Annotated in this window: 45 protein-coding genes and 1 pseudogene; 22 read left to right on the forward strand and 24 right to left on the reverse strand. The window is 55.2% G+C overall.

Annotated elements, in window-relative coordinates; translation table 11 throughout:
- Positions 1-645 precede the first annotated feature (645 nt).
- From N5098_RS05695 to N5098_RS05715, 5 genes are all read left to right on the forward strand, one after another.
- Positions 646-1,437, forward strand: coding sequence for a 23S rRNA (uridine(2552)-2'-O)-methyltransferase (locus N5098_RS05695; RefSeq protein ID WP_267636761.1), 792 nt, complete (start codon positions 646-648; stop codon positions 1,435-1,437).
- Positions 1,438-1,463: 26 nt separating this feature from the next.
- On the forward strand, positions 1,464-2,483 hold the full coding sequence (locus N5098_RS05700) for an AIR synthase-related protein (RefSeq protein ID WP_267636762.1): 1,020 nt from the start codon (positions 1,464-1,466) through the stop codon (positions 2,481-2,483).
- Between the two features lie 145 nt (positions 2,484-2,628).
- A complete protein-coding gene (locus N5098_RS05705) occupies positions 2,629-3,372 on the forward strand; it encodes a beta-ketoacyl-ACP reductase (RefSeq protein WP_267636763.1) in 744 nt (247 codons plus the stop codon).
- Complete coding sequence (locus tag N5098_RS05710; protein WP_267636764.1) at positions 3,366-4,535, forward strand: thiolase domain-containing protein; 1,170 nt, start codon at positions 3,366-3,368, stop codon at positions 4,533-4,535. Before N5098_RS05705 ends, N5098_RS05710 begins: the two co-directional genes overlap by 7 nt.
- Entirely contained in the window at positions 4,532-4,921 is a 390-nt protein-coding gene (locus N5098_RS05715; protein ID WP_267636765.1) for a Zn-ribbon domain-containing OB-fold protein, read from the forward strand. Before N5098_RS05710 ends, N5098_RS05715 begins: the two co-directional genes overlap by 4 nt.
- 16 nt (positions 4,922-4,937) lie before the next feature.
- On the opposite strand, the gene N5098_RS05720 is transcribed toward N5098_RS05715, so the two are convergent.
- From N5098_RS05720 to N5098_RS05735, 4 genes are all read right to left on the reverse strand, one after another.
- On the reverse strand, positions 4,938-5,555 hold the full coding sequence (locus N5098_RS05720; protein ID WP_267636766.1) for a DUF6517 family protein: 618 nt from the start codon (positions 5,553-5,555) through the stop codon (positions 4,938-4,940).
- Positions 5,556-5,616: 61 nt separating this feature from the next.
- On the reverse strand, positions 5,617-6,678 hold the full coding sequence (locus N5098_RS05725) for a methionine synthase (RefSeq protein ID WP_267636767.1): 1,062 nt from the start codon (positions 6,676-6,678) through the stop codon (positions 5,617-5,619).
- On the reverse strand, positions 6,675-7,670 hold the full coding sequence (locus tag N5098_RS05730) for a 5-methyltetrahydropteroyltriglutamate--homocysteine methyltransferase (protein WP_267636768.1): 996 nt from the start codon (positions 7,668-7,670) through the stop codon (positions 6,675-6,677). Before N5098_RS05730 ends, N5098_RS05725 begins: the two co-directional genes overlap by 4 nt.
- 105 nt (positions 7,671-7,775) lie before the next feature.
- On the reverse strand, positions 7,776-8,474 hold the full coding sequence (locus N5098_RS05735) for an SDR family NAD(P)-dependent oxidoreductase (protein WP_267636769.1): 699 nt from the start codon (positions 8,472-8,474) through the stop codon (positions 7,776-7,778).
- Between the two features lie 63 nt (positions 8,475-8,537).
- On the opposite strand from N5098_RS05735, the gene N5098_RS05740 reads away from it, so the two are divergent.
- Together N5098_RS05740 and N5098_RS05745 are read left to right on the forward strand one after the other, a co-directional pair.
- Complete coding sequence (locus tag N5098_RS05740; protein WP_267636770.1) at positions 8,538-8,768, forward strand: DUF7837 family putative zinc-binding protein; 231 nt, start codon at positions 8,538-8,540, stop codon at positions 8,766-8,768.
- Positions 8,769-8,845: 77 nt separating this feature from the next.
- The gene (locus N5098_RS05745) at positions 8,846-9,061 is read left to right on the forward strand and encodes a hypothetical protein (RefSeq protein ID WP_267636771.1); all 216 of its coding nucleotides are present in this window, start codon (positions 8,846-8,848) and stop codon (positions 9,059-9,061) included.
- Here N5098_RS05745 and tbsP read toward each other — a convergent pair whose 3' ends face one another.
- Positions 9,062-9,880, reverse strand: coding sequence for a transcriptional regulator TbsP (gene tbsP, locus N5098_RS05750; RefSeq protein ID WP_267636772.1), 819 nt, complete (start codon positions 9,878-9,880; stop codon positions 9,062-9,064).
- A gap of 203 nt (positions 9,881-10,083) precedes the next feature.
- Between tbsP and N5098_RS05755 the strand changes: the two genes are divergently transcribed.
- The 9 genes from N5098_RS05755 to N5098_RS05795 all read left to right on the forward strand — a co-directional run bounded on the left by N5098_RS05755 (position 10,084) and on the right by N5098_RS05795 (position 19,394).
- Positions 10,084-10,407 carry a zinc ribbon domain-containing protein gene (locus tag N5098_RS05755; protein WP_267636773.1) on the forward strand — a complete coding sequence of 108 codons (324 nt, stop codon included), beginning with the start codon at positions 10,084-10,086 and terminating at the stop codon, positions 10,405-10,407.
- Between the two features lie 208 nt (positions 10,408-10,615).
- Entirely contained in the window at positions 10,616-11,515 is a 900-nt protein-coding gene (locus N5098_RS05760) for a 1,4-dihydroxy-2-naphthoyl-CoA synthase (protein ID WP_267636774.1), read from the forward strand.
- A gap of 66 nt (positions 11,516-11,581) precedes the next feature.
- Positions 11,582-12,583 (forward strand): glutathione S-transferase family protein, encoded by a 1,002-nt coding sequence (locus tag N5098_RS05765; protein WP_267636775.1) that lies wholly within the window; start codon positions 11,582-11,584, stop codon positions 12,581-12,583.
- A gap of 120 nt (positions 12,584-12,703) precedes the next feature.
- Positions 12,704-14,380: a sensor histidine kinase gene (locus N5098_RS05770; protein WP_267636776.1), complete on the forward strand. Its 1,677-nt coding sequence runs from the start codon at positions 12,704-12,706 to the stop codon at positions 14,378-14,380.
- A gap of 132 nt (positions 14,381-14,512) precedes the next feature.
- Positions 14,513-14,650: a hypothetical protein gene (locus tag N5098_RS05775; RefSeq protein ID WP_267636777.1), complete on the forward strand. Its 138-nt coding sequence runs from the start codon at positions 14,513-14,515 to the stop codon at positions 14,648-14,650.
- A gap of 385 nt (positions 14,651-15,035) precedes the next feature.
- Entirely contained in the window at positions 15,036-15,446 is a 411-nt protein-coding gene (locus N5098_RS05780; RefSeq protein ID WP_267636778.1) for a DUF5518 domain-containing protein, read from the forward strand.
- A gap of 509 nt (positions 15,447-15,955) precedes the next feature.
- Positions 15,956-16,663: a helix-turn-helix domain-containing protein gene (locus N5098_RS05785; RefSeq protein ID WP_267636779.1), complete on the forward strand. Its 708-nt coding sequence runs from the start codon at positions 15,956-15,958 to the stop codon at positions 16,661-16,663.
- An 85-nt stretch (positions 16,664-16,748) separates the two neighbouring features.
- Complete coding sequence (locus tag N5098_RS05790) at positions 16,749-17,981, forward strand: metal-dependent hydrolase family protein (RefSeq protein ID WP_267636780.1); 1,233 nt, start codon at positions 16,749-16,751, stop codon at positions 17,979-17,981.
- A gap of 60 nt (positions 17,982-18,041) precedes the next feature.
- Positions 18,042-19,394, forward strand: a complete 1,353-nt coding sequence (locus tag N5098_RS05795; RefSeq protein WP_267636781.1) for a PQQ-dependent sugar dehydrogenase — start codon at positions 18,042-18,044, stop codon at positions 19,392-19,394.
- 86 nt (positions 19,395-19,480) lie between these two features.
- Here the strand turns inward: N5098_RS05795 and N5098_RS05800 are convergent, their stop codons facing one another.
- From N5098_RS05800 to N5098_RS05810, 3 genes are all read right to left on the reverse strand, one after another.
- A complete protein-coding gene (locus tag N5098_RS05800) occupies positions 19,481-20,248 on the reverse strand; it encodes a hypothetical protein (RefSeq protein ID WP_267636782.1) in 768 nt (255 codons plus the stop codon).
- Positions 20,249-20,361: 113 nt separating this feature from the next.
- On the reverse strand, positions 20,362-20,751 hold the full coding sequence (locus N5098_RS05805; protein WP_267636783.1) for a hypothetical protein: 390 nt from the start codon (positions 20,749-20,751) through the stop codon (positions 20,362-20,364).
- A 288-nt stretch (positions 20,752-21,039) separates the two neighbouring features.
- Entirely contained in the window at positions 21,040-21,618 is a 579-nt protein-coding gene (locus tag N5098_RS05810) for a hypothetical protein (protein WP_267636784.1), read from the reverse strand.
- 182 nt (positions 21,619-21,800) lie between these two features.
- On the opposite strand from N5098_RS05810, the gene N5098_RS05815 reads away from it, so the two are divergent.
- Positions 21,801-23,270, forward strand: a complete 1,470-nt coding sequence (locus tag N5098_RS05815; RefSeq protein ID WP_267636785.1) for an HPP family protein — start codon at positions 21,801-21,803, stop codon at positions 23,268-23,270.
- A gap of 10 nt (positions 23,271-23,280) precedes the next feature.
- On the opposite strand, the gene N5098_RS05820 is transcribed toward N5098_RS05815, so the two are convergent.
- From N5098_RS05820 to N5098_RS05835, 4 genes are all read right to left on the reverse strand, one after another.
- Positions 23,281-24,954 carry a sensor histidine kinase gene (locus N5098_RS05820; protein WP_368407996.1) on the reverse strand — a complete coding sequence of 558 codons (1,674 nt, stop codon included), beginning with the start codon at positions 24,952-24,954 and terminating at the stop codon, positions 23,281-23,283.
- A gap of 387 nt (positions 24,955-25,341) precedes the next feature.
- Complete coding sequence (locus N5098_RS05825) at positions 25,342-26,994, reverse strand: long-chain fatty acid--CoA ligase (RefSeq protein ID WP_368407998.1); 1,653 nt, start codon at positions 26,992-26,994, stop codon at positions 25,342-25,344.
- 97 nt (positions 26,995-27,091) lie between these two features.
- Positions 27,092-28,732, reverse strand: a complete 1,641-nt coding sequence (locus tag N5098_RS05830; RefSeq protein WP_267636787.1) for a sensor histidine kinase — start codon at positions 28,730-28,732, stop codon at positions 27,092-27,094.
- A gap of 352 nt (positions 28,733-29,084) precedes the next feature.
- The gene (locus N5098_RS05835; protein ID WP_267636788.1) at positions 29,085-30,299 is read right to left on the reverse strand and encodes a polyamine ABC transporter substrate-binding protein; all 1,215 of its coding nucleotides are present in this window, start codon (positions 30,297-30,299) and stop codon (positions 29,085-29,087) included.
- 145 nt (positions 30,300-30,444) lie between these two features.
- Here N5098_RS05835 and N5098_RS05840 point away from each other — a divergent pair, with 145 nt between their 5' ends.
- The gene (locus tag N5098_RS05840; protein WP_267636789.1) at positions 30,445-30,933 is read left to right on the forward strand and encodes an alkaline phosphatase family protein; all 489 of its coding nucleotides are present in this window, start codon (positions 30,445-30,447) and stop codon (positions 30,931-30,933) included.
- 248 nt (positions 30,934-31,181) lie between these two features.
- On the opposite strand, the gene N5098_RS05845 is transcribed toward N5098_RS05840, so the two are convergent.
- From N5098_RS05845 to N5098_RS05855, 3 genes are all read right to left on the reverse strand, one after another.
- The gene (locus N5098_RS05845) at positions 31,182-32,501 is read right to left on the reverse strand and encodes an ABC transporter substrate-binding protein (protein ID WP_267636790.1); all 1,320 of its coding nucleotides are present in this window, start codon (positions 32,499-32,501) and stop codon (positions 31,182-31,184) included.
- A 295-nt stretch (positions 32,502-32,796) separates the two neighbouring features.
- Complete coding sequence (locus tag N5098_RS05850) at positions 32,797-34,380, reverse strand: methyl-accepting chemotaxis protein (protein ID WP_303651844.1); 1,584 nt, start codon at positions 34,378-34,380, stop codon at positions 32,797-32,799.
- A complete protein-coding gene (locus N5098_RS05855) occupies positions 34,373-34,672 on the reverse strand; it encodes a DUF8530 family protein (RefSeq protein ID WP_267636791.1) in 300 nt (99 codons plus the stop codon). The genes N5098_RS05850 and N5098_RS05855 overlap by 8 nt, the downstream gene beginning before the upstream one ends.
- A 353-nt stretch (positions 34,673-35,025) precedes the next feature.
- Between N5098_RS05855 and N5098_RS05860 the strand changes: the two genes are divergently transcribed.
- Positions 35,026-36,762 carry a sensor histidine kinase gene (locus tag N5098_RS05860; protein WP_267636792.1) on the forward strand — a complete coding sequence of 579 codons (1,737 nt, stop codon included), beginning with the start codon at positions 35,026-35,028 and terminating at the stop codon, positions 36,760-36,762.
- 306 nt (positions 36,763-37,068) lie between these two features.
- On the opposite strand, the gene N5098_RS05865 is transcribed toward N5098_RS05860, so the two are convergent.
- Positions 37,069-37,467 carry a hypothetical protein gene (locus tag N5098_RS05865; RefSeq protein WP_267636793.1) on the reverse strand — a complete coding sequence of 133 codons (399 nt, stop codon included), beginning with the start codon at positions 37,465-37,467 and terminating at the stop codon, positions 37,069-37,071.
- A gap of 680 nt (positions 37,468-38,147) precedes the next feature.
- Here N5098_RS05865 and N5098_RS05870 point away from each other — a divergent pair.
- Positions 38,148-43,292, forward strand: coding sequence for an outer membrane protein assembly factor BamB family protein (locus tag N5098_RS05870; protein WP_267636794.1), 5,145 nt, complete (start codon positions 38,148-38,150; stop codon positions 43,290-43,292).
- A 155-nt stretch (positions 43,293-43,447) separates the two neighbouring features.
- Here N5098_RS05870 and N5098_RS05875 read toward each other — a convergent pair whose 3' ends face one another.
- Together N5098_RS05875 and N5098_RS05880 are read right to left on the reverse strand one after the other, a co-directional pair.
- Entirely contained in the window at positions 43,448-43,642 is a 195-nt protein-coding gene (locus N5098_RS05875) for a hypothetical protein (RefSeq protein WP_267636795.1), read from the reverse strand.
- Between the two features lie 465 nt (positions 43,643-44,107).
- Positions 44,108-47,797: an outer membrane protein assembly factor BamB family protein gene (locus N5098_RS05880; RefSeq protein WP_267636796.1), complete on the reverse strand. Its 3,690-nt coding sequence runs from the start codon at positions 47,795-47,797 to the stop codon at positions 44,108-44,110.
- Between the two features lie 124 nt (positions 47,798-47,921).
- On the opposite strand from N5098_RS05880, the gene N5098_RS05885 reads away from it, so the two are divergent.
- Both N5098_RS05885 and N5098_RS05890 read left to right on the forward strand, forming a co-directional pair.
- Positions 47,922-50,999 (forward strand): outer membrane protein assembly factor BamB family protein, encoded by a 3,078-nt coding sequence (locus N5098_RS05885; RefSeq protein WP_267636797.1) that lies wholly within the window; start codon positions 47,922-47,924, stop codon positions 50,997-50,999.
- A gap of 64 nt (positions 51,000-51,063) precedes the next feature.
- Positions 51,064-51,333 carry a hypothetical protein gene (locus N5098_RS05890; RefSeq protein ID WP_267636798.1) on the forward strand — a complete coding sequence of 90 codons (270 nt, stop codon included), beginning with the start codon at positions 51,064-51,066 and terminating at the stop codon, positions 51,331-51,333.
- Positions 51,334-51,352: 19 nt separating this feature from the next.
- Here N5098_RS05890 and N5098_RS05895 read toward each other — a convergent pair whose 3' ends face one another.
- From N5098_RS05895 to N5098_RS05920, 6 genes and pseudogenes are all read right to left on the reverse strand, one after another.
- Positions 51,353-52,270: a hypothetical protein gene (locus N5098_RS05895; protein WP_267636799.1), complete on the reverse strand. Its 918-nt coding sequence runs from the start codon at positions 52,268-52,270 to the stop codon at positions 51,353-51,355.
- Positions 52,271-52,484: 214 nt separating this feature from the next.
- Entirely contained in the window at positions 52,485-53,978 is a 1,494-nt protein-coding gene (locus tag N5098_RS05900; protein ID WP_267636800.1) for an outer membrane protein assembly factor BamB family protein, read from the reverse strand.
- A gap of 122 nt (positions 53,979-54,100) precedes the next feature.
- A complete protein-coding gene (locus N5098_RS05905; RefSeq protein WP_267636801.1) occupies positions 54,101-54,364 on the reverse strand; it encodes a hypothetical protein in 264 nt (87 codons plus the stop codon).
- Positions 54,361-55,329, reverse strand: coding sequence for a ComEC/Rec2 family competence protein (locus N5098_RS05910; protein WP_267636802.1), 969 nt, complete (start codon positions 55,327-55,329; stop codon positions 54,361-54,363). Before N5098_RS05910 ends, N5098_RS05905 begins: the two co-directional genes overlap by 4 nt.
- 59 nt (positions 55,330-55,388) lie before the next feature.
- Positions 55,389-55,730, reverse strand: coding sequence for an outer membrane protein assembly factor BamB family protein (locus N5098_RS05915; RefSeq protein WP_267636803.1), 342 nt, complete (start codon positions 55,728-55,730; stop codon positions 55,389-55,391).
- A 27-nt stretch (positions 55,731-55,757) separates the two neighbouring features.
- Positions 55,758-56,324, reverse strand: a pseudogene (locus N5098_RS05920) (RNA-guided endonuclease TnpB family protein); the annotation flags it as partial.
- Between the last annotated feature and the right edge of the window lie 1,347 nt (positions 56,325-57,671).

A 57,671-nucleotide genomic window follows, 5' to 3' on the forward strand; every position in this document is an offset into this window, starting at 1 on the left:
TGTCGTTGTGTCTGCGTCTCGTTATTGCGATCACCAACTACGAACGAGGAGATAATCCGGGAAGCACGATCATCACGGTGTGACAAGAGTTCTATGACACCCTCAATGCAGCCAGCGAGACCGACTGAAGCGCCGGCTGCAAGCAGTAATTTGCGACGAGTTACGTTCATTGCTCTATCTGGACAAACGGTACGGATAAATAAATCAATTCTCTACGTTCAAACTCCGGTTTAATCGTTTCTTCTATCTGTCTTTCGAGGCTTGACAGGTACTCCGACAGCACAAGCAGTTGTCTACGTTACTGTGAGTAAAGAAGACGCATCGAACAGTTCGCAGACCTTTTTGAGACGGTTTGTAAATAGAGAAAACCATCGCTGATACTGATGGCTGTAACTACGATTACATACGCAGGAAAATATAGTAGACGATTGGTGAGAAATCGAGAAACAGCCTACGGACTGTTCTCTGATGTCTTCAGGCGACGCTGATCTCTCTGTCTCTGTACCATTCACCTGTCGTTTCAGAGACGAACTCAAGCGCTCATTCCGATGTACCTTTCCCGGTTGGCCGCGTTACTTACGATATGAACGCGAAGTTGCCGGCAGCTTCCGCACAGACGCTGCCACCACGTTCGGAGGGGTACGTATGACCGGAAAAGACGAGTACTACAACCGGGCAAAACAACAGGGCTATCGAGCGCGGTCGGCGTTCAAGCTCGCACAGCTCGATGGTGCAGTGAACCTCCTCGACGACGGTGATACGGTGGTTGACCTCGGCGCTGCACCGGGAGGTTGGATGCAGGTCGCTGCCGAGCGAGTCGGAAACAGCGGAACCGTCATTGGCGTCGACCGCCAGAGTATCGACGAGCTTGAAGACGTAAATGCGACTGTTGAGTATATCCGCGGTGACATCACTGAGGAACGGACAAAAGACCGGATTCGAGACGTAGTAGCCGGAGACGACGATAACCCAGTTGACGTCGTTATCTCGGATATGGCGCCGAATATGACCGGAGAGTACGACCTCGACCACGCACGGTCGGTTCACCTCGCGAGACAGGCTTCCGAAGTCGCCGACGATATCTTGACCTCAGGCGGTGACCTCGTGGTGAAAGTGTTCGATGGTCGCGACCTCGATGACCTCGAATCGAGTATCGAGTCTGCCTTCGAGTATGTCCGGCAGATGCGACCCGACGCTTGCCGTGATGAATCCTCGGAGTTGTATCTGGTCGCCCGTAACCGACTCACTGCGCCGGTTCGCTCGGGTGATGAGATCGATGTCGAGATTGTCGATACAGGGTCAGAAGGGGATGGTATCGCCCAAGTTGACGGCTTCACAATTTTCGTCTCGGACGCCTCCGAAGGTGAGCAGATCCATGTTGAAGTCACTGACGTGAAACCGAACTTCGCCTTTGCCGAGCCAATTGATGAGAGCTAAGGTGATAGGGGTCGGACGGTAGATAGATGCCTGATACCGGTAAGATAGACCGCACGTTTTTCGAGACTGTCATTGCATCACGGCTCGGTGCGACACGGCAGGATGTCACCAAGGGACCAGCCCACGGCGTCGACTTCGGCGTTATCGATGTTGGTGACGCTGCGCTTGCGCTGGCAACGGACCCTATCTCGATTCTGCCCGAAATCGGGCTGGAGCGGGCTGGAAGGTTCGCGATTAGGTTTCTGCTTACCGACGTTGCAGTCTCCGGACTGGCACCAAGCCACCTTGCTGTCTCGTTCTCGTTACCTCCCGGAATGACAGACGAGGAGTTTGAATCAGTCTGGAAAGCAATCGACCGGGAGTGTACGGACCTCGGAATCTCTATCGTGACCGGCCATACGGCTCGCTACGAGGAGTGCTCGCTCCCTTGGGTTGGGCACGGAACCATCATGGCTGCTGGGAACCATGAGGACATTATCTATCCTGACGGTGCGCGGCCAGGGGATGTCCTTCTCGTGACCAAAGGGCCGGCAGTCGAATCGGTCGGACTGTTGACGACGCTCTTTCCGGACCTAGTTTCTCTCGATGAATCGACGCTCGACACTGCGCAGTCGTTGCTCGATGAAGCCAAGGCGACTCGGGACGCGATGGCTGTTGCCGACACTGGCGGTGTCAGAGCAATGCACGATGCAACAGAGGGTGGACTGGTCGGTGCATTCCATGAGATGGCGGGCAGTGCGGGCGTACAGTTCCGTATCGATACCGACGCTATCCCGGTCCAGCCCGGCGTTCGCCAGGGTGCAGACGCGCTCGGTCTCGATATCTGGCATGCAACTTCTTCCGGAACTCTCGTCATCGCCGTCCAAGAAGAGAAAACAGAGGCCGTCATCGAGACGCTCGAAGCAAGAGGAACGTCGGTCGGTATTGCTGGTCGTGTGACTGATGGAGATGGTGTTGTCCTCGATGGGTCGCCGACAGATCCACCCTCCGGTGATGCCTCTTGGCCGGTGTACGAACGGCTCCTCGACGAGCAGGCTGAACAGTAACTGTTTGGGCTGGTGACCGAGAATCCACTCACCCAAAACCAAAGTACGGGAGCCCAATACTGCCACTGAATGCGAGACACCGACAACCGCTCCGAGAGACTGTAAACTACATTTATATCGGAGGCCGTTGAAGGGACAATTGAGGATGTTACTGGAAGACCGAACCTGCCTCGTCACAGGTGCATCGAAAGGGATTGGAAGGGGAATTGCAGAGGAACTTGGAGAAGCCGGAGCTAACGTTGCGGTCAACTACCGTTCATCCGAGGAGGACGCGTATACTGTTCATGACATCATTAATGAAGGGCCGGGCTCTGCAGTCGTCGCACAGGCAGATGTATCGCGTGAGGACGAGGTTGTGGCGATGTATGAGGCAATCACCAAGGAGTTCGGACAGATCGACGTGCTTGTGAACAACGCTGGAATTACAGTCGACAAAAAGTTCGAGAACATGACCCGAGAGGACTGGGAACAGGTTATCGACGTCAACCTCGGTGGCGTGTTCAACTGCACGAATGCGTGTTTCGACGATTTACGTAAGGCCGACAATGGAAGACTTATCAATATATCTAGCGTCGTCGGCCAGCAAGGAAACTACGGACAGGCAAACTATGCAACGACAAAAAGTGGTCTTTTCGGGTTCACACGGACTATCGCACTGGAACTCGCAGATCATAACTCCACGGCCAACTGTGTCGCACCTGGGTTCGTGAAAACAGATATGCTCGAAGCAGTACCTGAACGGGTCAAAGACCAGATTCTTGAGCGGGTTCCACTGGATAGATTCGCCGAAGTAGAAGATATTGCTGGCATTGTCCGCTTCCTCGCTACTGAGGAATCCAGCTACATGACGGGGCAGGTGCTGGGGGTCAACGGAGGCATGGAATGGTAAACGACGTTCGAATCGCCGGTGTCGGAATGACACCATTTGGTCGACAATCCGAGCTGACGGTTCGTGAGCTGTTTGGTAATGCAACTGCCGAGGCATTCGACGACGCCTCAGTTCCACGTGACGCTGTCGAGGAGGTTTATTACGGCAACTACATGGGTGAGTTTGCCGAACAGCAAGGTCATCAAGGACCGATGGTCGCCGAGGCTGCCGGAGTCAAAGCCCCGGCCACTCGCATCGATAGCGCCTGTGCATCTAGCGGTGTGGCAACACGCCTTGGCTACGAGAAGATTCGGACTGGTCTCGCCGATGTGGTGCTCGTCGGTGGTAGCGAACGAATGACAAACCTCTCAACGTCAGATGGAACCCAGGCACTCGCCGCCGCAGCGGATTCCCTGTGGGAAATCCGAGCGGGCGTAACATTCCCGGGAGCGTACGCGCTCATGGCAAACCGTTACTTCGAGGAGTTCGGCGGCTCGCGTGAAGATCTTGCTCACATCGCTGTGAAAAACCACGAACATGCCCTCGAAAATGAACTGGCACAGTTCCAGCGCGCAATCTCACTCGAAGATGTCATCGACGCTGCAGAGATTTGCTCGCCGTTTGGGATGTTCGACTGTTCGCCGATGAGCGACGGTGCGAGCGCCGCAGTTCTTGTTAGCGGAGAGTTTGCTGAATCACACGGGCTAGACGCACCAGTCAGAATTACTGGTTCTGGACAACACAGTGATAACTTCGCGCTGGCTGACCGAGCATCGATGTGTCGGATGCCAGCAGCAGACCGCGCTGCAGAGATAGCTTACGACGACGCAGATATCTCGCCTGCCGATGTGGATGTTGCCGAGGTCCACGACTGTTTCACGATTGCCGAAGTACTCGCACTTGAATCGCTTGGGTTTTATGAACCAGGTGAGGCAATCACTGCCGCCCGCGAAGGCGAAACGTCCATCGATGGTGACCTTCCTGTTAACCTCTCAGGTGGCCTGAAAGCCAAGGGCCATCCTGTGGGGGCGACAGGCGGTGCACAGATTTCAGAAATGACAAAACTCCTCCGTGGCGACCATGTCAATTCCTCGGCTGTTGACGACGCAACCGTTGGACTGACTCACAATGCAGGTGGCACTGTGGCAAGTTGTGTCGTTCACGTACTGGAGGTGGCAGAATGAGATACGACACACGAGACAAGGGGTTTGACGACTTCCTCGATGCTGTTGAACAGGGTGAGCCGTATTATCTAGAGAGTCCAAGCGGCAACGGGTGGCTCCCGCCACGGGTCGTTGACCCCGAAACTGGTGAGGAAGACCTCGCGGAGGTGGCGCTTCCAGAGCAGGGCGAAGTGCTAACCCACACGAAAACACACGTCGCCGGTCCCGATTTCGCTGATGATGCTCCGTATACTGTTGCAATCGCATCGTTTGGACCGGTAAACGTTACTGGACAGGTCCGGAACATCGAAACTGGCAATATCGAAATAGGACAAGCAGTCAAGCTCGGTGTTGAGCGAACCAAGACAACTGAGGATCGCGTGCTTGTCTTTTATCCTGTGGAGTAGCGACCCTGCACTACTCCTAACCTGGATGTTCGACTGCTCGTGCAAGCGAGTAGATCTTTTCTGACTCATCGAGCAGTTCGGGGTAGGCACCGACCACAGTGAGCAAGTCACCGTTGTTCGAAAGCCGACCGACGTGAACGAAAACGGTCACCGCAGCCCCGGCAACCTCGCGTTGTGTCTTGTAGCGCGTCAACTCAACATCAGTACCGAGAATCGAGACCACCTGTGTCGACTCTGCTTCGAGACTTCCCTGCTGGCCGCTGACCTGTGCAAGGAGTTGTTCGTCGTCAAAATTATCGATCGGGTTGATTTCGTTCCCGGCGACTGTAACACTCGGAGTCGAAAAAATCCGGAATGTCGCAGCGTCCGCCCCAACGTCGCCGGCACCTTTTCCATGTGTAACGAGCCAGTTCGTCAGCCTGAGATCTCTGGACTGTCCAAGCGCATCGACAGTGCGCGTGAACTGTATTTCCTCGTCTTGTCGATGTTCAAAACCTGTTTGGTCGAGAGCCGGTTGTTCAACACCGGCGGGAGAGGCGTTCTGTTCGAAGGTATCCTGTAAGACGCCACAGCCAGCGAGCGAGGCCACTCCGGCGACCCCAAGGACTCCGAGAACGCTCCGTCGCGTTTCCATACCAGCACCCAAGACGACCGGACGTATAGTTTTTATCGCCGAGTGCCAAAAGCGAGCCTTGTCAGTCGTCAGCCGGAACCGTTGGGTTTCCGTACTCGATTTCGCCGGCATCGAGGTCAGCTTCGACTTCACGTGTTGCCGTGACGAGGTTCTCCATTTTCTGGTATGCGGAGTCACGGGGAAGCAACTTTAGCCCGCAATCAGGACTGACTGTCAACTGCTCTGGCGGAACAACTTCAAGACCTTTCTTAATGTTCTCCTTGATTTGGTCGACGGACTCGACTTCTTTATCGTGTACATCGACGACACCGAGCGCGAGGTCTTTCGTGAATTCGTGCTCGGTAAACACGTCGAGTTGTTCGTAGTCTCCGTTACAGAGCTCAACGTCGAACTCGTGGACAGGGAACTCCAGAATTTCTGGGTAGATGCGCGAGTAATCGCCATAACAGACGTGCAAACCAATACGTACGTCCTCAGGGATGCCGTCGACGATGCGTTCGAGACACTCACCGACGATTGCGTGGTCGTCAGGCGTCGTGGCGAGAGCAGGCTCGTCAATCTGGATGTACCGTGCGCCGGCTTCGACAAGCTGTTCGACCTCTTCGTTGACGAGGTCTGCGAACTCGTATGCGAGGTCTGTCTCGCTGTTGTAGACCTCGTTGAACGACCAATTTGCAAGCGTATACGGTCCCGTAATCGGAACTTTCACTGGCTGCTCGGTGACCGTCGATGTAAACTCATACTCGGAGACGAGCCACTCCTCTGCGTAGGAGATTTCTTCGACGACACTTGGTTTGTCGAAGTAGTTATGCCCCCAGACTTTGACCGGGCCGTTACATTCACAACCATCGATACGGTGGGCGAAGTACTCGACCATCTCGTTGCGCCGCATCTCGCCGTCAACTACGGCGTCGATGCCGGCACGTTCGTGTTCTTTGGTAATCAGGCGAGAGGCGTCGTCTTTTGCCTCCTCGAAGTCCTCATCGTCAACTTTCGATTCGTCGTCGTTCCAGAGGTCACGAGCACGGTGGAGCCATTTCGGTTTTGGATACGAGCCGACCACGGTCGTCAGCAAGAAGTGATCGTGAGGGTGGTCTGCCGGGCGGAACTGCTCTCGTGTCATGCCACCACCTCCTGTTTTGTTGCCTCCTCAAGCACAGCGAGTTTTTCTTTGTAGCGTGACACTGGCAGGTACGAGAGTTCGACGTTTGCTGTCGCGTACACTGTTCCGTACTCCTCCAGTGGGGTTTGTTCCTCAAACCACGCAAGCCGCTCTCGAACTGTGTCGGGATCTTCGACAAGCGTGTTCTGTCCGTCAACGACCCCAAGAGCAACGTCGTCAGGTGACCCATACTCCTGGATATTATAGATGTTGTTGTCGTGGTCCGAAACGAGGTCATAGCCAAGTGCAGCGAACTCGGCATCGAGGACGTGCGCGTAGACGTGTTCTTCAAGTGCACCCCAGTAGGGGAAAACGACAACATCGGTGTCCGTTGCTGCTGTAACAGTATTCAGAGCTTCAGAGACGGTTTCTCCTCGCTCGTTCGCGAAGGGGTTCTCGACGAGGGAAGGTTCAAGCAGAAAGACTGTCTCAACATCAGGGAACGCATCTAGTTCGCCTGCAAGGAACTCAGCGACAGCGGCGAGGAACTCGTCCTCGTCACCATAGTGTTCGTCTGTTGCTAAGTCAGCAAGTGAGTACGGACCCGGCAACACACCTTGTAGGCCAGCATCGACATGCTCACTTGCCTGTTCGAGTTCGGAGGCAACGTCACCATCAAACGTTAGGTCACCGGTGACAACCGGTTCGCGATAGAAGTTGTTGTTATCGTAGTAGCGAACGATGCCGTGTGTCTCAACGTTCTCATGAACAGCAAGCGGATGTGCCAGAAAGTCGTCCCAGCGACCCTGTCCCTCAACAACTCTATCGAGGTCAGCGTCCTGTTGTTGGGCAATAAGATCGTCACGAACCTGACTGTAGGTCTCGGAAACGGCTTCATCTTCAGTGCCATCAATGAGGTCTTCTCTCTGATTTCCTTTCAGGTCTTGTAGCTGGTCTTTGGCCCAATCGGGGAGGGGACACAATCCCGGTGTTGTTGATACGTACTGTGTCATTATACCATCGTTTGTAATGCACTGTTATAATATTTTCTATAGTGTATTATACATTGCAGTAATCAAAACGCAATGGAACTTGTTCCGAAAAGCAAAACACTAGCTCTACTGGTCTCGTTGGGCTTTTCGAAACGTTCGCCTATCAATAACCGAGCCATCGAGGTCATCTGCTGGTGCCTCTTCGAGCGCCCAGCGGAACTGTTCAGCCACATCTTCGGGCTCGTGACCGTTCGGACCATTCAATTCGGTTGCGACAAGCCCGGGATCAATCACACCCACATCGTACTCTGTATCCGCGGCAAAGCCACGGGCAACTGCTTCGGCAGCAGCCTTCGAAACAGCGTAGGAGCCGACACCTTCCGCTGTTCCCCGTGCGACGACACCGGATGTCACAAGCAATGTGGCGTCGTCCGCGAGGTGTGGAATAGCCTCTCGAAGCGTAGCAAAGACACCACGGGCGTTCGTGTTGATATGGTCATCAAGCGCTGTGTAGCTCTCCTCTTGTAGCGGTGTATGACCAGTTTCGCCGTGATACACACCTGCGTTTGCGATGACAGCGTCGATTGTGCCCCCCTCAGATGCCGCAATCTCCATCAGATGTTCGACATCGTACTCGTCACGCACGTCGACGCGTTTCGTTGTTACCGTGCCGCCTGCATCTCGAATTTCGTCTGCACTTTTCTCGAGGCTGTCGGCACTTCTAGCGCAGATGACAACATGTGCACCCGCTTTTGCAACCTCGGCGGCAACCGCTTGGCCGATTCCTCTGCTCGCGCCTGTTATCACGACGGTCTTTCCGTCCATATGACCCCATTAGGCGGGTGCCCTCTAGAACCTCTCGGTCCTGCTCTTTGCCAACATCTAACGATGTCTGACGTGGGTCTGACGTATGTTTTTGAGGACACAAACCATAGCAAGTTACGGGAGGCCGTCATTCGAACTGTTATGACCGCTGACAACACGATACTCGGACGCTGTCCAGATTGCAACGAGCCTATCTCGGAGACGGAGATGGTTATCGATTACTACAGTGAACGTGGCAACCGTATCACGACAGCTACCTGTCCGTCGTGTGTTGCCGTTGTTACCGTTGTTTGAGACCTTCGGCACTCATAACAAAAGAGTCTGCTGACTGTTTCGACCGGCTTATATTATCTGCTTCCATACGTGTTAGCATGGTCAGTAAGGACGAGTTTCTGGCATATATCCCGCATTATGTCGCGATGGTGGCTATCGCATTACTTGTGATGACAGCACTCAGAGAAGTTATCGGTGAGCAGCATGTTCTCGTCGAATTCGTGTTAATTCTTGTTCTCATTTTCGGCTACCGGCCCGTTGTCACACGTCTCGATTTCGTGCCGACACCCAAACTCTGGGATGAGCTAGAGTAGTTACGAGAGTTCTCCGCTTACTTTCTGTACAACGGTCTCGATATCGGCGTCGAGGAGTGTCCCGTTACCAAGAACAAGGCGAAGACGTGGCCGTCCCATCTCGATAGGGACTTTCTCGGTGTCGATGACGCCGGCTGATTCGAGCTTGTTTTTTGTTCGGGAGAACGTTGCTTTGCTCGCGAGTCGGACATCTTCACCCCACCGGCTGATATCGTACAGAAGTTCCCTGTTGTTTGCTGCCACAAGCAACGCAATACTCACTTCATCAAGGCCTTGACCGTCGCCTTCTGCCTTGTCTAAGGTCTCTAAGCTTCTGTTGAAGTCTTCGACGGCTTTGTCGCCAATGTCTTCGGCCATCGTCTCCCGGACATGTGAAAGTGGTGGCGTTCGCAGGGAGTAGTCAGCCGAGCGGTCCCACCGGCGAGAATACTCTTCGTACGTCGATGTGACAAACGAGGCATCTGTCGACGGGAGGGCTACAACACTACCCCCGCTTTCTACAACAGAAACAAGCACCTCTTTGGTCAACAGCAGTTGTGCACGGGGAACCTCGTCAAGCGTTCGGATGACAAGCTGATCTTTATTGACTAGGTCTGCAAGTCTGCTAGCGATAAGGAAGTCATCGAGAATTGGCTTGAGCGATGATTCATCGACGAACAACCTGATAGTTGGAGAGTCAGTGGCCGCGGTCAAACTTGTTACGAACTGAGTGATAGCAGTTCGCGTGGGATTGATAACGAACAACTCCGACTGGGCTGCGTTGATTCCTTTCTCGACAACCTCTGCCATCTCCGCAACGTGGGTATCGGTGAAATCCATCGATTGACACACTGTACCAACCGCTCTCACTTAATTTTACCTAATTTTGAGTGAATGTAGTGGTGAAATTTCGATTCTCTAACGTGTTTTGGTTTCTGACAACAGCCAGTGGTGTGTCCAAGGATTGTGGGCTGTGGAACTTCTTACTGTGACCCTTGCATAGCAGTAACAGTTATTCATTGCTCGTCGCCTATCTGTAGGGAATGGCTACGTACTGTCTGGACTGTGGGGAATCAGTTGACTCGGGAGACAGTTTCTGTTACTACTGTGGAGAACCGCTTGACCAAACAGATGCTGAAGGAAACAATGCTGCTGAAATGGCTCTTGAGCGCTCCTGTCTCGACTGCGGTGAGCTCGCCCGCGCGGACGATACGTACTGTTATTTTTGTGGCGAACGCCTGCCAGCATATGACGACAAAAAGACAGCTGACGAACCGACACAAGTTCACTGCTCGGCCTGTGGTGAGACTGTTGACGCGAGTTCGACGTTTTGTATCTACTGTGGGGACCGAATGCTGGAACGGTAGCTTTGGTGGCTCCTGTAAGAGAGCGAAGAGTTGCGACAGCTGTCCCTGCACAAGATAGTCTTGTCTAGCTCGAATGTATCCAGAGTAAACCCTAGTTGTGATATATCCTTCCGGTAGGCAAATACGGATATAAACGGACGCTCATCGGGGTGTCAGCCGTTCAGAGTGGACCACGAGACACAAATATCGGGTGGCCAAACATTTAGGTATGGTTTCAGAGATATTCGACAGTTCTGAGTGGGAGTCTGTCGACGCCTTCGACTTTGAGGATGTGACGTATCACCGCGGAACGGATGTCCCAGCGGTACGCATTGCGTTCGACCGACCGGCAGTTCGCAACGCATTCAGGCCGGAAACGGTCGACGAACTGTATAGGGCACTTGACCACGCCCGAAAACAGGCAGATATCGGTTGTGTTCTTCTGACAGGGAACGGCCCCTCACCGAAAGACGACGGCTGGGCGTTCTGTTCTGGAGGTGACCAGTCCATTCGCGGCGACTCCGGGTACGAGTACGAAGACGACAAAGATGAGACACCGGCGACACAGGAAGGGGTCGGCCGTCTCCATATCCTCGAAGTCCAGCGGCTCATTCGGTTTATGCCAAAGCCGGTCATCTGTGTCGTTCCCGGGTGGGCAGCCGGTGGTGGCCACTCCTTGCATGTTGTCTGTGACCTCACACTCGCCAGCGACGAACACGCGATGTTCAAACAGACGGATGCTGACGTGGCATCCTTTGATGGTGGCTTTGGGTCAGCCTACCTCGCACGACAGGTTGGACAAAAGAAGGCTCGTGAGATTTTCTTCCTTGGCAAGAGCTATGATGCTGCTGAGGCCCAAGAGATGGGGATGGTCAACGAAGTGGTGCCACATGATGCGCTTGAAGCGGTGGCACTTGATTGGGCCGACAGAATTACGCGCAAGTCACCGATGGCTATCCGGATGTTAAAATACGCCTTCAATATGGTCGACGACGGTATGGTTGGCCAGCAAGTGTTTGCAGGTGAGGCGACCCGACTCGGCTATATGACTGACGAGGCTGCCGAGGGTCGGAATGCGTTCAACGAGGGCCGAGAGCCACGTTTCCGCCAGTATCCTTGGCATTACTGAGGGCGTGTCGCTACCGACAACGTAATCGAAGCAAGCAGTCTTCTGTTTGCAGCCTAATTGCAGGCTATGAACAGACTCGTCGACGGAGAGTGGCGAACAGAGACATACGAAGCGACAAACGACAATGGTGAATTCGAGCGACAGACGACGCCGTTTCGTGAGTGGGTTCGCGACGACCCTGACGCACGGTTTCAGCCTGAGAGTGGACGCTACCACCTGTATGTCTGTTATGCCTGTCCGTGGGCACACCGGACACTGCTTGCTCGCTCGCTGAATGGACTTGAAGACGCTATCTCTGTTGATTACGTCGACCCATTTCGGGCTGAGGGTGGCTGGCAGTTCACCCCGGATAAGGAGGGCTGTACCGAAGACTCTCTGTACGGAAGTGATTACCTCCGAGAACTGTACGTCGAAGCGGACCCGAACGCTTCCTGTCGTGTGACTGTCCCGGTGCTCTGGGATAAAAAAGAAGAGACCATTGTCAACAACGAGTCCGAAGAGATACTCAGAATGCTTGACACCGAGTTTGACGATGTTGCCGAGCGGAGTATCGATCTTTATCCAGAGGGGTCTCAAGAAGAGATCGACCAAATCATTGAGGATATCTACGAACCAATCAACAACGGTGTCTATCGGGCCGGGTTCGCTGAGTCACAGACGGCATACGACATGGCAGTCACGGAACTCTTCGACGCGCTCGATCACTGGGATAACGTGCTTGCTGATCAGCGGTATCTAGCTGGTGATCGATTGACAGAAGCTGACATCTGTCTGTTCACAACGCTGGTCCGTTTTGACCAGGTTTATCATACGCATTTCATGTGTAACAAGCAGTTCATCCACCAGTACGACAACCTGTGGCCGTACCTCCGGGATATCTACCAGACACCGGGCGTCGCCGACACTGTCCGGATGGACCATATCAAAGAACACTATTATACAACACACCCCGATGTGACGCCAACCCGTATTATCGCGGCAGGGCCTGAACTTGGCTTTGAGGCGGCACACAATCGCGATGAACTCGCCGGCGAACCGCCTAGCTCTCTTCTTTCGGCAGGAGAGTAAGCAGGCTCGACAGTAACGGACGGCTGGCGCATTCCCGGTAGGGTACACCAATCCGGACGGAGTGATACGTCTAGTACGACCAGATTTATTGGTGTAACTGACAAAAAGGGTGATAGCTGGATGGTCGCATCGTTCTATCTTCCCTTGATGCTTCTTGCCGCCGTTGTCGGTATTGGGTTCGCGACTTTTGCCTGGGTAAAACGGAACAATCGTGGAGAGACAGCACTGGTCGTGTTCTTGGTGAGCGCTTCTCTCTGGGCGCTTGCAGAAGGACTCACAGTTGCTGTCGGTCAGCTCGATACGATGTTGTTCTGGCGGCGTGTTGGTCACTCACTATCTGTTGTTGTCCCAGTTGCGTGGCTCGTGTTCGCTCTTGGATATACTGGAGCTAGACAACGAATTGGACGAGTGTTCTTCGGAGCGTTACTGATCGAACCAGCAGCTTTCATTTGGTTGGTCTGGACAAACGATGCCCATGAGACTGTCTGGTCGAGTACAAATATCATTCCGGTCGGAGATGGGCTAAACGTCTTGACAATGGAGTTTGAACTGGCGTTCTGGGGGCATCAGGTCTATTCGTATCTTTTGCTGACTGTCGGGATGGTGCTGGTATTGCGACTGGTGATGCGCGCGAACAAGGATGTCCGTCTGCAGGGAACAGTCCTGCTGACAGCCATCACAGTGGCAGGAACGCTCAATGCAATCAACCTGTTTGGTCCGCTCTCGCCGAATCTTAACCCTGCCGGGGTGGGATATACCTTTGCCGGGCTAATTATCGCGGTCGTCGTACTAGAACCGGAGTTTGCCAGAGTCGCACCGGTGATGCGAGACGCGGGCCGTGAGGCACTACTCTCAGAACTTGACGACGCAATTCTCATTCTTGACGATGACGAGTACGTTATCGACCTCAATCCTGCTGCCCGGGAACTATTCGATGCTGAGGACGCACTTGGCCATCAGCTAGCGACAGTGTCTCAGACACTCTCTCAGCGACTTGATGGGAGTGCAGAGCAAGGGACAATCAAGCTTGACCGGGATGGGAAACGACGGACATTCGACCTCCGAGTGTCAACGCTCTCGGGGGCATATGAGACACTTTCCGGGCGAGTGGTGAGCCTCAGAGACGTAACCGAGCGGCGTCAACGCGACCAACGCCTCGACGTGCTCAACCGATTGCTCAGGCATAACATCAGAAACGAACTGAACGTGGTCCGGGGAAAAATCGAACTGGCAAAGATGGCGTCCGAAGACGAGCCAGAGACACTGTCAGACGCTATCGAGACGCTCGACGGTGTCGTCGCACGAAGTGATAAGGTCGGGCGTCTTTCACGGTTACTGGACGCCGAGGAAACGGGATCGCTCGACATTGCTACTGAACTCCGAGAACAGTATACCTCAAATACACAAAACTACCCAGACGGAAAAATTGCGGTTGATCTGCCCGAAGAACTATCCGTTAGCGGCGGGGTGTGGCTTGTTTCTGCATTCGACGAACTGGTGACAAACGCACTCGACCACAACAACAGCGATGACCCGTTTGTTGAGGTTTCAACCGACGAAGCCAGTAGCGATGACAGCCATGTCGTCATTACGATAACCGACAACGGCCCGGGAATCAACGAGCAGGAAATCGACACAATTGGGAAAGGGAGAGAGACACCGCTCAATCACTCAAGTGGCGTTGGACTCTGGCTTGTTCACTGGCTTGTCCAACGAGCGGGAGGGACCCTCTCATTTGTCAACACGGACTCTGGCTGTACTGTCCGTGTTCGTCTACCCAGAGAACCTTCGCCGTAACGATTGCTACTACCTGAAGACGCTGTCTTCAGTTGGCAAAACAACCTAACTAGTTAGCAATACTCTCTCATTCGGATGGTTACCTGTTTGGTATATGCTCTATGTGAGTGTAGCAGTTATATTAGAATAGAGATGGACGAGTTTGATAAACTCATGAGTGAATTTGAGGAGAAGATGGACGGGTTTGAGGACACGTACGCCGAATATGAAGCAGAGATGAACACATACACGAGGGTTATGGAAACAATCAGTATAACAGCCGAGAGCTAACGTAACCCAAAAGCAAAAGCGTTCTGTCGAGACTGTGTTTGGTGACTGACGTTCTTTAGCTGTCCACTGTCTGAACGGTGAGCTAAGAACACTGTGCATCCGTCTTTAGCCAGGAAACAAACCGCGTGACAGCAGCGGCTTATCGTGGCTCCTTTTCGAGAGAAATAAGGAACAACAAGTGTGCACAACGAAGTCTCCTCATCGAGAATCATGCGTCGACTCACTACGCTTTTCGATCTGAGTTTCTCGAAGAGCACGCCGAAGAAATCGGTGTGGTCAAACGGAAAATCACTGCGTAGTGGGTGTAGGATGTACTCTATGAGATACTGTTTCAGTATCAGAAACTCAAGAAATAGAGTATACAGACAGCTATACAATACAGCGTATGCCCTCGAATACCCGAATCCCCGAGGCTTGGCACATTGCGTTTCTCGGAACGATAGCTGCACTACCCACCACTGTCTTGATCAACTGGCTTCCAAACTCCGAGCTGACTGTCGGTGGTGGGGTAATGTTGGTTGGAGCCACAATCGCAGGAGCTGTCGCAGTTAAACGCTCGGTAGAGCCGAGTGCTGCTGGCCTCCGTGGCGGATTTCTGGGCAGTATAATTGCAGTCTCTGTATTTATTCTCACAGAAGGGACGACTGTAGCGTGGTCTCTCAATACGATCGTGTTCTTCCTTATTGCCGTCGTGATGTTTCTGAGTATCTCGCCGGTGTTTGGCCTAATTGCCGGCCGAATTGGTGGCTGGATAGCAAACTCTGTCGCCGAGTTCAGGGTCGGTCACGCATCGTGATCAAGCGAGAATGAGCTACCTCCAGTACAGAATCCGTGCTATGTATCTCATAGGCCGTTGCTATCAGGTGTTGTGAGTATCAGCTTACCGTTAAACTACGGCACTCACAAAGTGAGAGTTGGCAACACCATTGAATCGCCACATGCAGCTGTTTCTGCTACCTACTACGAGCGACCGCTAGCTCGCAAACACTACTGTGACTGCACGAACGACCGTGTTCAACCAGTGAAGCAACGAGACGCATCGATACCGATACCCCAAGCTGTCCTCGACGGTTACTGCATAGCTAACAGAAAGGGTAGCGACGCCGAACCCTATGTACAACTCTCTTGGCGCTACCCAAGCAAGTTACAGTCACTTACCGACGATAAAGGGTAGAACAGTCAATCCTTACAAGCGAAGCTCGTTACCGCTACGCAACCGAGGTGTATGGCCTAAGTAAAAACGGATAGAACACTGTGAAGAAGCATCGGTATGCTTTTGTTGCGAACGAGGATGTGGGTGCATATATGGCTCGTGGGGAGCGAGAGCAAATCGCGGAAAAAATCGCAGGAGAGATTACTCTCAGCGAGGACCCAGGTGCGACGCTCAAGAAATGGCGAAAGGACTTCGAGGTTGCACAGACAGACCTCGCCGACGAACTCAGTATTTCGCCGTCAGTCATCTCAGACTACGAAAGCGGACGGCGGGAAAACCCGGGTATCGATATTATCCAGCGGTCAATAACAGCACTCCTGAATATCGACGAGCAACGCGGTGGGAACCATATCCACCAGTTCACCCGTGTTCTTTCGGCGGGGTTCGACAGTGATGTTGTCCACGACCTCCGTGAGTATCCTGCCAATATCCCACTGGACCGATATTATGATGCAATCGGGGCAACAGAACTCGTCAGTGGGAGCCGAGAGACGGTCGCTGGCCACACTATTATCGACAGTATTGAAGCAATTCGCCGCCTCTCAAGCGACGAGTTCTACGACCTCTACGGGAAAAGCACGAATCGCGCACTGGTGTTTACTAACGTCACACGCGGAGAGTCCCCATTGGTCGCGATGCGCGTCGTCAAACCAACGCCTCATGCTGTTGTCCTCCACGGTATCGAACCCGACAAGGTCTGGGAGTACGCCACTGATCTCGCTGAAACTGACACGTTCGCACTTGCGGTCTCGAATGTCGACCGAGAGACGCTTCTTGAGCAACACCGGATGCTGCCCTGATTATCGCTGTACTCAGAGTGACACTCTGGCATTATTTCATCAACATATCCGAATAGCTTAGTTCGTGTACAGTGTTGGCTGTGTCATGGTTGAGCGTGTCATTGATTGTGGCCGACTTGTTGACGGAACTGAAAGCAATCCACTCCGGGATGCACGATTACTAGTTGCTGATGGGCGGGTCGCTGATGTTGGCACACAGGAGTCTGTACGGAAGCCAGATAACGCCAAACATACGAGCGTTCCGGATGCGACAGTTATTCCCGGACTCATCGATGCACATCTCCACCTGACAGGCGGTCGGTCGATGGACCCTTTTGACTGGATTACGACGCCAGTGTCACAGGAGGCTGCGCGCGCGACGGCAGACCTTCGAAAGCTCGTCTCAGCAGGGTTTACTACTGTTCGTGATGTGGGGTCAGACACAGGCATTGGACTCAGAGAAGCGGTCAACGAAGGAGCCATCCCTGGTCCACGGATTTATACCAGCGGACAATTTATTTCGCAAACTGGCGGACACGGTGACGACCATTTCTTGCCCCACCAATGGGTGCGCGAGGAAAACAACCGAGGAATTTCGACACTCGCCGATGGCGAAGACGAATGTCGTAAAGAGGCACGAAAGCGCATTCGGGATGGGGCTGACCTGATCAAGATTATGACGACAGGTGGAGTCCTTTCGGAGAAAGATGCGCCGGACCAGACGCAGTTTACCGAAACCGAGATTCAGGCCTTCGTTGAAGAAGCCCACAGAGTCGATATTCCGGTCGCGAGTCACGCACAGGGGAGCGAGGGAATCCGTCTGGCCCTCGACAACGGTGTCGACACAATTGAGCACGGGTTCTGGCTTACCGAGGAAGTTATTGATGCATTCTTGGAGACTGGGGCAACGTACGTCCCGACGCTGTCTATTATGCACCGTCTTTGTGAATACGGCGACGAGTATGGAGTCCCTGAGTACGGACTGAAGAAAGCACACAACGCACGTGAAGCTCACTTCGACTCTGTTAAACGCGCCTACGAGGCTGATGTTCCAATCGCGCTCGGCACTGACTTCATCGGCCCGGAACTCGTGCCACACGGCGAAAACGCGCTCGAAGCCGAACTGTTCGTCGAGGAAGTCGGGATGGACGAACACGATGTTGTTCGTGCCGGAACTGCAATCGCAGCGCGGACGCTCCCAGATGACGACCTTGGAACGCTCGAACCCGGCAACCACGCTGACTTCTTGATTCTCGACGAGAACCCGCTTGACGATATCAACGCGCTTCGTTCTGCCATCAGAACAGTTTACAAAGGCGGCGAACCTGTTTTAGGCTAATTGGTTACCTGCCTCTCCCGCAGGCGATACCCATTTTATCGCCCGTCCCATTACCCAAACATGAAGCGCCGTCAGTTTTTGACCGCGACAACGCTTGCCGTAACTGGTATTGCAGGCTGTTTGTCTCAGGATGAGACTGCTGAGACTGAAAGCACTGTCCACGATACACCTGACACGGACAGTGATGTGTTCACAGACCTGCCAGACAGCGTTGGTCTGGAACCCGTTGCTAGCGGTCTCACGGGACCACTTGATGTTGCCTTCGCCGATGGAAAACGGTACATCGCCGAACAACGCGGGACTGTACAGGTCCACGAAGAGGGAGGCGTGCGTTCTGAGCCATTGGTCAAGTTACAGGATGACCTCGAAACCGGTGGAGAAAAGGGCCTGCTTGGGCTTGCTGTCCACCCAGAAGACGACACACGACTGTTTGTCCGCTACTCGGCACCGTCACGGCCGGGAACTCCTTCGGAATTTAGCCATACGTTCGTTCTTTCAGAGTTTCGCGTTATGAAGAACGGACGGAGTGTCGACCGTGAGACGGAACGGACCGTTCTGGAAATCCCACAGCCACAAGGCAATCACAACGCCGGTGACATCGAATTCGGCCCGGACGGATACCTCTATGTCGCTGTCGGCGACGGTGGCGCTGGCGGTGACCAAGGTGCCGGCCACGTCGCGGACTGGTATGACGGGGTTGCGGGTGGGAACGGACAGGACATCACCGAGAACTTGCTCGGGAGTATCCTCCGAATCGATGTTGATGCCGACCCGACTAGACCGCCCCTACGTGGAAATCCGTCCGACTACGACGACGAGGCTGGGTACGCAGTGCCGTCAGATAATCCACTTGTCGGGACTGATGGCCGTGACGAGCAGTTTGCTTGGGGGTTACGGAACCCGTGGCGGATGGCTTTCGACGGCACAGACCTCTATGCTGGCGATGTTGGTCAGTCTGAGTATGAAGAAGTCGACCACATTGAATCCGGAGGGAACTATGGCTGGAACGTCAGAGAGGGGCAACACTGCTACCGTACCGATGACTGTCCCGGCACCACCCCAGAAGCTGTAAGAGCCGGTGAACCGCTGGTCGAACCAGTCATCGAGTACCCCCACTCGGGTTCACCGGTCAGTGGTATTTCGGTCATCGGAGGCAACATCTACCGTGGCTCGACAGTCCCGGGTCTGAAAGGGATGTACATCTTCGGTGATTTCCGCGCTGGAGGCACACTCTTCGTTGGGGGGCCAACCGAAGACTCAGGCTGGCCGACAACCGTGCTCTCTATTGCAGACGGCGACGCAGAGAAGTTACAACGGATTCGGTGGCTTGGCCGCCACAACGGGGAGATGTATGTTGCCGGCGTCGGCGCTGGGTCCGGTGCGCTTCATCGGCTTGTTTCAGCTGAGAAATAACACCAGACCACCCGGACGAGAGATGAGCCCGGATAAGCGGGTCCGCAGTTGGCTTTGTCGAGAGTTACGAATTAAAAGAGAGGTCGCTACTGTGGTTCCAGCGGTGTCGAACATCGCATACAGAGAGTGCTGTCCCCAACCCAGTTGACATCACTCGACCCACAGTTTGGGCACTGGTATGTCGCATTGTTGTACTCTGTCGTGCCACGAGGTGCAGCGAGATACCCGGATTCGAGCACTGAACTGAGAAGAGAGGGGAACCGCTGGCGCTTGAACGCTGTTCTCTTGGCGAGAAACTGCCCTGGTGTCGTTGGGTCGGTGCCATGAAGGTCTTCCCACGAAATTGCGATTTCACCGTTAGCTGTGCTCCGTGCCACCTGTTGGAGTGGAACTGTTGCTGCCTGAAATAACGGAGTGGTGCTCCGGTACTGTGGGTCGTCGACGGCCTCGGCAGCCTCGTGATATGCGTCAGTTGCTTCACGGTAGCTGTCAGCGACATCGTTCAGTCCGCCGGCGAGCTTTGCATCCGCGACCAATTCCTGTAAACAGGCCTGCTGTGCGGGATGGGTCAGCCCTGTCTGTAAATCGGCGGCAACGGCAGCAGTCTCCTTTGCGCGGTGACCTGCCCGATTTTCGGCTTCAGCAACGCGATAACAGAGCGCACTTGTCAAATGATACCGAATTCCAGTTCCGACCCATCCTTTCTCATCTGCGCCAAACGGTGTTTGGTCGGGCCGTGGGGTGGCCAGCGTTTGCCACCCGGCCCGCGCAAACGCGTCACCAGCTTTCTCGTACCGCCGTTTCGCGATTGCTGCCACGCCGCGGTCGAAATGGTCGTTCGTTTGTGGACTCATGTGACACTGTTGGGCTCGACGGTAACAAGCGTTCCCAATCGGCAAAATCCGCTCTACTGTGACGGTCGATTTCTGTCTGGAAGCTACAGGTCCACCCCGAAAGCAGAGATCACTCAGTCTCGCTGTTCCCACTCGTCAATGAGCTCATGAGCTTCGTCCAGATCATTGACGGTCGCTTCGAAAAACGAGTACTCGTCTCCAGGGCGCTCGAACTGCATCTTTCCGACGACAGAACTGCCCACAATCCGTATTACTGCGGAGGCATCATGATTGTGGAGTATCTTTTTCCCTTTCTCAATTGTATTGACTCCCTCCTGTGGCAGCGGCTCGAACTCTCTGATGTCGTTGATAAAGACGAAGTCATCGCTTGCTTTCTGTACCATCGTTTCCATCTCTTCGACCAACTCTTCGGCCTGCTCGATGTCGAGCATCCCTTCGATTCGGATTCGGACAACGTCTGCTGAGAGCGCATTTTGTTCGTGGTCCAGCTCGTATGATGCCATATGTTATCATGTATTTAGCACAGTATAAAAATAACGCAGGTGATTGGTGACAGGTACTGCGTTTACTCTGCTTGCGTATCTGCCGTTCATCGCTGCTAGGACCTGACACAGAGATGATTACGGCCCTGTCTTTAGCTACGCCTCACACCTTCGTAGCGGAGTTGATACTAGTGGTTTTGAGCAAAAAACGAAGCAACTGGCTCTTACTGCGTGGAGTAACTAACAACGAATGGGTTCGGCCTTCCCACTCACAATGATGAGACCACTCAAGACTCCGATAGTAGATACCTACTGTGGGAGAGTTGCATCAGTTGCGGCGACCAACTGCTTGGTTCGGTTCCTAAACCACTGTGCCACATCTCTGTGTTGGCCAGCCCACAGATCGTATGCAACGTCAGTATTTGGCTGTCCTTCTGGAGCATCGGGGAGAACCACCCCAAGCTCGTGTCGGCAGAGCCGTCTGTCGGACTCTTTGACGACAGCAAAATCAGCAGCGGTTGGTTTGAGACTGAATGCTTCCCAGACAACATCTTCAACGCACGATTCGAGGTCCTGATACTCTTCAAGATGTATTTTTACCGGAGAAATCAGGTCACTAATGTAGGCCTCCTGTGTGTCGTGAAGCAATCCGATTAGTTGGCGTCGACGCGATTCACCACGGGAAGCAAGATCCTGGCTCACGTAGATCGAGTGCAGGCCGACGCTATAGAAAAACCGCGCTTGGCCCGAGGCACGACAGAGATTCGCGAGCCCGTGAGCGATATCTTGCAGTCGAACGTCACTGGCACTCGGGTCAAACGGTGTGAACTGGACACCGCTGACCGTCGTCATCGCCGATTCCATCGGTGGTTGTTTGCTCTCGGGCATAATTGTCGATTAGAATGGATTGTCGATATTAAACCTCTCGTTGTCGACACGGTATGCTTGTTCTTTTCATGCTCTTTTTTCGGTTGCACTCTCGGTTGTAGTCTCGACAACTCTCAAAGCTTTGCAGTCTGCTTACCACGATAGTCCGCTTTGCTTAACTCTGTGCTCGAAAAATTCGTGGTATGAGCCGACTGCAGGCCAGTGCCCGTTTAGTTGCCGGGCAGATTCGTCGGGTTGGTCGTCAGCGCTGGCGCGACCTCCGTCGCTGGTTGGAAGCAACACAAAATATTGTTCATCTGTCTATCTTACTGCTCGTTCCGTTGCTTATTGGCCTTGTAACTGCGATTTCGAATGCTCTTCCCGGACTGTCGTTTCTCTTGTACCCGCCACTGGCAGCCGGAGCATTTACGCTTTTTGCAGATCCTGAGGGGCGATACGCCTCGGTCTCACGGTTTGTTGGCGGTTTGACCGTTGGCGCTGTCTGTGGATGGCTCGCTGTTATCACCGCCTCGGCGCTGATATACGAGCCAGCACCGAACAAAATCAACCCTGTGGGTGCCACTCTTGCAATTTTCCTTACAGGCCTTGTAACGTGGCTACTTGACACTGAAGAGCCTGCTGCATTTTCGACTGCACTGCTTACCCTGTTTGTTCAGGCACAGGTCGACCGTCCTGAAATATACGTACTGAGCGTTGCTGCCTCCAGCGCGCTTGTCGCAGGTGGCTTTGACCTCTGGCGTCGAGTGTTGTACGAACGACGTGACCAGTACCTCTACGAGGCGACCCAAGGCGATGACCATATTCTCGTACCAATGCGTGGTCCACGGGCAGAGAACACAGCAAAACTGGCTGCCAGCCTCGCTGAAGCCCATCGTGCCGGCAAGGTAGTTTTGCTGGACCTTGTCGCAGAGGAATGGATGGCAGACGCCGAGCGGGCACTTCTCGCAGAGCACAGCACGACGCGCCTACCCCAAGCGACCGGACGTGTTGATAATCCCGACGATGTTCCAGACCACGAGGCAGTCGCCGAGGCTGTCGACCGCCTCGAGATCCAAGCACACGAAATCGAGCGCTCGGCTGATGTTCCCTGTGAAGTCATTGTTGCGGCAGGCGGTCCGGAGCCAGCACAAACGGCACTTCGCGCAGCACAACGGGCGAACTGCGACCTCGTCGCAACGCCGTATGAGGCCGACGAGGAGCAACTCTCACAGTTCGTGCGCACGCTGTTCAACGGTGAACATGACGTACTTGTCCACCGAGCAAACAGTGACAAAACGACCTGGAAGCGCGTCTTAGTTCCGGTTCGTGGGACGAGCGATGTTGCCCACGGAATGGTCGATTTTGCAGCACGGCTCGCTGGCTCCACGGGATTCGTCAGCGTCGCAAACTGCACTGGTTCCGGTACTGAACGAGGTCGCCGTCAGGCGGAATCAATGCTTTCGGACTTGGTTGAGCCGTTTGCCGGCCCTATCGAGACTCGTGTTGCGACAATGGATATTGACCCATTTCTCGAGCATAATGCAAGTGAGTATGACTTGGTCATCATGGGTGCAAGCCGAAACCGGAGTCTAGCATCACGACTACTTACGCCGCCGACCTTCCAGCGGGTTGGCGACCTTGATACTGACGTGATGATTGTTGACCGAAACTGAAAGCGAGCGCCTACGACGAGACTTTGGGAAGGGTCATCTTGACCTGTGTTCCCGGCTCTGACTGAGTTATATTTAGACAGCCACCAGACCTATCGACGTACCAACGCATCAACCATAGCCCGACCCCGGAGCCATGACTCAGCGCTGTCTCTTCGTTTTCTTGCAGAGGGGTCACTTCATTCGGTGGAATACCGTCGCCGTCGTCTGTGATGTATAACTCAACAAACTCATCCGTAACTTCTGTCTGTATATCTACCTGTACCGGTTCACTGTTGTGTTCGACCGCGTTCTCGATGGCATTTTCGATTGCTACCTCAAACCCTTCGACAACCTGTACCTTCACATCTGTAACCGCTACCCGGACACTCACAGCATCTCTCTCAGGGTGACAAGTAGAGACAGCAGCTGAGACGAGTCTTTGAAGAGGACACTCAAGAAATCGTACATTTGTATCCAAAACCTGTTTGATTTGCTGTGCTTTCTGTGTATGGTTCAGAAGCCGGTTCGATGAATCGATAGCAGCTGCTGTACTCCGTTGAACATTTGCCTTCTCTGTGTGCTTTGTTATAAGATCTAGATGCCCCCGTATCACGTTGAGTTCGTTCTTTACGTTATGCCGGAATACTCTGGAGTAGACGTCTTTTAACATCGATAACTCCAGCTCACGCCGTTTCAGGTCTGTGATATCTCGTAGCACGAATACGCGCCCCTTTGCAGCGTCTTGCCCTATCGGAGAGACAGATACAGAGAAATACCGTTTTTCACTATTGACTTTTATTGACACTTCTATCTCATCGTCGATGCGGCCAGCGAGCCTCGACTCTATTTCATCGTCAACTACGTCAAACACAGCAACTGCTTGCCGTCCAGTGTAGTCACTGTCAATATCAAACATTTCCAGTGCGGTACGGTTTGCATCAATGACACGGTTTTTTTGATCGACTGTAATGACAGCATCGTTCATCTTCTGCACTGCAGTTCCGCGTGCGACGGTCGTAACGTCCAAAAAATACCCTTTGAACAAGACTATCGTAAGCAGTAGTGCCGACAAAATATACCCAAATGGGGAGATGTCATAGAGAGTGACTCCACCTGTTGTCAACGTTACAATATTCGCAACAATAAACGGAAGACTACAGACTGCCAGCAGTGCCATCTGATTTTGCCGGAGGCCCTGTGATCGCACAGCCTCAACAGTAAGACGACCAACCCCGAAAGCGACAAAACCATAGCTTACTGCGACCTGTATCCAGAAGGCTACCCCGTACTCCGGAACGAGCACAGTTCCTGCCATTCCAAACTCTCCAGAAAAGACGAGATGATGGAACGAATTTGTCCAGATGAGGAGCTGAATGCTGGCGAGCCAGGTAAGGAGCATCTTAACTGTCTTCCACGAAACGCTATCTGGTTTTGTAACACTAATTGCTAGTAAAAACCAGCCAACAGCAGTAATCTCAGCGCCAAGGAGAGATAGTTTATACGCGATAATCGATACTAGCCGGTTGCCTATGAAGTTGCCAACAGCGAGACACCATAACCAGATGCACACCCCAATAATTGTACCACCAAATGCAACGGCACCCGGTGTGTCGCGATTCTCATACACCGGCTTGAGAAATAGGAGGGAAAGTACACCTGCTATGGCCTGTCCACTGCCGACGACCAGATGCGAGGGACCCATCATTTTTCAAACTGTTTCACGCGCATTTAAATTCATAGAATCTAGTCGACAAGTATTACCGGCAGTGAGTGAATATAATGATGAAAAACGATTGTAGACGCTTTCAATTGGCGGTTTTCGTTACCAATTGACATATGAAAGATAAATCAAGTATGTGATAGTGTTTATTTTGTGGTGGGCTGTTCTAAAAATCTACAGGCCACCGCAACGGACAGATTCCTACGTTCCCGTACCGGCAGTTGTCTTTCTGTTGGGCCTTTGACCTACCGGACAACAGTCACTCCCTTTGGGATTTTTGTTTATATTTTGACATGCTTACAGCCACCAGCCTTAGTCGTGGTGTGCGGTCAGACGACACATCCAGAAACCCAATCGGCTTAGTCGCCGCGACTACCTGTCTCCCGGTGCAGCCTCTGTCGGCGCGTTCTCTTCTAATAACTCCTCGTCACCGTACTGTTCACGAAGGTCCATCTTCGAGAACTTGCCCGTGGCAGTTTTCGGAATCTCGTCGATATAATTGAAGCCGTCTGGAAGCCACCATTTTGGATACTCACCGCGCAGCATCTTTTTTAACTCCTCGGTTAGACTCTCACGGTCTACCTCCTCTGAGACGACGACCATCGCGACTGGCCGTTCCTGCCATCGTTCGTGTGGCACACCGATGACTGCAGCTTCTGAGACCTTGTCGTGAGCCATGATTGCATTTTCGAGCTCTTGGGAAGATATCCACTCACCGCCGGATTTGATAACGTCGTCAGCACGGTCAACAAGTTCGATATATCCATCTTCGTCGACTGTCACGATATCCCCGGTTCGGAGCCAGTCCCCTTCGAAATCTGCCTTGTTTGCTTCGGGCCGCTCGTGGTACTCTGTCGTTACCCACGGGCCACGGACGAGCAATTCACCGAACGCTTCGCCGTCCCACGAAACTTCCCTTCCGTCGTCGTCAATGACTTTGAATTCTAGGCCGGGGACGATGATTCCCTGTTTTCCCCGCTTTTCGAGCTGGGTCTCGTATGGCGCGTCCTGTAAGTCATGTGTGAGATTAGCAACTGATCCAACTGGGGACATCTCGGTCATTCCCCACGCATGGACGACCGAAACATCAAACTCGTCAAACTGCTCGATGACAGCTTTCGGTGCCGCTGCCCCGCCAATAACGATAGAGTCAAGCGTCGAAAGGTCGCACTCATTTTCCTCCATGTACTCAAGCAGCCCCAGCCATACTGTTGGAACTCCTGCAGCAATAGTGACGCCTTCCTCCTCTATGAGGTGAGCAATATCTGCGGGTTCAGGTGCTGGCCCGGGAAAAACCTGCTTTGCTCCGGCGGCGGTGGCAGCAAACGGCATCCCCCACGCGTTTACATGGAACATTGGCACAATTGGCATAACAACATCAGAATCTTGGATACCGAGTCCCTGTGGCGTCAACATTGCCATCGTATGACTCCACATCATCTGTTGTGTGTACTCCACACCCTTTGGCTTCCCAGTTGTCCCTGATGTGTAACACATCCCGGCCATATCATCCTGCGAGACGTTCGGCCAGTCGTATTCCGTCGGTTCGGCCTCGATGAACGACTCGTAATCGGTCAACGGCTCTAGTGGGAGGTCGGGAACAGTCGAACCGATTATAACGAACTGTTCGACGCTCTCGAAGGCATCAGGGTCGTATGCTGACGCAAGCTTTTCGGCCAGCGATGGGTCGACAAAGAGGACCTTATCAGCGGCGTCTTCGACAATGTACTGGATATGGCTGTCCGGCAGTAGCGGGTTAATCGTGTGCAACTGTGCTCCCATATTTGGGACGCCAAAGTACGTCTCGAAATGTCGGTCGTGGTTCCAACAAAAGGTCCCAACCCGGTCGCTATGCTCAATACCGAGGCTGTCGAGGGCGTTAGCGAGCTGACGGGTTCTGTCTGTAAACTCGCTGTACGTGTATCGTTGTTTCCCCTCGTGCGTCCGAGCAACGATTTCACGATCTGGATAGATACTTTCTGCACGCCACGAGAACGATTCGAGTGTCTGCTGACATCCCTCCATGGTAACAATGTTCACATCCTGTGGTATTAGTAGTTGCCAAAAGAGTGGTTCCACTGTCACGTCAGGCATTCTCGTCAGAACACCTTTTGGGTCAAAATCAGTACGTTGAGACGTTTGTGTGTAAGAAACGGACTGTTACCCGTGTTCCCCGTGGCTCGACACTGGTAAATTGGAGTTCTCCCTCAACGTGATCGACGAGCCACTTGACAAGCCACAATCCTACACCACTCCCGTGTTCGAGCGCCGTTTCCTCCCCGCGATCCAAAACTGCAATTTCGGAGTCAGGAATACCCGGTCCGTTGTCTTCAACAATTAGCTCGACCCAGGTAACATCCTCGTCTGAAACAGTATGAAGGCGGATGTCGACGTGTGGCTCCCTGCTATCGTTGTGCTCAATTGCGTTTTCGATCAAGTTATTGATAACAAAATCCATGCCGTTTCCAACTTTTGCGTACGTTTTAAACGAGAGCGTCGCAGATATCGTAGCTTCGGGATACTCATCACGATGGTACTTGACGCTTTCTTTCACTACCATTCCAACATCTACGGATGAGAGGTTTTCAGGGTCCGTTCCAACGATTTGCTCAAGATATTTTGATTTTTTCACCTTTCGTAACAACCGTTCGGATGTCGTGACGATCTTTTCAAACTCAGTTTCGTGTTCTGGCGGGACATCATCTGAGACACTCTGTGTATACAGTAATATACTCGTCAGACTGTTCCGAAGGTTGTGACGCAACAGTCTGTTTAGGACCGAGATGATAACTTGTTGCTGTTGCAGTTCTTCGTTACTGTTGCTGAGTCGTTTGCGCATTCGCTCTTCAGCACGGATTGCCAGTGATAGTTCGGTTATCCGCTCCTCAAGCGAGTCGCGCATGCTATCGAACCCATCGTACAGTTGGCCAATTTCGTCTTTACGACTTGTTGAGAAATCGACATCGAGATTCCCATCTTCAACTTCCTTGACCTGTTCTGCGAGTCGATTAATCGAGTAGACGGTTCCGCCTGCAATCGCGATACCAATGACTGCGAGCCCAACAAGTGAGACAAGGATCATCTGAATGAGGTTCGTAATGATATTTGACCGAATGAGATAGACATCATCTTCTGGCGCATACGTCACAACAGTCCACCCAGTATTTGTCATCGTAGAGTAGGCGGCGACGTAATCTTGCTCAAGCGACGCCTGATTTGGCACGTCCCGCATAAACCCGGAACGATCAGTAAGTATAGCGGATACATTGTCGGTACTACTCTCCTCTGCGTACCGTCTCCCAACGTACTGGTCGCCCCTTGTGTCCATTATGATTCTGTCATCGTCATCGATGACGGTAATGAACTGGTCCTCTCGCTGCTCTGTGACACGGTTGAGTCGAGTCTGAGCACGGGTTACTGCGACAATAGCTCGTTCAGGACGCTCTGGAATGGGCGCAACGAATGCAATAGCGGGCACACCCTCATCACGGTATGCCTTAGAAATGAATACATCAGAGAAATTCTCGAACGAGAGATTCTGTATCCACGGAACTTTTTGTAACCATGGTGTTTCTTCTTTGAACAGGACGGTTCCCTCCTTGCGTCTCTCATTGCTGGCCACTATTTCTGTCGAGGTGGTATTCAGCAGATAGACCAACCGGACATCTTCTGGCACATTATCTGGCTCCTGTTTTGGTGAGATAGTGTTGTCGGCTTCCTGTTGCAATGAGATTGCAATCGGTTCGGTGTTGTTACTTTGCATTACCCCCGTTTTCGAAAGGCTGTTGAGCCACCGTGAACGTTGTTCTCTCCATCTTTGCAACTCTTCGGTTTGTCTGCCTACATCGCTCAGCAGTTGCTCTGAGACCTGGTTGTTGAGTGTTTCCGTTGTCTCGTTAATCGTGAAAACCCCGGCGACTGAGATTAAGAGAAAGACGAACAAAAGCGCAACCCCGAATTTCAGAACATAGTTCTGTCGAACAACCTCTGGAAGCAGCCTTCTGAGCCCGGACACGATTTTCCCAGTCGGTAGACCAGCTTTAGAGGATTCGTCATCTTCGGTACTGCCGGTCATGTGTCTGCTCTCTCTGTTTTACTCTCTCGTATCGATTCTGTCACGCATTTTGTATGGTCTCCCATCCGTTTTGATATGCTGTCGTGGTGTCGCCGACGTGTTCAATGAATTCGAGATTCTCCCGAAGATAATCAGGCGGATAAACTCCCGGATCATCTAATAGTTCCGGCAGCACCTCCGTTTTTGCCTCTTCGTTGGGCGTCGCGTAAAATGAAAAGTTAGTATTCCGCGCTGAGATTGTCTTGTTTAGCGAATAATCGATAAATGTTAACGCCGCATTTGGATGCTGGGCCTTTTTGCTTATTGCCAGCGAATCTACCCACTTTACTCCACCCTCTCTTGGAATACGGTATCTAATTGGAGAGCTCCCGTCCTCGTAGAGCTGCTTTCGGGCCGTAATGGCGTCACCAGAGAATGTGTGTACTGGGGTTGCCTGCTCGTTGATGAGGGTCTGGGTGAATCCAGACTCAGCGTATGAATTGGCTAGTTCTTTCTGTCTGACTAGTATCTCAGTCGCTTCGGCAATTTCTTGTTCATCAGTTGAGTTCAATGAGTATCCGAGTCGTTTGAGTGCAGCTGCATACAGCTCACGAGGGAGCTTGAGCAGTTGAATCTGCTTGGCAAACCGTTTGTCCCATAAGGCGTCCCAGCTTCCAGTGATATCTAACTCATCTATTGGTTTGTTAACAAGGTTCTCATGCCACGCGATTCCGGTTGTTCCCCACAGTGAGGGAACGGAGTAACGTTGACTCCCGATATCATAGGGTGCATCACTGATCCAGCGAGTATCGAGGTTGAACCAGTTCGTGAGCCGATTGACCTCAATCGGTTGTAACAGCTCCTCGTCGATCATTCGAGAGACCATCCAGCTACTTGGGACGATAATATCCCACATATCCAGCCCATCTTTAGCTAGTATCTGGTAGAGCTCCTCGTTGCTTCTGTAGTATCTGCTCGTGACCGACACATCGTACGCTACCTCAAAATCCCGAATCGTGTTTGGATGCCAGTACTCCGTCCACACCAACAAGTTCAGCTCCGATTCGATATCGTCTTTTGGCTCCGGTAACCCGAGATCTCGTCTGAATTGCTCATTACCAACTGGTTCAATTGCGCTCGTTACCCCGCTTCCTCCACCGCCTCCAAGGCACCCCCCCAACCCAACTGTACTACCTGTACAGAGGACTGTCGCACAGAACGAACGCCTGTCACAGCTTCTGTTGTCCCGCCCCAGCCTCGGTGCCCTGTTCCCCATTCTCTACCAGTAAGTACGTTCTACTAATAAAGTATTATGTTAACACATAACAAATTATCTGTCTATACATAGAATAGGCTGGTAACTCCGGCACCACGGGTCTTCGAACATATAGTATCTCACACGGAACGCACGAGATTTTCTGTTGAGGCGTCGACCTCTTGTTTCCCAGTCACGTAACGACACGTTCCGCTGTTTCCAATCGGGGTTGTGTGAGGCTATCGACGCGCCGATATCTGATTGCCTCCACCGGATTGGCGACCAAACCGCAGAGCGGACTCTGTTGATTATTACAGCTGACCACGGCCATATAAACACAGACCCAAACCGAAACATCGGCCTTTCGGCGAACTCGACAATGATGGCGAATCTCAAAGAACACGCGAATAGGACGCCTGTCAGGATGGTCGCCAGCCCGCGTAACGTGCATCTCCATCTTCGTGAGGGGACAGTATCCGAAACGCGACAGGCGCTATCAGACTATGACGCTCAGAGATTTACCCGGAAAGAAGCATTCGACCGCGGCCTGTTCGGTGATTGGCCCGTAACTGATCGATTTTGTAGGCGGTGTGGCGACCTGGTTGTCACTCACCGTGATTTGGGAATGTGGGTTGGTGATATTGAGCCAGATTAACGGTCTCTGGTCGGAATGCACGGTAGGCTCAGTCCAGCAGAAATGCACGTTCCGTTCACAGCGGCCCGTCTCTCAGAGCTGGTGTAACAGACTTTCTCTCACTACTTTGACTGTTTTCTGTGATTATATCTGTCCTAACAGGTCTTCTCTTAGATGTTGCACCGCCATAATATGGCTGTGACTGGTTCCAGAACACGCTCATAGAGACAATACGCTTGGACGATCTTTCCAAACGACTAGGTATCGGCTTAGATATTTCCGTTGATAATATCTGCGACACGTTGACGGTCAAATAGCCGTTCTTCAGCAGGTATCTCGCCGAACCCATGCCACTTACCGTACTCTTCGGGATGCAACTGTTTTGCGAGCATCTCAGTCTGGAAGAGGTTGATTATTGGCCCCTGTGAGCCGGTTCCGCCCGGATAGAGATGGTCGTCTTGTACTGCCTTAACCTGTTTTGTGACTTCGTTCTTTTTTATTACATCAATCGTCTTTTCGTAGGCACCGGCGTTTCCGTAGACGTTCTCTCCACCAAACGAGTTCACCGCTTCGTCGAAAATAATCACATCGGGATTGATATCGAGCAACTCTTCGAAACCGGCCTTCATACCGTAATGACCGCCTTTCACATACTTATCCTCGAAGGCATCGATTACACTCAGATGACCGTACTCTCTGTGTTCGTGTGTCTTCTCGTTTGCAGGCTTTGGATTATTCACCCCGAAAAAGCCGCGATTTTCTGGATTCGTGAATGCGTCGACAGATGCGATAGACGGCCGCTCCGATTCTGGCGGGAGTCGTGAAGTTATATCGTCTATTGTCGACTCGTACAGGTCAACCATCGCCGCTGCTCGCTCTTGTTCACCGAAGAGTCTCCCGTACCGCTCGACGAATTCAGGGATATCGTAGTACCCATACTCTTTTTTGTTTGGCCATACTGCCCAGTCGGGTGCACGCTTCGAACGGCTCTCGTTACCGAAAAATGGGGCAATGTCTTCAGCAAGTTTTGAGACCGTTTCCGTGTCTGAGCCATACCAGTTAATGAAGCGGTTTGGATCGACTGCCAGTAAGTCTGGGTCGAGGTCATACACCAACTCTTCGTTGATCCGGTAGCTTTTCGAGACCGTTGCAGGGATCTCGGTCGTGTCCCGTGGAGAGACGTTAGGCAACAACTCGTAGAATCCTTGGTACCAGAAGCCGGGCCGAGACATACCGACAACTCTGTTGGCTTGGCCAAGAGCCATGAGAACATCCCCGACAAAGCCCCAGCCCCCTACCACAGTCTCCGGTATTTCTTCGAACGAGAGCTCTCCGACCGGCGCCATCGAGGCAGCGTAGCTAGTGTCTTCTTGGGATGTTTGGGACGTAGGATTTGTCTCTTCGTTACTGTTTGTCTCTGTCGTTGTTTCTGTTTGAGTGGTTGACTGCGACGAACCCTCAGTATCGGAATCATCGTCTCCACCACCGCCGACACAGCCCGCAAGGAGACTCCCTGCAGCAACCATTCCACCGTACCTGACGAAGCTTCGACGTGTGGACTCACTACAGTCATTGTGTCGTCTGACCATGTTTTTTAGGTTTCCCTAAAAGTATAAAACTGCTACGTTTTTTAGGCAGGCCAAAAATAGCGAGAGTCTAACACGCTGGTATGGTAAACAGCTGTTGACTGACGAAAAAAGCTAACTCCGTCTGTCGAACTAAAGGAGACAGACAAGCCATCGCCTGCTGGAATAGCTATTGATAGAAAGTGAGGGTTCTCTGTTTCGGACGCGCTTGCCAGACGTTTACGACATTTAGTCGGTTCCTCACGTAAGACACAGACAATCGTGTTGAGTGAGGCTAGTCCATCTGATGTCTGTGGATCTACTTCTCGGTTATTGTTGCTCCATTGACGTCAAATTCGGACAGCTGACCCTCCAATTCATCAGCCTGTTCGACGAGAGCTGTTAAGTTGGTGGTTATCTCTGTAATCGACGATGTCTGCTCTTCGGCGGCCGCCGAAACGTTTTCTGCGCGGTCTGCGGTTGTTTGACTAATATCGGCCACATCATCGACTCGTGACACAACCCGTTCAGCGGTGTCTGCCTGGTCTTCCATCGCTTGGCTAATCTCTTGGATTCCGTTGTTTGTCTCTTCAATATTGGTTGTCACTTCAGAGAAGGCGTCGACAGTCTCATCAACTGCGTCGGTTGCCTGGTCGACGCGACTCTCGGCTAGCATAATTTCGTCGACAGTCGTTTCGGTCTGTGATTTAACTGTCTCGATGAGACTTGCAATATCTTCAGCAGAATTCTGTGTCTCCTCGGCAAGCTGCTTGACCTCGTCAGCAACAACGGCAAAACCATCACCACTCTGTCCACCTTCACCGCCAGCCCGTGCGGCTTCGATATTTGCATTCAGTGCGAGCATGTTTGTCTGCTCGGCGATATCACTGATCAACTCCACAATATCGTCGATTTCGATCATCAACTCGTTTAAATCTTCGACGTTGCTGACCGTCGTCTGCATCGTCTGTTGGACCGACTGAATACCCTCGATGGCTTCTTGGGCTGTTTGTTCGCCGCTTTCTGTGATCTCTGTTGTCTCACTGGCTGTCTCGGCGACGCTCTGGGCTGTCGCAGCCACTTCTTCGATTGTCGCCGAATGATTGTCCATCTCCTCTGCCACATCCTCAAGACTCTCTCGTTGTGATGCAGTCCCTGCGGCAATCTCTTGCACCGAATCACTTACTGTTTCACTGGCTTTCTTGACCTCGTTTGTGCCGGAGCTTGCCTCTTCACTTGCTGTCGCAACCTCTCCAGAGAAGGCTTGGATTTCGGCAACAGTCTCTTCCATCGTCTCCAGCATGTCGTTCACGACGACAGTCACTTGGTCCATCGCCTCGTTGTCTGTCGTTGACTCGACGCGTACAGTCAAATCCCCGTTTGCTGCATGCTGGAGTGTGTTGCCGGCCTCCACTGCCTGTTTTTCGAGTTCTTCGGCGAGCTGTTCAATCTCATCTTCTCGCTCTCGTGCACGTTGTTTCGCTTTTTCAGCCTCAGCTTTCTGTTCTTCTGCCTGTTCTTTGGCACGTTCTGCCTCCTCCCGCTTTTTTTCTGCCTCCTCCCGTTTCTGCGCACGCTCCGCAACTATCCCTTGCATGTCCTCGACAATCGCAAGCGTCGCTGTCCCTCCAATTGCAAACACTCCGACGGTCGTCGTCATTAACGGTCCTGTTGCAAGATCGAATATCTCTGTTGCCACACCAGCTTTTTCAAGCATAAGGCTGACAGTCCATGTCGCTCCCAACAGTGAAGCGAAGCTAAACGCCATCCAGAATGCTGCCTCGGCTTCGCTATCGCGGTAGTTTTTGTATCCGAGCAGTGCTGCGCCGAGGAATCCAAACGCTCCGATTCCATCTCCTATCGGAGCAATTACTGAATCGACAAACGACGCCACGTCAACCATGCTGACCACCATCTCCGTGCTGGTTCACGATACGTTGTCGTCGCTGATATGCCGCATACAGAAAGACTACTCCTGCAAAGCCGATTCCAACAACGTGTTCGGTCATGTTCAGAACGACTGGGAGAACGACACCCTCTACGTTAGTGGCTAGTATCCCGACGACCAGCAGTAAGTACCCTGCTGTAAACCATTTTGTGTCTTCCTTGTATTGGCTCAGGACTGGTACCAGCCCCAAGACTGACACGACCATTCCGACGAATTCCAAAACGGCGAATGGGCCAATTTCAGCCATCACCGATAATTGATTATTGTATTATTAATACGTTTCTCCGTAATTGTGGTTTTTGATAATGAGTGTTTAAAATATATGTATTCCTAAAATTATAACGTAAATACTGGTAAAATTGTTTGTCTTTGACTGGCATAAGCGTGATAGATACAGAATCGCTTCTTCTCTTTTTCCTCTCTAACTTTGGGTTTGCGGTGTTTTCTGTGCAAAGTAGCCCTTTTTACTTGCTCCATTAGCAAGCAAGAGCCGTGTAATGTAAATGTACTATATCAAACCATATTCAGATATGATGTAGTATATATACACCTCAGACGGCAAAAAGCCCAACATGCAGGTAACACAAATAAAAATAAGCGATGGAGCCAGCAACCGGGTCGCCGTATTTGATAACGCTACTATGTTGCCTTGTCCTGACCAGTTCGGTCGCTGTTCTTGTCTGGCGGGAGCGACCACAACCTGGTTCGACAGAGTTGGCAGGGCTAATGTGTGCTATTCTTTTATGGGGTAGCATCTATGCAGTCGGGATGATGACTCACACTAAGCCGGCACGGAAACTAATTGAACGGCTAATGTGGTTCGGTGTGGCGATTGCACCGGTTGCCTGGGTTGTCTTTTCGCTTGTCTACACCGGAAGAGGAGGTGACATCACCACCGGGCTAATCGGATGGTTGGTTGCCTTATCGGCAGTGATTGTCGGTCTCATTCTGACCAACCCGGTCCATACCTTGGTGTGGGCTGATCACGAAGTAGTTATGACTGCTGATATAGCAATCGCACGACAGTCTTTCGGACCGTTGTTTTGGGTCATTTCCTTCTATTTATATATATTAGTTCTTACTGGGACGTACTTCCTTCTCGAACTCGCATTGACTGGTGAGGGAATCTATCTCGACCAGTCTATTGCATTGATTATTGGTGCCATTATTCCGGCAGTAGCAAACCTGTCTTCAGTTTTTGGGATTGTGCCTATTGATGGATTGGATATCACGCCGTATGCATTCTCGATAAGCAGTATCGCGTTTGGCTATGCGCTCGTACGTCATGACCTTTTGCGGTCAGTGCCTGCCGTACGCACACTTGGGAAAGATACATTAATCGAGAGCATCCGTGACCCTGTTCTTATCACTGATGAAGAACAGCAGATTGTTGAGGTAAATTCAGCAGCAACAGTCCAGTTTGACCTACACACTGAGCAAATAATCGGGACAACAATCACTGACCTGTTTCCGGAATCAATTCAGCAAACATCGCTTGACCGGTCGAACAAAACAACAGTACAACATGCCAATCAAGAGTTTGATGTTATCGCGTCACCGGTCGCAGATTGGCAAGACAGGTCTCTCGGATGTGTCTATGTGTTCCGCAATATCACTGACCGAATTCTCCGTGAAGAACGACTGAGCGTATTCAACCGCCTCTTACGACACAACCTTCGGAACGAATTAACGGTTATTCAGGGCCGTGCCGCCATTCTCAGCGAGAACCTCGGTGATGGACAACAAGAACACGTTGAGCAAATTCATAACACGGCAAATCGGTTAGACCATCTTAGTAACAAGGTTCGGACAATCGATCAGAGAATTAATGCCGAAACAGTCCCGTCAGAAGTTGACCTGGCTGAGCGTGTTGAGTCGGTCATCGCTACTCTCTCCTCAGAGAGACAAGGGACGACAATAAAAACAAATCTTCCCGATGAGCTGACGATATCGTGTGTACACTCCACACTTATTGACCTCATCGTCAAGAACCTCGTCGAAAATGCAATCAAACACAATGATAGCGACGACCCTCTCGTTGCTGTTCGGCTGAGCATACGCGGTGAGCGAAACGCACCAGTCTCCTTAGTTATTGCAGACAATGGTCCACAGATTCCGCGTCACGAAATCAAGGCTATACGCTCAGACAAGAAAACGCAACTTGAACACTCTGTCAATATTGGGTTGTGGACAGTCAACTGGTGTGTCCGTCGTCTTGGCGGGTCACTGTCGTTTGATACAAGCCAGTTTGGCGGCAACCGGATCACGATTACACTGCCGTCTACACCGCTTCAGCATGAACTCGCCGAGGACTGGTCTGTTCCCCAGCCTGAGTAACCAAACAACGAGACACGCTGGCTGGGACAACTCAGAGGTTCTTCTGAAACCATGCCCGAGAGACGGGACACAGACGTGCTAACGACCGGTTGGGAGAAAACATTTCCGTCGACCCGCAATCATCTTCGTTTCCCTGGGGATCGACGGAAAACCGACACCGCCGACGAGAGGCAGCCCCAGAAAGAATCTAACTCTCTGCTCACTGGCTGTGTATAATTCTATGACACGCATACGTTCTAGTTTAATCCCGATCAAATTCGCTGCCTAAACTAGAACGTGTGGCGTAGAATGATGATTTACGGATAATTATTCAACATGGTTGTAATATAGATACAGGAATCCGTACCCAGGTCCATTGAATACGAAATATGAGAATAGATACGCAGATGTTGGGAAATAGAGATTCGCCGCGATTGCTGGAACAGCAGATGCGAATGCAACGACTGCAATCCGTTTTGAGAAATGTTGCTCAGGTGTGTTTTGATGTGTATATGCACCTAGCGCACCAAACAGCAGCCCCAGTACTGAGACCGGAACAAGTCCAATAGGATTTGCACCCAGGAGTGACACGCTCTCGGGCAGAACCCCAGCTAAAGACAGAGCAACCACATCCGCTGGTAGCGTAATCATGACGACTGCTGTGAACGCTGGAAGTACCTCAGACGATCTGTCTGTACTTCTCACGGAGTGATTAACATCATCCATACTTCTCTGGGTCGTTCTGGAAAAATCAATATTCTGTTTCCGGTTTGTTTTCTTATATAAAGCGATACGACAATATCACTTCACGGAACAGCGCTGGTGTAAGTCGGTAAACTAGAACGGATGCTATGACACGCTATACCCAAGAGCGGAGTGAAAAACAGAATTTTGACGAGTGTTTGGCGACCTTCTTAGAGATGGTGGAGCACCTCAAACGCCGACTGATTCTCGGCAGGGGTTGCTGAATAGAATCGCCGTGTTTTCAACTACTGTTGGGGTCTGCAGGATATGTCACTCTCTTAGATTTACTAATTTTGCAGGATGTGACCGATAAACACACATATAAACCTTCCGTCAATTATATATACTGTCATTCAGACTTGATAATGTGAGAGACAATACAGAGTGCCCGGCGTTGCGGATTTCTGGCCCTTGTAGCCCCAATTGCGGACTACCTAAGCCACGGCAGCTGGTTGCCGGACACTCCGACAGGTCCTCACTGGTCGTTTACCACGATTGTCCGCCCTCCGAGTCGTTCGGGGAAGTGGGGCCCGTTCACAATCTCGGTGGCCACTCGTGTCGCGGACGCGATATTGCGACGACCACGACCGCGGTTGCCGTCTTTCCCGCCGCCGGTGTCAACCGGTGGGTTGGAACCAATCGCTGGAGCTTCGAGTGAATTTATGATAAGCGAGAATACATCAGTAGAGCATGAGGATTCGGACGCAAAAAAACACCACGAATGGGACACGCTACGGGGGGGTATGGACCGGACTGGGTCGGCTGGCGACGCGCCCACCGAGGCCGTCCGGGCCGCCTGGACGTATGAAGGGGACCGCGGGCTCGACTCGGCCCCCGCCGTCGACGGTACGACAGCGTACATCGGCGACAGTAGTGAGGTGGCCGCCATCGACATCGAGAGCGGCGACCGGCTCTGGAGTTTCGAAGCCGACGACACTATTGGGGGCAATCCAGTCGTTGCCGACGGTACGGTGTACGTCGGCAGCTACGACCAGCACTTCTATGCAATCGATGCTGACACCGGCATGGAAGAATGGGCCTTCGAGCCGACCGGCAGCGGTTTCAGCATCGTCGTATCGACGGCGACTGTCGTTGGTGACAAAGTGTACGTCGGCTGCAACGACGGCAATGTCTACGCTATTGACACTGAGAGCGGTGAAGAGCGGTGGTCGTTCGCCACGGATGACAAGATAACCAGCTCGCCGGCGGTCGTGGACGGCATCGTCTACGTCGCGAGTCAGGACACGACTCTCTACGCGATCAACGCCGAGACCGGTGTCCGGGAGTGGGAATATGAGGCCGGCGGCCGTGTCTCGATCGAGTCGTCGCCCGCCGTTGCCGACGGAACTGTCTACCTTGCCGGCAGCGGCCGGCTCTATGCGGTCGACGCCGAGACTGGTCAGAAACAATGGTCATTCGACTGTTCCTCGGGCAAGAAAACGCCGGTTGTCGGTGACAATCGAGTTTATTTGGCTGGTCAGGGCGAACTCCACGCCGTCGACACTGCCTCCGGCGAGGAGGTCTGGCAGGCCGAGTTCGAGTACGATCTGGATCTCTCCCCGGTGTATGCCGATGGGACACTCTACCAGCCACACTACGATACTCTGGTTGCGCTGGACCCTGAGAACGGCGACAAACAGTGGACATTCGAGACCGGTGACTCCATCCAAGCCGCCCCGGCAGTCACGTACGGAGCGCTGTTCCTGACGAGTCAGGACCGGAACCTGTACGCACTGACCGAGGATGGCGAGCCGGTTGACGTACCTGAAGCTGCCATCGACGACAGCGATGACGACGGTGAAATCGACGTGAGTGAGGAGCCCGGCTGGTCTACCGACCGCGGCGACCTCGCGCGGACAGGCCATAGCGAAGGTGTCGGCCCGACCGAACAAGTGGAGGCCCGCTGGAGCTACGAGCCCGAGGACACGAAACAGGGTATCGCGGCACTTGACGGGACAGTATACCTGACCGATGAGTCCGGTGTACTCGTAGCTATCGACCAGGAGACAGGGGCGCCCGAGTGGGAGTTCGAGGCCGGCCGGGGTATTCCCTGTGCACCCTCGGTCACTGACGGTACCGTCTACGTTGGAAGCCGTGACGAACACCTCTATGCGGTCGACGCTGAGTCCGGCGAGGAGCAGTGGTCGGTCGAGGCAACCGGCAGCTTCGCTACCTTCGGCTCGCCGCCGACCGTCGCCGATGGGGTCGTCTACGCCTCCTGTGAAGACGGGACGCTGTACGCGGTCGACGCCGACTCTGGATCTGTTGAATGGACCTTCGAGCGCCGGAGCGACTTTACCTGTAGCCCAGCCGTTGTCAACGGCATGGCCATCGCCGGTGCCGGAAACACTCTCTACGCCGTCGATATCGAAAGCGGCGAGATGCGCTGGCAGTTCGAATCGGGCGGCATCGGCGACATCGATTCCTCGCCCGCGGTCGTCGGAGACACTCTCTACTTCGGCGGCACGGAGAAAGAATTCCACGCGCTCAGTGTCGAACAGGGTATGGAGCAGTGGACCGTTGAACTCGACGATTCCGTTAATAGTGCCGTGGCGGTCGTTAACGGCACCGTCTACGCCGGTGCTGACGATGCGACGCTGTACGCCTTCGACGCAGCAACCGGTGACGAGGAGTGGGCGGTTCCGGTCGACAACGCGATGCGGAGTGCGCCTGCCGTCGCCGACGGTATCGTCTACGCGACGAGCGGGTCCCAGATTCAGGCCCACGACGCCGACAACGGCCGGGAACTGTTCTCGTTCGAGCATACCGGCGATCTCTCTCTTTCGCCAGTCGTGGCCAACGGCACGCTGTACGCCGGCGGCTACGAGTTCAACGCCTTCGGAGAGTACCGTCCGGACGCAGTACCGAGCCAGGACGCTAAAGATACTGACGAGGACGCCGAGGCAGCCGCTGAGGACGCGGACGAGGCTGACGACGCGGCCGAGGACGTGACAACTCCGGACGAAGTCGAAGGTTGGGCAACCCTTCGAGGGACCGTCGACCGGACTGGGTCGGCTGGTGACGCGCCCACCGAGGCCGTCCGGGCTGCCTGGACGTATGAAGGGGACCGCGGGCTCGACTCGGCCCCCGCCGTCGACGGTACGACGGCGTATATCGGCGACAGTAGCGAGGTTGCCGCCGTCGACATCGAGAGCGGCGACCGTCTCTGGAGTTTCGAAGCCGACGACACCATCGGAGGCAACCCAGTCGTTGCCGACGGTACGGTGTACGCCGGCAGCTACGACCAGCACTTCTATGCAATCGACGCTGACACCGGCATGGAAGAATGGGCATTCGAGCCGACCGGCAGTGGTTTCAACTACGTCAAATCGACGGCAACTGTCGTTGGCGACAAAGTGTACGTCGGCTGCAGTGATGGCAATGTCTACGCTATTGACACCGATAGCGGCGAAGAGTGGTGGTCGTTCGCTACGGACGATAAGATAATGGGTTCGCCCGCGGTCGTGGACGGTATCGTCTACGTCGCGAGTCAGGATACGACCCTCTATGCGATCAACGCCGAGACCGGTGTCCGGGAATGGGAATATGAGACCGGCGGCCGCGTCTCGGTCGAGTCGTCGGCCACCGTTGCCGACGGGACCGTCTACCTTGCCGGCAGCGGCCAGCAGCTCTGTGCGGTCGACGCCGAGACCGGTCAGGAACAATGGTCATTCGACTGTTCCTCGGGAAAAAAGACACCGGTCGTCGGTGACAATCGAGTTTATTTGGCTGGTCAAGGCGAACTCCACGCCGTTGATACTGTTTCCGGCGAGGAGGTCTGGCAGGTTGAGTTCGAGTACGATCTGGATCTCTCCCCGGTGTATGCCGATGGGACACTCTACCAGCCACACCACGACACTCTGGTTGCGCTGGACCCCGAGACCGGTGACCAGCAATGGACGTTCGAGACGGGGGACTCCATCCAAGCCGCCCCGGCAGTCACGTACGGAGCGCTGTTCCTGACGAGTCAGGACCGGAACCTGTACGCGCTGACCGAGGATGGTGCGCCGGTCGATGTACCTGAAGCTGCCATCGACGACAGCGATGACGACGATGCAATCGACGTGAGTGAGGAGCCCGGCTGGTCCACCGACCGGGGTACTCTCGCTCGAACCGGAGCTATTTCGGGGAGCGGTCCAACGGAGGAACCAACGTCTCGGTGGGAGTACGAAACCGACGACCGGAAGCAGGGCATCGCGGCCCTAAACGGGACGCTGTATGTGACCAGCGAAGACAGTACGCTTACCGCGCTTGAGCCTTCGACTGGCGCGGCCAAGTGGGAGTTTGAGGCCGGCCGGGGGATCCCCTGTGCACCCTCGGTCACCGACGAGACCGTCTACGTTGGAAGCCGTGACGAACACCTCTATGCGGTCGACGCCGAGTCCGGCGAGGAACAATGGTCGGTCGAGGCAACCGGCAGCTTCGCCACTTTCGGCTCGCCGCCGACTGTCGCTGACGGCGTCGTCTACGCCCCCTGTGAGGACGGGACGCTGTATGCAGTCGACACCGACTCTGGATCTATTGAATGGACCTTCGAGCGCCGGAGCGACTTTACCTGTAGCCCAGCCGTTGTCAACGGCATGGCTATCGCCGGTGCCGGTAACACTCTCTACGCCGTCGATATCGAGAGCGGCGAGATGCGCTGGCAGTTCGAATCGGGTGGTATCGGTGACATCGAGTCCTCACCGGCGGTTGTCGGAGACTCCATCTACTTTGGCGGCACGGAGAAAGAACTCCACGCGCTCAGTGTTGAACAGGGCATGGAGCAGTGGACCGTTGAACTCGACGATTCCGTCAAAGGTCCCGTAGCAGTTGTCGACGGCACCGTCTACGCCGGCACCGACGACGCAACGCTGTACGCCCTTGAGGCTGAGTCCGGCGACGAGGAGTGGGCGGTTCCAGTCGACGACGCGATGCGGAGCGGCCCCGCCGTCTCCGACGGTATCGTCTACGCCACTGCCGGGACCCAGATACAGGCCCACGACGCCGACAACGGCCGAGAGCTGTTCTCTGTCGAGCAGTACGGCGACCTTGATCTGAGCCCCGTCGTCGCCGACGGGACGCTGTACACGGGTGGATACGGATTCAACGCTTACGGCGACCTCGACGACGCAGGAAACGAATCGGCAACTGATGAGGCCGCTACGGACGACGCAGCCGACGACACCGCGGCGACTGCTGACTCCGGAAGCGTCTCGTCCGACCACGAGCCCGACACCAACTTCGCCGCCAGCGCGGCCGACGACACCGAGGACCCGAACGACGACCAACTCAAAGAGGCCATCCTCGGCGTGCTCTGTGACGAATGGCAGCGGTTCAACCGCGACGTGCGGCTGGGCTTTGACCAGATCACGGACAGGGTCAGCGAGGTCCTCCCCGGCGGGACCGAGGGCCTGGTCAAGCACAACGTCCAGCGGCTGGCCGAAGATGGCTACGTGGAACTCGGCCCGACCGGTGAGACGGTGTTCCTCCGGGCCCGCGGCGTGGGCAAGTACCAGAATCTCAGCGACGAGCGTGTCGTGCCCGACGCTGACATCATCGAGGTACTGGACCCCCTCTACGAGCAGGCTCGCCACCATCCGGACCATCCGGGTATGGGTCGCGAGGAGCTCCTCGAAGAGGTGTATCTCGATGAGGATAAGCTTGACCGGACCATCTGGTTCCTACAGGACGTGGGGATGGACCTCGGCGGTATCATTCTCAACGGCGCCGGCTACATCGATGTCGTCGCCCAGGGCAGTTCGCCGTGGTGGATCAGCGTGAACATCAACAAGTTCGGCAAGGACCTTTACGAAGAGCTCTCGTGATTGAGAGCTTATAGGACCGTCCCGGCCCTGTCCCGATTTTGATATCGGTACGGCGTCAGACCGTCATCCGCACGTGGGCATGTTCTCCATGCCCTGTCCCTGACGGCTATTTCGATTCAAACGACAACTACGGCAGAAAGACGCTATCGGATGCGTTACCGCGGACCTGGTGTTTGTGGCTCGTCTTCGACGTAGACGACCCGCTCTCTGGGTATCTTTCGTTCGACTTGCTTTCCGTCCACCTCGAGGATGAGCGAATACATGCCTGATTCGATGTCATATCGGTACCGCGCCGGCTCATAACTCTTCGTTCCGTCGGACTGTCTCGGGTCTTCGACGATAATTTCCATATTTACTGTAGATAATACTATAATAAAATGGTTGTCATCCAAACTGCACCCAGACCAGCGGCTGCTTTGCACTCAGAAAACGGAGACAGCTACCCGAGGGATCCATCTGGCTAACAGATATTGTCGCGATCAATTGAGCAGGAGTGGACAACCAGCCACGTTTCTGAGTTCAAACCTGGGTATCACGCCCCTCCAGCCAGAGAAAGCAGCCTGTCCTACGGCAATTGGTCGCTTGCCCGCTACCGGGATATCGCGGTTGCGCTCTGACTGGATGTGTTCACGTGATCGATTGCCAGCCAAAAGCGGTCTACGCGATTCTCGCCCGCCGTGAACGGCGGCACTCCCTCGCTGTATGTGGTGGCTTCAAGAAGCACCAGAACGCGCCCTCGGAAGTCTGGCCGCTGTTGAGGGACCATCACCTCACGTATGCAGGCCCGACGGGTTCGACTACCTCTGGAACGCCCTCTAGACGATGTCCTCGTAGAGGTCCTTGCCGGCGCCGTTGAGCTTCGCAGTCGCCCAAGGAGTCTGTCCCGTGCTATGGATGTCGAGGTAGCCGACTGATCCCTTGATGAACAGTAAGTCCTCGACCCACTTGCCGGCGTTCGCGAGATACCAGACGATACGGTCGAGTTCGTCGTCCTCAAGGTAGGTTTGCTCCTGCAGGTCCGCACGCGAGAACCGTGGGTCCCGTGACTCACGTGTCTGTTCATAGAGGGGCTCGAGAACCTCCAGCAGGTCGACATCGTCGATGACCACTTCGCCGGTCACCTCCTCGAAAAACTGGACGCCGGAGGGTCGGCTTGTCACCAGCTGGTAGTCGTTCATGTTGTCCCAGCCGACGTAACCCTTCTCGGCGAGCCGTTCGACATTGTGCCGGAACAGTTGCGCCGTCGCGCCCGATATCTGGTCAATCGCTTCCGGAACGATGCTGTCGGTCCGGACGGTCACCTGCTGGTGAGTGGTCTGCCAGGCGTCGATGACGCCGCCGAGAATCACAGCCCGGAGCTCCTCGTCGGTCGGTTCTTCGGGGTCGTCGATGTTCTCGATGGCGAGCGAGAGGTACTCGTCGCCGCGTTCGACGCCCTCGTCCTCACGGCCGAGATCAGACTCGATGGTCTCCGGTTCGCCCGCCGAACGGCCCTGCGACTTGGGAATCATCGTTCGCAACCGACGGTCCCCGTCGACGAACGCCACGCGGTTGTTGCCGACGGTGGGACCAGTCGGGGAGGCGCGGCTCGCGGTGTTGCGCTGCCAGCAGACCTCGCCGTTGGCCCCATCCAGTGCGAGTATCGCGTCGTGGGCAGCGACGTAGACGGCGTCAGCGACCGCGAGCGGACTTCGAACGGCGCTGCCGGCGTCATGCACCCAGCGACGGTCGCCACTCTCGGCGTCGAGCGCCGCCACCGTGCCGTCGTTGCCGGCGCAGTAGACTGTCTCACCCTCGACGGCTACCCCAGTTCGGAACTCGTTGGCGACGGTGACAGACCACTGCTGGGCCCCGGTCTCGGCGTCGACTGCGAGGACGGAACCCTCTGCCGTGGCGAAGTAGAGCTGTTCGTGTGCGAGCGCGGGGACACCGGCCGTTCCTCGTGGGATGTCGGTCGTCCACTGCTCAATACCGAGACCGGCGTCGAGCGCGGTCAGCGTGCTGCCGGCCGCAAGATACACCATGCCGTGACCGACGACAGGGGTGTGACTGGCGTCGATCTCCTGACGCCACAGATGCTCCCCGTCCGCGGTCGATAGGGCGTGGACTTCCCGATTGTCGAGCGCGTACAGCACGTCGCCGGTGACCGCCGGCGTCTGAAACTCGCCGGTCCCTCTGACCGACCAGACGGGCTCACCGGTGTCGGCCGAAACCGCCGAGAGCTGGTCGCCGTCAACCCGCGAGTCCGCGTCACCGGCCATGGGTCGACAGACTGTATACACCTGATTGCCGTCGGTCACGGCCTCGTGGTCGTCGTCAGCGACCCCGTCGGTGGTCCACAGCACGTCGCCCTCGTCGCTGTCGACGGCGTGGAGGGTTGCGCGGTCGTCGCCGACGTAGACGACCCCGCTGTTGTCCATCGATGGGGGGGAGAGCGCCGCGTTTGGGTCGAACGACCATCTGGCCACGGCGTCCTCGTTCGGCCCGCCGCCACCCGCGTGCCGGCTCCGTCGTGGCGTCGCGCTCGTGACCCCCCAGCTACCGGGAGGTGACTGCAAGCGCTCCATCGATGGCATCGTCACGTCGCCGCTACAGGTCCCGAACTCAGGGGTTGGCGTGTCGTTGTCGGCACCCCGAACGGACAAGACGGAACCGTCCGCACCGCCGACAAAGAGGTCTGTCTTGCCGAGTCCGGGCGTCGTTGTGACCGCCTCACCGAGGTCGAGCGACCAGGTTTCGGTCCCGGTGTGGGCGTCGACGCCGTACAGCCCAGAATCGGTGCCAAGGAAGACCACACCGTCTGAGACGACCGGGCTTGTTGCCGTCGCCCGCTCCTCGAACGTCCACACTTCGTCACCGGTGTCCGCGTCAAGCGCGGTGAGCCCAACCAAGTCGCCGCCGACGAACACCGTCCCGCCGTCGACTGCGGGCGTCGCTATGTTCCGAGAGTCGGTGTCGGTCTGCCAGATGCGTGTCCCGTCGGTTGCGTCGAGCGCGTGGACGGTCCCGCCACGCGCGGCGACGTAGACCCGGCCGTACCGCACGACTGGCGCGTTTTTGACCGACGAAACGTCGTCGAAGGTCCAGACTTCGTCGCCGGTCTCAGCGTCCAGCGCGTAGACCGTCTCGTCGGTGCCGCCGACGTAGACGGTGCCATCTGCCACCGCTGGCGTCGCGGCCAGCGAACTGCCTGTTTCGAAGCGCCACTGTTGGTCACCTGTCTCGGCGTCCAGTCCGTAGACGAAGGCGTCGTTACTGGCGACGTAGACTGTGCCATCGTCGACAACGGGCGAGGTCCGGAACCGGCCTGCCGAGAACGTCCATAGCTCATCACCCGTCTCAGCGTCCAGCGCGTACACCATCTCGCCGCTGGTGACAAAGACTGTGTCGTTGACTACCGCTGGCGTCGTGAAGATGGTCCCCGGCAACTCGACCGACCACTCGTAGGTGCTGGTTTCGACATCGATGGCGTGGATGGCCTCGTCGTTCCCGCCGACGTAGACCGTCCCGTCGGCCACGACGGGGGTAGACTGGACCTCGTGATAGCCGGTGTTAACCGACCAGAACTGCTCGACCGGCGCTGTCGGGCCCAGTGCTGGTTCGTGGTTGGAGTGGGCTGGCCCGCCGCCGAACTGCCGCCACGCGGCGTCGGCCGACGACCCGGTGCGTTCCTGCAGCGCGACCCGGAACGCCTCGACGGTGCGGTAGCGCTCGGCCGGGTCGGTCGCCAGTGCCGTGGTCACGACCTTGTCGACGCCCGTTGGGAGGTCGGCGTGTTCGCTCGGTGTCGCCGCCGGATCGGTAACGCTGTCGAGGACAGCGCCGGTGGCACCCTCGTACGGGCGACTGCCGGTCAAGAGCTCGTAACAGATGACACCCAGCCGGTAGACGTCAGCACGCTGGTCCGGCTCGCCGAACCGCGCCGGGTCGAACTGCTCCGGGGCGGCATAGGCCGTCGTGAGCGCATCTATACCTCCCACGTGCTCGTCCAGCGCCACACCAGTACCCGTGTCGAGCAGGACCGGTTCGCCGTCAACGACGAGAATCCGTTCTGGCGTCAACGCGTGATGGTTGACCCGACGGCTGTGGAGGTGTTCGAGTGCCTCAGCACACTGGCTCGCGAACGCTACCGCCTCGTCGGTATCAAATTGTTCCTCATCGAGCCGGTCCCGCAGCGTCTCTCTACCGGCGCGCTCGGTCGCAACCCATGGGCCGTCCTCAGTCACACCCCAGTCGAGTACGGAGCAGACGCCCTCATGATCGTCGACGGCAGCCCACGTCTCCGCGCCGTCGATGTACGCCGACGCCTCACTTGCAATCGAACCCTGTATCCGCGGGCGGACGAGCGACACCGAACGAGCCTCCCCGTCGACTGTCGCAGTCACCTCGTAGATGTCCGACCCCACCCTGTGACGCTCCGGCACACCGACATCGAGAGACTTGTACTCAATATCGCCACGCGAGTCCACGTACCAATCGACGCGTTCGCTGTCAGCAACGGTCATACCTTATCTTCAGATGTCACATCAATATTCTTTCGGATGCCTGTGTGACACACCAGCTTCCAGATTCGTTGTCACAGTGCCGACATGAGAACAATTATTACTCTATTGTCTGTAGGCACCGGGCATGACAGCCAGCGATGAGGGTGGGAGTGCGCACGTACCTGCGAGCGACGACGCACAGAGCCCGGCAGTCGGCGCAGTCGAACATGGGACAGTCGACGTAGACGGTATCGTTAGCAACGTCGGAAGCAAGACCGTCAAGCGCGTCACATCGCCAGATGACGGGGTAGCGGTTACGAAGCTCCACTTTGTTAACGCCACCAACAGCGACCTCTCGGGCGCGGTCGAGACCTGGAAGTCGCTGTCTGCACACAGACACGTCGTCGGCCTCGTCGACTGGGATGGCGCGGACCGACTAGTGACCGAGCGCATGGACGGGGGGAGTCTTGCCGACCGGCTGGCGGACGACGACGATGGCATCTGGCCAGACGAGGCCGTCTGGATTACCGAACGCCTCTGTGAGGCCGTCGAACACGCTCACGACGAGGGAGCCCTCCACACAAGTATCGGCCCGGAGACCGTCCAGTTTCGGGCGGCGACCGATGGCTGCTGGGACCTGCCGAAGCTCGGCGGCTGGGGAGTTACACGCAAGGTCCGCGCGGACCCGGACGCGGTAGCCGACTTGGACGGATGCTACGCCCCACCGGAGCAGCTCGCGTCGGATCGCTTTGGCGAACCGGACGAACGGACGGAGGTCTACCGGCTCGGGGCCGTCTGCTACGCGCTGTTGGCTGGCCGCGCGCCAGTGACCGGCACCGGCTACGAGGTCCTGCAGGCGAAACTTTCCGGGGCCGAGCTGGCACCGGTCAGCGAGGAGACGGCCATCGTTCCGGCGGAACTCGACGAGGTGGTCCTGAAAGCACTTGAATCCGACCCGGCTGACCGGTACGACAGTGTCGTCGACTTCCGCGCGGCGCTTGAGGCGGTCACGCTCCCCGCTGGTGCGACGACCGCCGCCATGACCGGGGAGTACCGTCAGTATGCGGGCGGCCCGGCCAACCGAAGTCTCGCCGGCAGCCCTCTGAACGGTGACGACGCCGTCGCGGAGGCGTGGACTGCACGCAGCGGTGAGTCAATCGACAGCGCTCCAGCCGTCGCGTATGGGACCGTCTATGTCGGCGGCGAGAGCGGTACCCTGTGGGCGCTCCACGCCGACACCGGAGAGGAGCGATGGGCCGTCTCGCTGGAGGACTGTGCTGACGACCCCGCCGACTCCTACGGGGACCCCTACGCCGTCGAAGCGCCACCAGCGGTCGGAGACACCACAGTGTGTGTCGGCACTGGTAGCGGCCTGTTCGCGTTCGACGCTGTCGACGGCGAGAAACAATGGGAGCGAGCGTTCGACGTCACCGGAGCGGTGACTGTCGACGACGGCCTCGCCTACGTCGCGACTCGGGACGAGACCCTCTGCGCGCTGGACATCGAGTCCGGGGCAACGGAGTGGGAAACCGAACTCGACGGGGGGGTCAGCTCCAGCGAGGCAACTGCGCCGGCGGTCGCCGACGGGACGGTCACGCTCAACACCGGCGACGGCGTCGCCACGTTCGAGGCGGCGACCGGCGAGCACCGCTGGACGTTCCCGATTTCGTTCGCTCGACCTCCGTCCATTGCCGGAGGACAAGTGTACGCTGGCGACGAGGACACCATCTACGCGGTCGATCTGGCGTCGGGCGACAGCGCGTGGCGAGCCGACATCGAGTACGAAATAGCCGGCCCGCCCGCAGTCGACGACGCAGCGGTGTATGTCACGGTTCAAGACGATTGGGGCGGCGTTGAGGCGTTCGACCCCGAGTCAGGGGCTCGACAGTGGACCTACAGCCTCGAAGAGAGAGAGCAGACGCGACTGCCGCGGGCGAACGCGGTTGTCGCCGACGACGCTGTGGTGCTCGTACTCGAATCCATTCTATCGAGCGATGACCAGACAGAGGAGGTGGTCGTGCTCGGTGCCGCCGACGGCCACGAGCGACTCAGCTACGGAATTGACCAGCGCGAACACACGGCACCGGCTGTCGCTGACGACCGACTGATCTGTGCCAACACGGAGTTCGACGTTATCGCGCTTTCGCTGCCGGCGGACCCAGAAGACCAGACGGCCGACGGCAACCGGAAAGCGGCCGACGGAACCGAATCGGCTGACACTGTTGACTCGCCAGCGTTCAACTGGAACGACGCGAAGCAGGTATGTGACGTACTCAGAGCACAGACGATGGACGAAATCGAGGAAGACCGGTTGCCAGACAAACTCGGTTGGAACGAAGCCCGGACCACGGCAGTCGTCGACGGCATGCAATCACGCGGTATCGTCGAGGTCGACAGCTGGGACGACGTTGGTCTCCTTGAGGAGCCCGACTGGAGTCAGAGGCTCAGTGACGACGACCTCCCGAAAATCGACTGGAACGACGCGAAGCAGGTGTGTGATGTGCTGAAAAACGAGGTGAACAATGAGCTGGACAAAGACTGGCTTCCCGATGAACTCGGCTGGACCGAGGAGCGTACCCGATCGGTTGTCGACGACTTACTAGCCCACGACTACGTCGAAATAAACGACTGGGATGAGGTCGTCCTTCTTAGAGAGCCGTCTCGCGACAGCGGGAACAAGACGGACCCGGACGGAAGCGATTCCGGAACGCAGTCTGATGATGGCCGGGCCGACACGACGGATACCGAGGTGACGAGCGACGATGCCCAAACGCTGCTCGATCTCATCGAGGATCAAGAGGACAGCCGTCTGGTCCAGGATATAGTCAAGTTCGAGACCGGCTGGTCGGCGGCGAAAGTCGACGCCGTCATCGATGAACTGACCGCAGCTGGGCAGGTCGCAACCAACCAGATCGGCGGTTCAACGTTCCTCACGATCGATAAGACAGGCGTCGTCGGCGGTATCGACACCGCGGCCGGACAGGCCCGTCCGGACGCGGACGCCCTCGCCGAGAAGATGGCCGACCCTGAGCTCGCAGGGGCGCTCGCAGCGGCCGTCGAAAACGCAAACCCCGACGGGACTGTTGAGCTACTGGACGCGATGGACGACCTCCCGGATAACGAGCAGTGGGGGCTACTCGTCGCCAACGGCTATCTCGTCCAGTCCGGCGACGCGTTTAGAATATCACTGCCCGATGGCGTCGAGTTCGAGTTCGCCGGCTGACCTGAGTAAAACACCTGCTGCTTGAGCAAAAGGTGGTTAATCAGATTGCTGCAAAAGAGCATCAATGATTAGTGTCGGTGGGGCTCCCGAGCTCATCCCTGATTCGCGTGACGTGGTCCACGAAGGCGAGAAACAGCGCGCGAGGGACCAGGTCGAATCGTTCGATGTACCCGTCTCTGCGGACTCAGACGGGAACATGGTCGAGTTGGAACTGAACAACCCAGAGACCGACTGCACAGTCGGACGGCTCGAGACGACGGTCGGTCGGGTCCCAGAAGGGTTGTCGGCCCCAGGCGACGTGGGACACCTGTCGGTCTTCGCGAATCTCCGATAGCAGTCGATCTATCTCCGCCTCAGCGACGGTCCGGTCCAGCATCGTCGGTGTGACTGGCGAACTCCTCGACAGTTTCCCGAAGCGAATCGGCTTCATCTGGGTCTGAATCTGCGAGAAACTGCCTGGCGTCGCGGACCCACGCCTGCACGAACCCGTCACAGTCGAATCGGAAGCCGTCAGCTGGATACACACCCAGCGGCGTCGCCGAGACTCTCGGTCGAATCCGCAGAACATCGCCTTCGACGCCGTACTCGAAGTCAAGCTTTTTCGACGTAGGTGCGTCCCCGCAGTCCCACGGCGATGGCTCACTATCGATTGCTGCCTTTGCCCACTTGCCGGCACAGTTGAAGAAGCGACCGGGTCGACACGTGAGCCACCCGTGGTTCGCCCACAGAGGAACTCCCGGAACGACGATTCTCACGCGGTCTCGGGTCGGATCGTACTCGAATTGCACTGTGTCGATTGGCTCTTCACCGAATGGGTCCGGAGATGAGAGAAGTTGTCGAGCCTCGAGCGCGCTGGCTTCTATCTTGACTTTGTTCTCGTGGCCGTTACGGCGGCAGGGCAGTGCCGACGGCGAGTTCGTCGTACTTACTGTGGCGTTTTCGGGGGCGACGGGCCAGCACCCGCTATCGAAGGTCAGGTCTACGACACGCGAGCCAGAGCGCTCGATAAGTGTATCCAGCCCTCGAACGTCTCCGACGAGAACGATCTGCTCACCGTTGAGTCGAACGCCTGTTGATCCGTACTCGACGCCAGTGAATGTCGGGTCGACGACATCGACACCGACCGTACACTCTTGCTCGGTTTGCCCATCGAGAACTCCATCTGGGTCCGCAAGCGGGATTGTCGGTCCGTCCTGGTCGTACTCGAGAACCCAGCCTGAGTAGACAGGTCGAACGGTCCCGTGGAGGAAACAGTCTGCATCGATATCCACTGGTCAGTCACCTCCACAGTCTCGTGGTCGCACTGTTTCTGGCCCCGGTGTCCGGGCCATGGTGTTGTGCCAAGCCGGCCCTGCTCGAAACGAAGCAACCTCGGCGCGTCATGGGTTGTGCGAGATGATACTGAAAAATAAAGACTGCGCTCTGCGTTGCCCGCCCGACACAACCGAAGAGCGTGGACTCTATTTATCCAACCACGGCGTCGATCTACGCGCTCCCAACCTCGTCGAGGGCGTACAGAGTGGTAGTCTCGTCGTTGTTTCTCCCGACGGCATAAATACCGTCCTCGGTGGCGGTGAGGTGGCCGACACCAGTGGGGTAGCGCCACAGCACCTCGCCGGTCTCGACGTCGATCGCCGTCGCGGCGTCGCCAGCAGTCGTGTAGACGGTGTCGACGACGACGCTCAATTCGGAGGCGTAGCTCCCGGACTCCCAGCGAATTTCTCCGGTTTCGCGATCGAGCGCGTAGACGGGCGCACTCGGCCCACTGGCAAGGACGGTGTCGTCGGTGACGACCGGTGCGTACACGAGGTCGTGTCTGATCCGGGCACTATCGTCCCATTGTTGTTCGCCAGTTGCAGGATCGTAGGCGGTGGGTCCCATGCGAGTGTTGTAGTAGACGGTGCCGTCCGCAACGGTGGGAGTGGCGTGGTATCCCCAGTCGAACATCTCGGGGGTGTGGAGGCGGCGTCGGAGTTCTCCAGTCGTAGCGTCCAGCACAGTCAGACTACCATCGTTCGCGCTGACGTACACTCGCTCACCGTCGGTCGCCACGGGGAACAGAACGCTATTGCCGGTGGCCAGATCGTAAGAAGTGGGCTCGATGGTCGTTTGCCACCGTGGCGTCCCGTCTTTGGCGGCAAGGGCATGGACGGTTCCGGCCTGGGTGCCGACGAACACTCGCAGTTCCCGACCGTCGTTGGTATCGACTGAGGAAACGGTGGGCTGACCGAAAGTTCTTGCTCGAACATCGCGTTGCCAGTCGATAGCGCCCGAAGTAGCCTCGAGACCGACGATAGTACCGGTTGCAGTCCCACTGACGATCGTCCCGGTTTCGGGAACCACTCGCGGCTGTAGCGGTTCTTTGTAGGTTGGATCGGTGACGAGAGAGGTACGCCAGTTACGCTTCCCACTCTCGCTGTCGACCGCCTCTACTGCCGTCGTCGTTCCGAGGTAAACAGTATTTTCTTCAACGACTGGGCGGCCGATACTAGAATCTCTGCCGACCGTCCACGATCGACTGACGTCACCTACGTCGTTCCGGGAGGTCTGGCTGTCGGCCGAAATGTCGTGTGCCCGGTCGTACTCGACACTGACAGTTACGTACGGCGCCTCGGCATCTCCTGAAAAAGTCTCCGCTGATCTATCGAACAACGTATGACCGAGTGGTATTCCATCGCGTTCCAGGTCACATTCGGGGAACACGAATTCCGAGGAGAACTGACCGAGAGTCGGCGAAACTGCTGGGGTAAGGTCCGGATCGGTGTCTGAAAACCTGAAACTAACGATCAGGGTACCGTACTTGTCACGTCCGAGTGACGGGAGGATCTCCTTTCGTACTGAGATTGTTCCGGGTGGATATTCCGGCGACGAATCTATCGCCTGTAGACGCAGTATCGCGTAAACACCGTCATTCCGAGGCGAGTACTCGTCGTGCGAGGCCAGATAGCTGACAGTTGATGAGTCGGTGCGTTCGCTCACAGTCACTATCAGATTTGGTCTGATACGTACTTCAATCCCGCGCAGCCCGGGTCGTTGTAGCTGAAACTGTCGCAGTCTATTGAAAATCCCCCGAGACGAAAAGCGGTGAGGTAACGTACGACTCAGAGAGTTGCCGACACCCTGGGCGCTCCGGCGTTCGGTGGGAACGATGGCCCGAGACCTTCGCTGACAGTGACGAGAGAACTTGTAACCTCGTCACCTGTCGTTGGGTCGTCGGACTCATCGGTCTCGTCGTCTACGACGTAGCGAATGTAGCTATCTTCGGCCGTCCAGTAGTAGGGCACGTCGTGGTCGCCCCCAGTGAGGATATCCATCGCGTTTTCGCCGGGTGGATCGCTACTGTCCGGTCCTGCGTTTGAGATCACGACACTGTCGACCGTTCCATCGATATCGAGGTACCAGGGTCAACCTCGGTTTGACGATGACACACTTCGTCGCTCGTATCTCGCCCGACCAGTTTGCACAGTACCATCGTATTGACCGCACTGTCGACCCCGTGGTGGGGCAAGAGGTACACGTCGGCGTTCTGGTAGGGGCTGTTACTGCCAGAAGCGATGTCACCAACCAGACCATACCTGATGTCAGACGGGATGAGGAAGGTATGGGTCTCTGACGAGCTGTCGGGTTGGTAGGAGATGGTCAAACCGATCGAATTGCAGTCTTTGTGTCTCCCACAAGTACGCTCATCGGATGGCGGATTGAATACGTCGACATCAACGTCACCTAGAGTCCCTTCTAGCGCGCCATTGTCGGCGGTAACCGCCTGCCACTCGTTCGCTACCAATCCGTCGTCTATGTACTCATCCTTTTCTTCGCGCGGATCTGTGCCGGCTTCTGATCCACCGTGTTCCGAGTAGTAGCCGTTCTTTACGTCGAAGTTGTTCACTATGTCTGGAATATACTTCTCGTGGTCCCTGTCACCATGTGTGACGACGAGATGGTCGATCTCATTGATTCCTTGGTCATCAACCGCTTCGACCATCTCTGTCCTGTATGGGGTGTTTGTCCACTCTTCTGGTGAATCGTCCGTACCAGCATCGATCAACATGTTCTCGCCGTTCGGAGCCTCGACGAGGATCGAGGTCCCCTTCCCGACGTTGAGGAAGGTAACCTCCATCCCGTCGCTGTCACAGTCGCCGGATCCGTCCGTCTCGACGGTTTCGGTGAGTGACACCGAGCCCTGGCCGGCGTGGACGCGATCACTGCTGCCGGCACCGACGCCGGGCACCATGATGGAGTCCGCTTCCTCGTCGTCTACGGTCGCCTCCGCGAGACAGTCGTAGTCCGCCCACGGGACGCCACTGTCGCTCTCTGCCGCCTCGTCGGTCATCAACCCTTCGTCCGCCAGCGCGAACTCGCGAACTAATAAAAATCTACTGCGGCGTGGATCTACGTCTTGCCACCCTCGTCGAGAGCGTACAGCGTGCTGGTGCCGTCGTTGTTTCTCCCGACGGCGTAGATCCCGCCCTCGGTAGCGGTGAGGTGGCCGACACCGGTCGGGTAGCGCCACAGCACATCGCCCGTCTCGGGATCGAATGCGGTCGCAGCGTCGCCAGCGGTCGTGTAGACGGTCTCGTTGGCGACACTCAACTCTGAGGGATAGGTCCGTCGCTCCCATTCGATCTCTCCGGTCTCAGCGCCGATCCCGTAGAGCCGTCGTCTGGTCCCTGCCAGTTCGGTTTGACAGTCAGCAGCGACGACGGTCTCACCGACCCGGACTGGCGGACACAAAGTTGGCCTTCTGACATCCTCCCACGGCTAAAGCCGTGGGGTTGAACCCACGGAAACGGAGAGGTTCGCAGGTTCGTCGTCACGTTGGACGATGACCTGCGTTTCGGGCTGTGCCAGTCCAGCCCCCGCCTCGGACAGCGGTTTCGAGAACTTGCCCAAGGCTCGTTTGCCGATATTCAGCGCACCGTTCTTGTCGGCGTTGTCGTCAAGCCCACATTCGGGACACTCGAAACGTCCCTGCGTTGCTCGGACGCCTTCCCAGGCACAGCGGTTGCACGTCTGCGACGTGTCGTATTCCTCGACCAACTGCACCTCAATTCCCGCGTCGTGGGCCTTGTACTCGATGTAGTCCAGCAGGCGGGCGAACGGCATCTTGTGGGTCTTGTCGTTGACGTATCGCCCCTTGTCGTTGTCTTTGCGAATCCTGCCGAGGTCGCCCACGACAATAACCGCGTTCCGCTCCTCGGCATCCTCTACGATTTGCCGTGCAATCTTGTGGAGGCGGTCGTCTACCTTCCGGGCTTCCGCATCACCGATGCGTTCGACCACCTGCTGTCCCTGTCGAGGTTTCGCCTTCCCGATGGACTTCCGCACTAGACACTGACCATCTTTTTGTCAGCGGGCAAGGCGAATGCCGTGCTCGAGGTCGCAGACGCTTTCGATTACACTTTGAGACAACGTATTATGAGTCGTGCCTGCACGTCTCTGGCGTGACTCGCTCGCTCAGTCAGGTGGCCGCCGAAACACTTCGATAGGACTGCGGTTGGGAGAAGCCAGCTTCTGTGAGTGCCTATTCCCATCCAACTTATTAGCTTAACAAACAGTTTGAAATCATAGTGGGCAACGAAAAGTGAAAAGGAGATTGCGAAACAAACAATTTTTGACATTAACCACCATGACTACACTTCATACAGAAAAGACAATAATAAACTTATTTACTGTTTCTTTACTCCACCTATCTTAACGCCGCTTCCAAAACCCTTGTTTTTATCATCAGTTTAATTATGGTAGTGAAACTATCATAACTATCTGGATTCCTCACTGACATGTAGTCCAGCCCACTTTGGTCAACCAGTGCTTCACAATCTCCTTGCCGAGAACATTAATTTCTTCCTCTCACACTCGAAAACAGAATTCATATAACATTCTTTATAAGCATTAATTCCAGATCTAAATAATCGAAACATGGATTTAGAGACCGTATATACCAGCTCACTAGGGTGTGCGCGTGAAATGTGCTTGTATAGGCAAAATGACCCTGTTCTTTTGTAATTCCACACATCTAAACTAATGCCCGAATTCAGGCAGTACAGAGCCTCTATACAGATCGGGGTGCGATAATAACACTACACTGTTATTAAAACTAAATATTTACGTGTGCAGTATGCAGAGCCTCTAAGAGTATCGAATCAGTGCTTTACACTATATATTACTCGTTTTACGTGTGCAGTATGTAGCGGGTTCAAAGGTGTAGTTTTATGATTATTAACTCACTTCGAGAAATTTGATTTTAATATCTTTTTCGTATATTTTTCTCCCAATATTGCGGATTTCAAGTCTCTCAGGCCTTCTATCGTGTATTCAATTTTCGAAATCCCGATGCATATATAAAAAGTTATGGGATTAGAGCTTATTAGCGTTGTTCTAACTCTCTCTAATCGAATACACACCCAAAAAATTCGCAAAAACTTGCCCAAAGGGGAATGGCTAGGACAGTGGATTTGAGGGGTCTTAGGAGGTCAGTGAGCTTGGAGACTCAAGGCCGGGGGGCCAAGCGGAATCATATAAGCCTGTGGAGGTGAAGCAAGCCGGGTGGCTGGGACGGGAGAGATACGCTCCCGGGGGGGAGGGGTGAGTGAGAGTCGGAAGGGGCGGGAAGTAGACGGCTGATGCCGACGGGGGGAGACTGACGGGTATGTCAGATTGGGCATGCTACGCGAT

It is taken from the genome of Halovenus rubra, assembly GCF_026586665.1.
Classification (GTDB): domain Archaea; phylum Halobacteriota; class Halobacteria; order Halobacteriales; family Haloarculaceae; genus Halovenus; species Halovenus rubra.

Coding starts and splice junctions, on each gene's coding strand:
- N5098_RS05740 (WP_267636770.1), top strand. CDS start 8,538: ATGTCTGACGTGGGTCTGACGTATGTTTTTGAGGACACAAACCATAGC.
- N5098_RS05790 (WP_267636780.1), top strand. CDS start 16,749: ATGGTTGAGCGTGTCATTGATTGTGGCCGACTTGTTGACGGAACTGAA.
- N5098_RS05785 (WP_267636779.1), top strand. CDS start 15,956: ATGGCTCGTGGGGAGCGAGAGCAAATCGCGGAAAAAATCGCAGGAGAG.
- N5098_RS05755 (WP_267636773.1), top strand. CDS start 10,084: ATGGCTACGTACTGTCTGGACTGTGGGGAATCAGTTGACTCGGGAGAC.
- N5098_RS05880 (WP_267636796.1), bottom strand. CDS start 47,797: ATGACCGTTGCTGACAGCGAACGCGTCGATTGGTACGTGGACTCGCGT.
- N5098_RS05855 (WP_267636791.1), bottom strand. CDS start 34,672: ATGGCTGAAATTGGCCCATTCGCCGTTTTGGAATTCGTCGGAATGGTC.
- N5098_RS05825 (WP_368407998.1), bottom strand. CDS start 26,994: ATGGAGGGATGTCAGCAGACACTCGAATCGTTCTCGTGGCGTGCAGAA.
- N5098_RS05765 (WP_267636775.1), top strand. CDS start 11,582: ATGAACAGACTCGTCGACGGAGAGTGGCGAACAGAGACATACGAAGCG.
- N5098_RS05830 (WP_267636787.1), bottom strand. CDS start 28,732: ATGCAAAGTAACAACACCGAACCGATTGCAATCTCATTGCAACAGGAA.
- N5098_RS05865 (WP_267636793.1), bottom strand. CDS start 37,467: ATGGATGATGTTAATCACTCCGTGAGAAGTACAGACAGATCGTCTGAG.
- N5098_RS05770 (WP_267636776.1), top strand. CDS start 12,704: ATGGTCGCATCGTTCTATCTTCCCTTGATGCTTCTTGCCGCCGTTGTC.
- N5098_RS05775 (WP_267636777.1), top strand. CDS start 14,513: ATGGACGAGTTTGATAAACTCATGAGTGAATTTGAGGAGAAGATGGAC.
- N5098_RS05710 (WP_267636764.1), top strand. CDS start 3,366: ATGGTAAACGACGTTCGAATCGCCGGTGTCGGAATGACACCATTTGGT.
- N5098_RS05845 (WP_267636790.1), bottom strand. CDS start 32,501: ATGGTCAGACGACACAATGACTGTAGTGAGTCCACACGTCGAAGCTTC.
- N5098_RS05835 (WP_267636788.1), bottom strand. CDS start 30,299: ATGGGGAACAGGGCACCGAGGCTGGGGCGGGACAACAGAAGCTGTGAC.
- N5098_RS05810 (WP_267636784.1), bottom strand. CDS start 21,618: ATGCCCGAGAGCAAACAACCACCGATGGAATCGGCGATGACGACGGTC.
- N5098_RS05695 (WP_267636761.1), top strand. CDS start 646: ATGACCGGAAAAGACGAGTACTACAACCGGGCAAAACAACAGGGCTAT.
- N5098_RS05910 (WP_267636802.1), bottom strand. CDS start 55,329: ATGACCGACGAGGCGGCAGAGAGCGACAGTGGCGTCCCGTGGGCGGAC.
- N5098_RS05715 (WP_267636765.1), top strand. CDS start 4,532: ATGAGATACGACACACGAGACAAGGGGTTTGACGACTTCCTCGATGCT.
- N5098_RS05725 (WP_267636767.1), bottom strand. CDS start 6,678: ATGACACGAGAGCAGTTCCGCCCGGCAGACCACCCTCACGATCACTTC.
- tbsP (WP_267636772.1), bottom strand. CDS start 9,880: ATGGATTTCACCGATACCCACGTTGCGGAGATGGCAGAGGTTGTCGAG.
- N5098_RS05700 (WP_267636762.1), top strand. CDS start 1,464: ATGCCTGATACCGGTAAGATAGACCGCACGTTTTTCGAGACTGTCATT.
- N5098_RS05800 (WP_267636782.1), bottom strand. CDS start 20,248: ATGAGTCCACAAACGAACGACCATTTCGACCGCGGCGTGGCAGCAATC.
- N5098_RS05760 (WP_267636774.1), top strand. CDS start 10,616: ATGGTTTCAGAGATATTCGACAGTTCTGAGTGGGAGTCTGTCGACGCC.
- N5098_RS05705 (WP_267636763.1), top strand. CDS start 2,629: ATGTTACTGGAAGACCGAACCTGCCTCGTCACAGGTGCATCGAAAGGG.
- N5098_RS05815 (WP_267636785.1), top strand. CDS start 21,801: ATGAGCCGACTGCAGGCCAGTGCCCGTTTAGTTGCCGGGCAGATTCGT.
- N5098_RS05805 (WP_267636783.1), bottom strand. CDS start 20,751: ATGGCATCATACGAGCTGGACCACGAACAAAATGCGCTCTCAGCAGAC.
- N5098_RS05870 (WP_267636794.1), top strand. CDS start 38,148: ATGATAAGCGAGAATACATCAGTAGAGCATGAGGATTCGGACGCAAAA.
- N5098_RS05890 (WP_267636798.1), top strand. CDS start 51,064: ATGATTAGTGTCGGTGGGGCTCCCGAGCTCATCCCTGATTCGCGTGAC.
- N5098_RS05875 (WP_267636795.1), bottom strand. CDS start 43,642: ATGGAAATTATCGTCGAAGACCCGAGACAGTCCGACGGAACGAAGAGT.
- N5098_RS05745 (WP_267636771.1), top strand. CDS start 8,846: ATGGTCAGTAAGGACGAGTTTCTGGCATATATCCCGCATTATGTCGCG.
- N5098_RS05730 (WP_267636768.1), bottom strand. CDS start 7,670: ATGACACAGTACGTATCAACAACACCGGGATTGTGTCCCCTCCCCGAT.
- N5098_RS05850 (WP_303651844.1), bottom strand. CDS start 34,380: ATGGTTGACGTGGCGTCGTTTGTCGATTCAGTAATTGCTCCGATAGGA.
- N5098_RS05860 (WP_267636792.1), top strand. CDS start 35,026: ATGGAGCCAGCAACCGGGTCGCCGTATTTGATAACGCTACTATGTTGC.
- N5098_RS05780 (WP_267636778.1), top strand. CDS start 15,036: ATGCCCTCGAATACCCGAATCCCCGAGGCTTGGCACATTGCGTTTCTC.
- N5098_RS05885 (WP_267636797.1), top strand. CDS start 47,922: ATGACAGCCAGCGATGAGGGTGGGAGTGCGCACGTACCTGCGAGCGAC.
- N5098_RS05735 (WP_267636769.1), bottom strand. CDS start 8,474: ATGGACGGAAAGACCGTCGTGATAACAGGCGCGAGCAGAGGAATCGGC.
- N5098_RS05720 (WP_267636766.1), bottom strand. CDS start 5,555: ATGGAAACGCGACGGAGCGTTCTCGGAGTCCTTGGGGTCGCCGGAGTG.
- N5098_RS05795 (WP_267636781.1), top strand. CDS start 18,042: ATGAAGCGCCGTCAGTTTTTGACCGCGACAACGCTTGCCGTAACTGGT.
- N5098_RS05820 (WP_368407996.1), bottom strand. CDS start 24,954: ATGATGGGTCCCTCGCATCTGGTCGTCGGCAGTGGACAGGCCATAGCA.